This window comes from Thermocatellispora tengchongensis (genome assembly GCF_014202315.1).
Taxonomy (GTDB): Bacteria; Actinomycetota; Actinomycetes; order Streptosporangiales; family Streptosporangiaceae; genus Thermocatellispora; species Thermocatellispora tengchongensis.
On the sequence record NZ_JACHGN010000038.1, the window covers coordinates 1 to 57,671 of the forward strand.

Sequence of the window (57,671 nt, forward strand, 5' to 3'; positions counted from 1 at the left end):
GCGGCGGGGAACGCGTTCTTGGACGCGTTGGTGTCGTGGCGGCGTGCGCGGGGGTTGCCTGGGGTGTCGCTGGCGTGGGGGTTGTGGGCCGAGCGCAGCGGGATCACCGGCGGCCTCGGCCAGGCCGACCTCGCCCGGATGGCCCGCTCCGGCGTCACCCCCCTGTCCACCGAGGACGCCCTCGCGCTGCTCGACGCCGCACTCGCCGCCGACGAGGCCGTACAGGTGCCCATCGGCCTGGACCCGGCGGCCTTCCGCGGCCGGGCCGACGTGCCGCCGCTGCTGCGCGGCCTGGTCCGGGCCCCGGCCGCCCGTGCCGTCGCGCGAACCGCGCCCGACGCCACCTACGCCCAGCGCCTGGCCGCCATGCCGGACGCCGACCGCGACCGGGCCCTGCTCGACCTGGTACGCACCCACGCCGCCGCCGTCCTCGGCCACGCCACTCCGGACGCCGTCGCCCCCGACCGGCAGTTCAAGGACCTCGGCTTCGACTCGCTCACCGGCGTGGAGTTCCGCAACCGGCTCAACGCCGCCACCGGGCTGCGGCTGCCCGCCACGCTCACCTTCGACCACCCCACCCCGGCCGCCCTCGCCGCCGAGCTGGGCCGCGAGCTGCTGGGACGGTCCCCGGCGCCCGCCGTCCCCGCCCCGGCCCCCGCGCCCGGCGACGGCGACCCGATCGTGATCGTGGGCATGGCCTGCCGCTACCCGGGCGGCGTGTCCTCCCCCGAAGGACTGTGGGACCTGGTGGCGTCCGGGCGGGACGCCATCGGGCCGTTCCCCGCCGACCGCGGCTGGGACCTCGCGGCGCTGTTCGACCCCGACCCCGGGCGCGCCGGACGGTCGTACGTGCGCGAGGGCGGGTTCCTGTACGACGCGGCGGCCTTCGACGCCGGGTTCTTCGGGATCTCGCCGCGTGAGGCGCTGGCGATGGACCCGCAGCAGCGACTCCTCCTGGAGGCGTCCTGGGAGGCGTTCGAACGGGCCGGCATCGACCCCGCCACCCTGCGTGGCAGCCGGGCCGGCGTCTTCGTCGGCGCCATGTACCAGGAGTACGGTCCGCGCTACGACCAGGCGGACAAGGGCGCCGAGGGCTACCTGCTGACCGGCGGGGCGGCCAGCGTGATGTCAGGGCGGCTCGCGTACTCCTTCGGCCTGGAGGGGCCCGCGGTCACCGTGGACACCGCGTGCTCGTCCTCGCTGGTGGCCCTGCATCTCGCCACGCAGGCGCTACGCCAGGGCGAATGCACCCTCGCCCTGGTCGGCGGGGTCACCGTGATGGCCTCTCCCGGCGTCTTCGTGGAGTTCAGCCGGCAGCGCGGGCTGGCGGCCGACGGCCGGTGCAAGTCGTTCGCGGCGTCGGCGGACGGCACGGGCTGGGGCGAGGGCGTCGGGGTGCTGGTGGTGGAGCGGTTGTCGGACGCGCGGCGGCTGGGGCACCGGGTGCTGGCGGTGGTGCGTGGCAGCGCGGTGAACCAGGACGGGGCGTCGAACGGGCTGACGGCGCCGAACGGGCCGTCGCAGCAGCGGGTGATCGGGCAGGCGCTGGCGAACGCCGGGCTATCGCCCGACGATGTGGACGTGGTCGAGGCGCACGGCACGGGGACCACCCTGGGCGACCCGATCGAGGCCCAGGCGCTGCTGGCCGCCTACGGCCGCGAGCGGGAGCGCCCGTTGCTGCTCGGGTCGGTCAAGTCCAACATCGGGCACACGCAGGCGGCGGCGGGCGTGGCCGGTGTGATCAAGATGGTGATGGCGATGCGGGCGGGGACCGTGCCGCCGACCCTGCACGTGGACGAGCCGTCCCCGCACGTGGACTGGTCGTCGGGCGTGTTGGAGCTGGTCCGGGAGCCGGTGGCGTGGCCGGAGCGGGGGCGTGCACGCCGGGCGGCGGTGTCGTCGTTCGGCATCTCCGGCACCAACGCGCACGTGATCCTGGAACAGCTCGCCGACGACACCGCGCCCGCGCCCTCCGGCGACGTGCCCGTCGTGCTGTCGGCCCGCAGCGAGCGGGGCCTGCGCGCCCAGGCCGAGCGGCTCGCGGCGTACCTGCGGGCGGACGCGGACGCGTCCGTGGGCGACGTGGCCTACTCGGCGGCGCTGCGCCCCCGGTTCGACCACCGCGCGGTCGTCGTGGCCGCGACCCGCGAGGAACTGCTCGCCGAACTGGACCGGTTCACCCCGCCGCCCCCGGCCGGCTCCGGCCGGGTCGCCTTCCTGTTCTCCGGTCAGGGCAGCCAGCGGGCGGGGATGGGCCTGGAGCTGGCCGGGCGGTTCCCGGTGTTCGCCGAGGCGTTCGCGGCGGTGTGCGCGGAGTTGGACCAGTACCTGGACCGGCCGCTGCGCGAAGTGATCGCCGGCGGCGGCGACCTGCTGGACCAGACGCTGTACACGCAGACGGGCCTGTTCGCGGTCGAGGTGGCCTTGTTCCGGCTGTTGGAGTCGTGGGGGATCACCCCGGATTACCTGGTGGGGCATTCGATCGGGGAGTTGGCGGCGGCGCATGTGGCGGGGGTGTTCTCGCTGGCGGATGCGTGCGCGTTGGTGGCGGCGCGGGGCCGGTTGATGCAGGAGCTGCCGGCCGGTGGGGTGATGTGCGCGCTGGAGGCCACCGAGGAGGAGGTTGCGCCGCTGCTGGGTGACCGGGTGGCGATCGCGGCGTTCAACGGGCCGCGTGCGCTGGTGGTCTCCGGTGACGAGGATGAGGTGGCCCGGATCGAGGGGCAGTTCGGCGGTCGTCGGATGCGCCGGTTGCGGGTCAGTCATGCGTTCCATTCGCCGCGGATGGAGCCGATGCTGCCGGCCTTCGCGCAGGTGGCCGAGAGCATCGTCTATCACCCGCCTGCGATTGCGATGGGTGTGGTGCCGGATGCGGCGTATTGGGTGCGGCAGGTGCGGGAGCCGGTGCGGTTCGCGCAGGCGATCGAGGCTTTGCCGGGGGATGTGACGTTGGTGGAGGTGGGGCCGGACGCGGTGCTGACCGCCCTGGTCCCCGACCGGCCGGTCATCCCCCTCCTGCGCCGGGGCCGGGACGAGGTGCGGACCCTGCTGCGGGCCGTCGGCGAGGCGCACACACGCGGCGTCCCGGTCGCATGGCGGGGGATGCTCTCCGGCAGGCTCGTGGACCTGCCCACGTACCCGTTCGAGCGCGAGGACTACTGGCTGGCCCCCGCGCCGTCCGGGGACCCCGCAGGGCTGGGGCTGGCCCCCGCCGGGCATCCGCTGCTCGGAGCGGCGGTGGCGCTGGCGGAGGACGGCGGGCTGGTGTTCACCGGGCGGCTGTCCGCGCAAGCGCACCCCTGGCTGGCCGACCACGTGGTCGCGGGTGCGGTGGTGGTCCCGGCCACGGTGTTCGCCGAGCTGGCCGGGTACGCCGGCGCGCAGGCAGGGCGGCCGGTCGTGGCGGAGCTGACCCTGGAGGCTCCCCTGGTGCTGCCCGAGGGCGGGGCGGCCCGGGTCCAGGTCCTGGCCGCGCCCGACGGGCGTACGGTGAGCGTGCACGCCCGCCTCGACGACGAGGAGCCCTGGACCCGGCACGCCACCGCCACGCTGGCCGCCGCCGAGGAGGACGCCCCGGAGCCCGTCGCGTGGCCGCCCACCGGCGAGGCAGTGGACGTCGCCGCGCTCTACGACGACCTGGCCACGGCGGGCCTCGGCTACGGGCCCGCGTTCCGCGGCCTGCGCGCGGCCTGGCGCGGCGGCGACGGCGAGGTGTACGCCGAGGCCGAGCTGCCCGAACCGCTGCACGCCGAGGCGGGCCGTTACGCGCTCCACCCGGCCCTGCTCGACGCCGCCCTGCACGCGGCGGCACTCGGCGCGCTGCCCGGCGACGGCGAGCCGCGCATCCCGTTCGCCCTGTCGGGGCTGCGCGTCCACGTGCCCGGGGCCACCGCCGTCCGCGTCCGGCTCGCGCCTGCGGGTCCCGGCTCCGTGGCCCTGACCCTGTCCGGCGCCGACGGGCGCACCGTCGCCACCGTGGACGCGCTGACCTTCCGCCCGCTCCCGGCCGACCGGCTCGCCCGGGTCCGCCGCGACCTGTTCCACGTCGCGTGGACCGCCCTGCCCGCGCCGCAGGACGCGCCCGCCCCGCGCCTGGCCGTGCTGGGCGAGCCGCCGGCGGGCATCGACGCGCCCGCGTACCCGGACCTGGCGGCGGTCCCCGACGGCGAGGAGGCCCCGGACGTGCTGCTGGTGCCGCTGCCGTCCGAGGACGGCGACCCGGCGGACGCCGTACGGCGCGCCGCCGAGCGCGCCCTGGCCCTCGCCCGGTCCTGGGCGGCCGGTGACCGCCTGCCCGGGACCCGGCTCGCCCTGCTCACCCGCGGCGCGGTGGCCGCGCGCCCCGGTGACGACCCCGCCGGACTGCCGGGCGCCGCGGTCTGGGGGCTGCTGCGATCCGCGCAGTCGGAGCACCCCGGCCGCTTCGTGCTCATCGACCTGGACGGGAGCGACGGGTCGTACCGGAGCCTGGCCGGGGCGCTGGCCACCGGTGAGCCGCAACTGGCGCTGCGCGGCGGGACGGTCCTGGCGCCCCGCCTGGCCCGGACCGCGCCGCCGCCAGGCCCCGGCTTCGCGTACGACCCGGACGGCACCGTGCTGCTCACCGGCGCCACCGGCGCGCTGGGCACGCTGCTGGCCCGGCACCTCGTCCGCGAGCACGGCGTACGCCACCTGCTGCTGGCGAGCCGCCGCGGCCCCGGCGCGCCCGGCGCCGCCGAGATGGAGGCCGAGCTGTCCGCGATGGGCGCCCGGGTGACCCTCGCCGCGTGCGACGTGTCCGATCGCGACGGCCTCGCCGCCCTGCTGGCCGGCATCGACCCCGAGCACCCGCTGACGGCGGTGGTGCACGCGGCCGGCGCGCTCGACGACGGGGTCGTGGACTCGCTCACCCCCGACAGGCTCGCCACCGTCCTGGCCCCCAAGGCCGCCGCCGCGCTGCACCTGCACGAGCTGGCCCGGGACCTGCCGCTGCGCTCGTTCACCCTGTTCTCCTCGGCCGCCGCGACGTTCGGCGCCCCGGGCCAGGCCGCGTACGCCGCCGCCAACGCCGTCCTGGACGCCCTGGCCGGGCACCGCCGCGCCCGCCGCCTGCCCGCGATCTCGCTGGCCTGGGGCCTGTGGGACCTGGAGACCGGCATGGCGGGCACCGCCCGGCGCGGTGTGCCCGCGCTCGCGCCGGAGGAGGGGCTGGCCCTGTTCGACGCGGCGGCGGGCGCGACGGGCGGGGCGGAGCACGCCGTGCTGCTGCCGATGCGCCTGGACCTCGCCGCCGTCCGCACCGGGCCCGTGCCGCCCCTGCTCTCGGGCCTGGTGCGCGCCCGCCCGGCGCGGGAGAGCGGCCCCGAGCTGCCCCGCCGCCTTGCCGGGCGCACCGCCGGTGAACGCGACCGGATCGCCCTGGACGCCGTACGCGCCCAGGTCGCCCTGGTGCTCGGCCACCGCGGGCCGGAGGCCGTGCCGCCCGCCGCGAACTTCACCGATCTGGGCCTGGACTCGCTCACCGCCGTCGAGCTGCGCAACGCGCTGAGCACGCTCACCGGCGCCCGCCTGCCCGCCACGCTGGTCTTCGACCACCCCACCCCCGAGGCGGTCGCCGCGTACCTGCTCCACGAGGTCCTGAGCGAGGGCCTGGACGGGCCCGCGGCGGCCCCGGTCACGCCGCCGCGCCCCGCCGTCCCGGCCGCCGACGAGCCGATCGCGATCGTGGCGATGGCGTGCCGCTACCCCGGCGGGGTGCGCTCCCCGGAGGACCTGTGGGAGCTGGTCGCCTCCGGCGGCGACGGCGTCTCCCCGTTCCCCACCGGCCGCGGCTGGGACCTGGACTCCCTGTACGACCCCGACCCCGGCCACCCCGGCACCAGCTACACCCGCGAGGGCGGCTTCCTGCACGACGCCGACCGGTTCGACGCCGAGCTGTTCGGCATCGGCCCGCGCGAGGCCCTGGCCATGGACCCGCAGCAACGGCTGCTGCTGGAGGTCGCCTGGGAGACCTTCGAACGGGCCGGGCTGGACCCGGCCGGGGTCCGCGGCGGCGACACCGGCGTGTACGTCGGCGTGATGTACCACGACTACGCCGCGCTGCTGCCCGGCGCGCAGCGCGAGCTGGAGGGCTACGTCGGCACCGGCACCGCGGGCAGCGTCGTGTCCGGGCGGCTGGCCTACGCCTTCGGCCTGGAGGGGCCCGCCGTCACCGTGGACACCGCCTGCTCCTCCTCGCTGGTGGCCCTGCACCTGGCCGCGCAGGCGCTGCGGCGCGGCGAGTGCTCCATGGCGCTGGCGGGCGGGGTGACCGTGATGGCCACGCCGGGCACGTTCGTGGAGTTCAGCAGGCAGCGGGGGCTCGCGCCGGACGGGCGGTGCAAGTCCTTCGCCGCCGCCGCCGACGGCACCGGCTGGTCGGAGGGCGTCGGCCTGCTGCTGCTTGAGCGGCTGTCGGACGCCCGCCGCAACGGCCACCGCGTGCTGGCCCTCGTACGGGGGAGCGCGGTCAACCAGGACGGCGCGTCCAACGGGCTCACCGCCCCCAACGGGCCCTCCCAGCGGCGGGTCATCCGCAGGGCGCTCGCCGACGCCGGCCTCGCCCCCGCCGACGTGGACGCGGTGGAGGCGCACGGAACCGGCACCCCGCTGGGCGACCCCATCGAGGCGCAGGCCCTGCTCGCCGCCTACGGCCGCGACCGCGACCGCCCGCTGTGGCTCGGCTCGGTCAAGTCGAACATCGGGCACACCCAGGCCGCCGCCGGGGCCGCCGGTGTGATCAAGATGGTCCAGGCGATGCGGCACGGCACTCTCCCGCGCACCCTGCACGTGGACGAGCCGACCCCGCACGTGGACTGGTCCTCCGGCGCGGTGTCGCTGCTCACCGAGCCGGTGCCCTGGCCCGAGACCGGCCGCCCGCGCCGCGCCGGGGTCTCCTCCTTCGGCATCAGCGGCACCAACGCGCACGTGATCCTGGAGGCCGCGCCGGAGCAGGAGGAGCAGGAGCCGTCCCCGCCGGACCCGGGCGAGGCCCCGCGCGCCCTGCCGTGGGTGCTGTCCGGCACGAACGAGGCGGCCCTGCGCGAGCAGGCGCGGCGCATGCTGGCCCGCCTGGAGGCCGGCCGGGAGCTCGACCTCGCCGCCACCGGCCACGCGCTGGCCACCACCCGGGCGCGGCTGGCGCACCGCGCGATCGTGGTGGCCGAGGACCGGGCCGGTTTCGCCCGCGGGCTGGCCGCGCTGGCCGAGGGGGAGCCCGCGGCCGGGCTGGTGCGCGGCGTCGCCGGGCCCGACACCGGGGCGGTGTTCGTCTTCCCCGGCCAGGGCCCGCAGTGGCCCGGCATGGGCGCCGCGCTGCTGGACCGCTCCCCGGAGTTCGCGGCCCGGATCGCCGAGTGCGGCGCGGCGCTGTCACCGTACGTGGACTGGTCGCTGGAGGACGCGCTGCGCGGCGCGGTCGGCCTGGACCGGGTGGACGTGGTGCAGCCCGCGCTGTGGGCCACGATGGTCGCGCTCGCCGGGCTGTGGCGCTCCCACGGAGTCGAGCCCGCCGCCGTGATCGGGCACTCCCAGGGCGAGATCGCCGCGGCGTGCGTCGCGGGCGCGCTGACGACGGCCGACGGGGCGCGGATCGTCGCGCTGCGCAGCCGCGCGCTGCGCGCCCTGGCCGGGACCGGCGGCATGGCCGCGCTGGCGCTGCCCGCCGACCGGTTCGACCCGGCCGACGCCCGGCTCGCCGTCGCCGCCGTCAACGGCCCGTCCTCGGTCGTCGTCGCGGGCGAGGCGGCGGCGCTTGAGGAGCTGGCCGCCCGCTACGAGGCCCAGGGCGTGCGGGTGCGCCGCCTCCCGGTGGACTACGCCTCCCACTCGCCGGGCGTCGAGCCGATCCGCGACGAGCTGCGCCGCGCGCTGGCCGGGATCGCCCCGCGCGCGCCGCGGGTGCCGTTCCTGTCCACCGTCACCGGGCAGTGGGTGGACGGCGACCCGCTGGACGAGGAGTACTGGTACCGCAACCTGCGCGAGCCCGTCCGCTTCGCCGACGCCGTCCGCGTCCTGCTGGACAAGGGCCACCGCACCTTCCTGGAGATCAGCCCGCACCCGGTGCTGGCCCCGGCCGTCAGGGAGACCGCCGACGCGGCCGGGACGCCCGTCACCGCGACCGGCACCCTGCGCCGCGACGACGGCGGCCCCGACCGGTTCCTGATCGGCCTGGCCGAGGCGCACGCGGCCGGCCTGCCGGTGGACTGGCGCCCCGCGTACGCCGGGCGGCCCGCGGGCGCGCCGCCCGTGGAGCTGCCGACGTACCCGTTCCAGCGCCGCCGCTACTGGCCGGAGCCGGACCGGGAGCGCGGCGCGGCGGCCGGCGATCCCATGGAACGGGACTTCTGGGAGGCCGTCGAGAGCGCCGACCCCGCCCGGCTCGCCGGGGCCCTGGGCCTGGAGGACCCCGGGCCCCTGGGCGAGGTGCTGCCCGCCCTGTCCGGCTGGCACGCCCGCCGCCGTGACCACTCCGCCACCGCGTCCTGGCGCTACCGCGTCACCTGGACCCCCGTCGCGGCCCCCGCCGCGCCGCCCCGGCTGCACGGCACCTGGCTGCTGGTCACGCCCGCCGCGCGGACGGACGCCGCCGCGTTCTGCGCCGACGCCCTGGCCGCCGCGGGCGCCGAGGTGGTCACCGCCGCCGTGGACACCGCCGACCCCGCGCGGCTGCCGGACGCGCTCCCGGCCCCCGGCGGGATCGCCGGCGTGCTGTCCCTGCTGGCCCTGGACACCGCCGCGCTCCCCGGGCATCCGGCCGTGCCCGCCGGGCTGGCCGCGACCGCGGCCCTGGTGCGCGCCCTCGACGGGAAGGGCGCGCCGCTGTGGCTGGCCACGCGCGGGGCGGTCCGCGCCGGAGAGGCCGACCCGCCCGGCGACCCCGCCCAGGCGGCGGCCTGGGGGCTGGGGCGCACGGCGGCCCTGGAGCACCCCGGCCTGTGGGGCGGCCTGCTCGACCTGCCCGGCGTCCTGGACGCCCGCGCCGCCCGCGAGCTGGCCCGCGCGCTGGCCGGGGTGGGCGAGGAGGACCAGCTCGCCGTACGCCCGTCGGGCCTGCTGGCCCGCCGCCTGGTCCGCGCCGCCGCCCCCGCGCCCGGCCGGGCCTTCCACCCGAGAGGCACCATCCTGGTCACCGGAGGCGCGGGCGGCTTCGGCCCCCACCTGGCCCGCCGGCTCGCCGGGCGCGGCGCGGAGCATCTGGTGCTGATCGAGCCCCCGGGGCAGGGCGAGCGCGCCCGCGACCTCGCCGCCGGCCTCACCACCGGAAGTGCCGGGAGCGCCGGGAGCGCCGCCGGGCAGACGCGGGTGACCGTCGCCGAGTGCGACATCACCGACCGCGCCGCGCTGGCCGCACTGCTCGCCGAGCACCCGCCCGCCGCCGTCTTCCACACCGCGGGCGCGCTGGAGGCCGGGGCCCTGGCCGATACCGGGCCCGCCGAACTGCAGACCGTCCTGGCCGCCAAGACGCTCGGCGCGGCCCACCTGCACGACCTGCTCGGCGAGCGGGAGCTGGACGCCTTCGTGCTGTTCTCCTCGGTCGCCGGCGTGTGGGGGAGCGGCGGCCAGGCCGCCTACGCCGCCGCGAGCGCGTACCTCGACGCGCTCGCCGAGCACCGCCGCGCCCGCGGCCTGCCCGCCACCGCCGTGGCCTGGGGCCTGTGGGCCGAGGTGGACCTCGGCGACCCCGAGGCCGAGGCCGGACGGCGCGAGCAGCTCCGCCGCCGGGGCGTGTCCCCGATGAGCCCGGACCTCGCGCTCACCGCCCTGGACCAGGCCCTGGAGGAGGACCGGCCGGCCGTCGTGGTCGCCGACGTGGACTGGGAGCGGTTCGTGCCCGCCTTCACCGCGCTGCGGCCCCGGCCGCTCATCGCCGACCTGCCCGAGGTGCGCCGCCTGCTGCGCCAGGCCGCCGACCGGCCCGGCGACACGGCTGGGGAGGCGGCCGAGCTGCCGCGGCGGCTGGCCGGCCTGCCCGAGGCCGAGCGGCGCCGGGTGCTGCTGCGGGCCGTGCGCGCCGAGATCGCCGCCGTGCTCGGCCACGACGGCGCCGAGGCCGTGCCCCCCGGCCGCCCGCTGCGCGAGCTGGGCTTCGACTCCCTCGCCGCGGTGAACCTGCGCAACCGGCTCGGCACGGCCACCGGGCTCGACCTGCCGCCCACGCTGGTCTTCGACCATCCCACCCCGGACGAGCTGGCCGGGTACCTCCTGGGCCGCCTCGGCGACCCACGGCCGTCCCTGGACGCCGCCCTGGACGGCCTCGCCGCCGCGCTCGCCGGCACCGGCGAGGCGGAACGGCGGCGCGCCGCCGACCGGCTGCGGGCGCTGCTCGGCGAGATGCCCGCCCCGCCCGCCGAGCCCGGTCCGGCCGCGCCGGAGCCGGAGGCGGTCGCCGAGCGGCTGCGCACCGCCAGCGACGGCGAACTGTTCGACTTCCTCGACGCCGAGCTGGAAGGATGAGCGCCGGTGACCGCTGACGCCCCGCAGACGCCCTCCACCGAGGACAAGCTGCGCGACTACCTCCGGCGCGCCACGCTGGAGTTGCACGAGACCCGCCGCAGGCTGCGCGAGGCCGGGGAACGCCACCGCGAGCCGATCGCCGTCGTCGCCGCGAGCTGCCGCTACCCCGGCGGCGTGCGCTCGCCGGAGGACCTGTGGGACCTCGTGGCCCGCGAGGTGGACGCCATCGGCCCCTTCCCCGCCGACCGCGGCTGGGACCTCGACGCGCTGCACCACCCCGACCCCGGCCACCCCGGCACCACCTACGTCACCCGGGGCGGGTTCCTGGAGGGGGCGGGCGACTTCGACGCCGCCTTCTTCGGCATCTCCCCGCGCGAGGCGCTGGCCATGGACCCGCAGCAGCGCCTGCTCCTGGAGGTCTCCTGGGAGCTGCTGGAGCGCGCCCGCCTCGACCCGGAGTCGCTGCGCGGCACCCCCACGGGCGTGTTCGTCGGCACCGGCAACCAGGACTACGCCGCGCTGCTGGACCCGGCGCCCGAAGAGCTGGAGGGCTTCCTGCTGACCGGCGTCGCGGCGAGCGTCCTGTCGGGGCGGCTGGCGTACACGATGGGGTGGGAGGGGCCCGCGATCACCGTGGACACCGCCTGCTCCTCCTCGCTGGTCGCGCTGCACCTCGCCGTGCAGGCGCTGCGCGGGCGGGAGTGCGACCTGGCGGTGGCCGGGGGCGTCACCGTGCTGGCCACGCCCGCCGGGTTCGTGGAGTTCAGCAGGCAGCGCGGCCTGTCGCCCGACGGGCGCTGCCGCTCCTTCGCCGCCGCGGCCGACGGCACCGGCTGGTCCGAGGGCGTCGGGCTGCTCCTGCTGGAACGCCTCTCCGACGCCCGCCGCAACGGCCACGAGGTGCTGGCCCTGGTCCGGGGCACGGCGGTCAACCAGGACGGCGCGTCCAACGGCCTGACCGCCCCCAGCGGACCGGCCCAGGAGCGCGTGATCCGCGCCGCGCTGGCCGCCGCCGCCCTGTCGCCCTCCCAGGTGGACGCGGTCGAGGCCCACGGCACCGCCACCCCGCTGGGCGACCCCATCGAGGCGCGCGCCCTGCTCGCGACCTACGGGCGCGAACGGGACCGGCCGCTGTGGCTCGGCTCGATCAAGTCCAACATCGGCCACTCCGCCGCCGCGGCCGGCGTGGCGGGCGTGATCAAGATGATCCAGGCCATGCGGCACGGCGTCCTGCCGCGCACCCTGCACGTGGACGAGCCCACCCCGCGCGTCGACTGGTCCTCCGGCCGGGTCTCGCTGCTCACCGAGCCGCGTCCATGGCCCGACACCGGCGAGCCCCGCCGCGCCGGAGTGTCCGCCTTCGGCGTGAGCGGCACCAACGCCCACGTGATCCTGGAGGCCGCCCCTCAGCCGGACGACGTGCACGAGGTCCCGGCACCGGCACCGGTCGTCACGACCTCCCTGGTGCCGTGGGTGGTGTCGGCGCGGTCGGAGGAGGCGCTGCGGGCGCAGGCGGCCCGGCTGCGCCCGTACGCCGCGGAACACGACGTGCGGCGGGTGGCCTGGTCGCTGGCCACCACCAGGGCGGCGCTGGAGCACCGGGCGGTGGTGCTCGGGCAGGAGGCCGCCGACTTCGCCAAGGGGCTGGAGGCGCTGGCGGCGGACGGGGCGGCGGCGAACCTGGTGCGCGGCGCCGCGCCGCCGGGCGGGGCGCAGGTCGCCTTCGTCTTCTCCGGGCAGGGCGGGCAGTGGCCGGGCATGGGCGCGGAGCTGCTGCGCTCCTCCGCCGCGTTCGCCGAGGAGATCGAGCGGTGCGCCGCCGCCCTCGCCCCGTACGTGGACTGGTCGCTCGCCGACGTCCTCCGCGGCGAACCCGGCGCCCCCGGCCTGGACCGGGACGAGGTGGCCCAGCCCGTCCTGTGGGCGATGATGGTCGCGCTGTCCCGCCTGTGGCGGGAGGCCGGGGTGGTGCCGGAGGCGGTGGCCGGGCACTCGCAGGGCGAGATCGCCGCCGCCACCGTGGCCGGCGCGCTGTCCCTGGACGACGGGGCGCGCGTCGTCGCGCTGCGCAGCCGGCTGCTGGCCGCCGCCCGGGGCCGGGGCGGGCTGGTGGCGGTGTCCCTGCCGGCGCAGGAGGCCGAGCGGCGCTTCGGCGACCGGGTGACGGTGGCCGCCGAGACCGGGCCCTCCTACACCACCGTCGCGGGCGAGCACGCGGCGCTTGAGGAGGTGCTGGCCGAGTGCGAGGCCGCCGGGGTGCGGGCCCGGCGGGTCCAGGCCGGGTACGCCGCCCACTCCGCGTACGTGGAGCCGGTGCGCGCCGAGCTGGCCGCGGCGCTGGCCGATCTCACCCCCGCGCCCGCCCGCATCCCGTTCTACTCCTCCGTCACCGGGGGCCCGCTGGACGGGCGCGAGCTGGACGGCGCCTACTGGGGACGCAACCTGCGCGAGCGGGTCCGCTTCGCCGACGCGGTGCGGGCCCTGCTCGCCGACGGCCACACCCTGTTCGTGGAGCCCGGCCCGCACCCGGTCCTCGCCGCCGGCGTGGCCGAGACCGCCGAGGACGCCGGGTCGCCCGCCGCCGTGGTCGCCACGCTGCGCCGCGACGCGGCCGGCGCCGGGAGGTTCCTGGGCGCGCTGGCCGAGGCGTACGCGCACGGCGCCCCGGTCGCCTGGCGGTCGGTGCTCGCCCCGGCCCGCCCGCTCGACCTGCCCACCTACCCGTTCCGGCCGCGCCGGTTCTGGGCCGTCCCGCGCCGCACCGGGGACTCCGGGTCCTTGCGGTACCGCGTGATGTGGCGGCCGGTGGCCGGTACGCGGACGGCCCCGGAGCTGTCCGGCACCTGGCAGGTGCTCGTGCCCGAGGGCCACGAGCGCGACGAGCTGGTCGCCGACGTCGTGGCCGCCCTCACCGCGCACGGCGCCAAGGTGGAGACCCGCTCCGCGCCGGGCGAGGGCGCGTACGCGGGCGTGCTGTCGCTGCTGGCGCTCGACGAGTCCCCGCACCCGCGGCACCCCGGGCTCACCCGGGGGCTGGCCGCCACGCTCGACCTGGCCCGCACCGCGCGCGGCCCGCTGTGGCTGGCCACCCGGCAGGCCGTCGCCGCCGCACCGGCCGACCCGGTGCCCGAGCCCGCCCGCGCCCGGATCTGGGGCCTGGGCCGCAGCCTGGCCCTGGAGCGCCCGCAGGAGTGGGGCGGCCTGATCGACCTGCCCGGCCGGCTCGACGCGTCCGCGCGGGAGAACCTGGCCCGCGCGCTGGCCGCGTCACACGGCGGGGAAGAGAGCGGTGCCGAAGACAGTGCCGAAGACGGTGCCGAGGACAGTGCCGAGGACAGTGCCGAAGACGGTGCCGAAGACCAGGTGGCCGTACGCGCCGGGGGCCTGCTCGCCGCCCGCCTGGTCCGCGCCGCCGACCTGGCCCCGACCTGGAGCCCGGCCGGCACCGTGCTGGTCACCGGCGGGCCCGAGCCGTACGGGGCGCGGCTCGCGCGCTGGCTGGCCCGCAACGGCGCCGAGCACGTCGTGCTGGCCGCCCCCGAGCCGGTCCCCTCGCCCGGCGAGGGGATCACGGTCGCGGTGGCCGATCCGGGCGACCGGGACGCCCTGGCCGCGCTGCTGGCCGAGCACCGGCCCGCGACCGTCGTGCACGCCGCCGACCACCTGGAGGAGAGCACCCTGGACGGGCTCACCCTCGACCGGCTGGAGCGCGTGCTGATCGGCAACGCCGGCGCGGCCCGCGCGCTGCACGAGGCGACGCTCGCGGCGGGCGTGGTGCCGGCCGCGTTCGTGCTGTTCTCCTCGATCGCGGCGACGTTCGGCGGCGTCGGCCAGGCCGCGTACGCCGCCGCGGGCGCCGAGCTGGACGCGCTCGCCGCCCACCGCCGCGGCCTCGGCCTGCCCGCCCTGTCGGTGGCGTGGGGGCCGTGGGCCGAGGAGGAGGCCCGGCCCGGCGAGCCGGCCCGGGGAGGGCGGCTTGCCGCGCGCGGGGTGGGCGCGCTGCCGCCCGCGCGGGCCCTGGACGCGCTCCGGCGCGACCTGCACGGCGACGCGGGCGCGGTGGTCGTCGCCGATCTCGACTGGGGCCGCTTCGCCCCCGCCTACGCCGGCGAGCGCGAGCGCCCCCTGATCGCCGACCTGCCCGAGGCCCGCCCGTCCGGCGGGGAGGAGCCCGCCGGGCCGGAGCGGCCGTCGAGCGCGCCCGGGGACCTGCTCGGCCTGGTACGCGGCCACGCCGCCGCCGTGCTCGGCCACCGGGCCGCCACCGAGATCCACCCCGACCGGCGCTTCACCGACGCCGGCTTCGACTCCCTCACCGCCGTGGAGCTGCGCAACCGGCTCGGCCGCGCCACCGGCCGCCGCCTCCCGGCCACCGTCGCGTTCGACCATCCCACCCCCCGCCAGCTCGCCCGGCACCTGGGAGAGGCACCGAAGGAGCCACAACGATGAACCACCGGAGCAAGGTCCTGATCGTGGGCGCCGGCCCTTGCGGGCTGATGACGGCCTGCGAGCTGCGGCGCCGCGGCGTGGAGGCCGACATCCTGGACGCCGCCGAGGAGCCGGGCGCGGGCTCGCGGGCGATCCTGCTGTGGCCGCCGTCGCTGGAGATCTACCGCGACATCGGCATCCTGGAGGAGGCCGCCAAGCGCGGCGTGCGGATCAAGGCGCTCAGCTACCACGTCGGCTCCGGCCCGCTGCGGCTGCCGCTGGCGCCGATGATGTCCCCGCTGATCCTCCCGCAGGAGGACACCGTCGAGCTGCTCCACGACGAGCTGCGCCGCCTCGGCGGCGAGGTCATGCGCGGCCTGGAGGTGACCGGCCTGGAGCAGGACGCCGCCAAGGTGACCGTCACCGCGCGCCGCGCCGGCGGCGAGGTGGTCACGCTGGAGGCCGAGTGGCTGGTCGGGGCCGACGGCTTCCGCAGCACGGTCCGCGACAAGATCGGCTCCGCGTTCACCGGCGCGCCGCTGCCGATCACCTTCCTGCTCGCCGAGGGCCACCTGGAGGGCGACTACGACGCCGAGGCGGTCAACTACTACCTCGGCCGCACCGGCGTGGTCCTGGTGGCCCCGCTGCCCGGCGGCCGGGTGCGCGTCTCCGGCGCCCTGCCCGACGGCGCCGCGATCGACGAGGGGACCGCGCAGCGCCTCCTGGACGAGCGCGGCCCCGGCGGGCTCCGCATCACCGGCCTGACCATGAACACCACCTTCACCAGCCACGAGCGCATCGCCTCCCCGCTGCGCTCGGGCCGCTGCTTCCTGGTCGGCGACGCGGCGCACGTGCACTCCGTGGTCGGCGGGCAGGGCCTCAACCTGGGCTTCGGCGACGCCCGCAACCTGGCCTGGAAGCTGGCCGGGGTGATCAACGGCCGGTACGCCCCGCGCGTGCTGGACAGCTACGACCCCGAGCGGCGCGCCGCCGCCGAGCAGACCGTGCAGGCCACCGGACGCATGGCCCGACAGGCCGTGCTCAGCCCGTTCGCCAACCGGGTGCGCAACGCGCTGATGACCCTGGGCCACCGCTCCGGCGCGCTGGGCCGCAGGCTCCCGCCGCTGCTGTCCGGCTGGCTGATCCGCTACCCGGACGCGCTGATCCCCGCCCCGGGCAGGGTCCCGCGCGGCCTGCCCCGGCCCGGCGCCCGCTCGCCCCGCTGGACCCTGGAGCCCGACGACGACCGGTTCCAGCTCGTCACCGCCGGCACGCGGGGCGGCGCCGCGGACGAGCAGGGGACCGCGCTCGCCGGGCGCCTGCACGACCTGCTCCTCCACCGGCACCGGGACGGCGGAGGCGAGGGGTTCGTGCTGCTGCGCCCCGACGGCTACGTGGCCGCCGCCGGGCGCCCCGCCGACCTGGGGCCCGTCGCCACCGCCCTGGAACACCTCGCACCGCAGAGCACGAAGGAACACTCATGACCGAACCGCAGCTTCCCCCCGTACTGGACGGCTTCGACCTGTCCGACCAGAGCCGCTTCGCCGACGGGTTCCCGCACCACGTCTTCGCCCGGCTGCGCCGGGAGGCGCCGGTGTTCTTCCACCCGGCGGCCAGCACGGCCGACGGCGAGGGCTTCTGGGTGCTCAGCCGCTACGAGGACATCAAGGCCGCCGCGGCCGACCCGGCCTTCTCCTCCCAGGGCGGCGGCGGGCGCGTGGGCGGCGGCACCCACATCGACGACCTGGCCCCCGGCGTGCACGCCGGGACCATGCTGAACATGATGGACGACCCCCGCCACCAGGCGATCCGCGACGCCGTGAGCCCGTCGGTGGACGCCGCGGCGCTGGCCGCGATGGAACCCGAGCTGCGCGCCATCGCCGAGGACCTGGTGGCGCGGGCGGTCGAGGGCGGCGAGGGCGACCTGATGGTGGACGTCGCCGGGCCGTTCGCGATCACGGCCGCGCTGCTGCTGCTCGGCGTCCCCCGGCGCGACTGGCCGCCGCTGCGCGCCTGGGCCGACGTCAGCATGGGCTTCGACGACCGCGAGGCGGGCGTGGACACCGAGCGGTCGCAGATGGCGCGCGTGGCGCTGTACCAGTACGGCACCGGCGCGCTCAAGGCGCGGGCCGCCGACCCCGGCCGCGACCTGCTCTCCCTGGTCGCGCGGGCCGAACTGCCCGACGGCGAGCGGCCGATGTCGGCGTACGAGCGGGAGGTGTTCTTCAACCTGATCCTCGGCGCGGGCTCCGAACCGCCGCGCAACGCCATCGCGCACGGCCTGCTGGCCCTGGCCGAGCACCCCGAGCAGTGGAAGGCGCTGCGCGAGGACCGCTCGCTGGTCCCCGGCGCGGTCGAGGAGATGCTGCGCTGGTCCTCGCCGACCCCCTACAACCGGCGCACCGCCACCCGGGACGTGGAGCTGGGCGGCACGCTGATCAGGGCGGGGGAGAAGGTCACCTTCTGGTGGGCCTCGGCCAATCGCGACGAGAGCGTCTTCGCCGACCCGGACGTCTTCGACATCCGCCGCGACCCCAACCCGCACCTCGCCTTCGGCTTCGGCGCGCACGGCTGCATGGGCGAGCGGATGGGCCGCCTGGAGCTGCGGCTGGTGCTGGAGGCGCTGCTGGACCGGGTCGGCGAGCTGCGCCCGGCCGGGCCGGTGCGGTGGGCGCGCAGCAACAAGCACACCGTCATCCTTAACCTGCCGATGACCTACGCCGACGCCACCCCGGTCCCCGCGCCCGCCCGGCCCGAGGAGCCGCCCTCGGCCCTCCCGGCCAACCCGGGCCTGTACGTCATCACCCAGCTCCTGCCGTTCAACCCGTTCGACCCGGCCTTCCGCGCCGACCCGTACCCCGTGTACCGGAAGATCGCCGAGGCCGGGCCGGTCACCCGCACCCCCGGCGGCACCGTCGTGGTCACCGGGCACCGCGAGGTGTCGGCCGCGCTGCGCGACCCGCTGATCGGCTGGGGCGACGGGCAGTCGGTGGCCGAGCACTTCGGCCGCGACCCCGAGGGCAGGCCGGTGCGGCAGTTCATCTTCATGGACCCGCCGGACCACACCCGCATCCGCTCCCTGGTGAGCAAGGCGTTCACCGCGCGCGCCATCGAGCGGCTGCGCCCCCGCGCGGCCGAGATCACCTCCCGGCTGCTGGCCGCCGCCGGAACCTCCTTCGACCTGATGGACGCCGTCGCCCACCCGCTGCCCGCGCTGCTGCTGGGCGAGCTGATGGGCGTGCCGGAGGACAACCTGGACCGCTTCCGCGCCTGGTCGGCGGCCATCGGCCGGGGCCTGGACCCCGACTTCGTGCTGACCAGGGAGCAGGTCGCCCAGCGCCAGGGCGCGCGCGAGCAGTTCAACCAGTACTTCGCCGAGCTGGCCGCGCGGCGCCGGGCCGAGCCCGCCGAGGACCTCATGAGCGCGCTCGTCGCCGCCGAGCAGGAGGGCGACCGGCTCACCGAGACCGAGCTGGTCACCACCTGCACCCTCCTCGTCTCGGCGGGGTACGCGCTGACCGTGCACCTGATCGGCAACGGCGTGCTCGCGCTGCTGCGCGAGCCCGGTCAGCTCGCCTGGCTGCGCGCCAACCCCGACCGGCTCGGGGGCGCGGTGGAGGAGCTGCTGCGCTACGACGCCCCGGCCCAGGTGATCTCGCGCGTGGTGCTCGCCGACACCGAGATCGGCGGCGTCCCGGTACGCGCGGGGGAGTCGCTGCTGCTGATCCTCGGCGCGGCCAACCGCGACCCGGCCGTGTACGACGAGCCCGACCGGCTCGACCTGGCCCGGCAGTCCGGCGGGCGCAACCTCGGCTTCGGGCACGGCATCCACTTCTGCCTGGGCGCCCCGCTGGCCCGGCTCGCGGTGCAGGCGGCGCTGACCGAGCTGATCCCGCTGGACCTGGAGATCGCCGAGCCCGGTCCCCGGCACACCGAGGGCATGGTCATCCGCGGGCTGGCCTCCCTGCCCGTCACCGTGCGCGGGCGGGCCGGGTGAGCGCCGCGGACCCCGGCCTCTGGCTGCGCCGCTTCCACGCCGGCGACGGGCCGCGGCTGGTGCTGTTCCCGCACGCGGGCGGTTCGGCCAGCTACTTCCACGGCCTGTCCGGGCTGCTGGTGCCCGCGCTGGACGTGCTCGCCGTGCAGTACCCGGGCCGCCAGGACCGGCGCGCCGAGCCGGCCGTCCAGGACATCCGGGAGCTGGCCGGCGGCATCGCCGAGGTGCTGGCGGCCGAGCCGGACGCGGGACCGTACGCGCTGTTCGGGCACAGCATGGGCGCGAGCGTGGCCTTCGAGGTGGCGCTGCGGCTGGAGCGGGAGGGCGTCCAGGTGAGCCGGCTGTTCGCCTCCGGCCGCCCCGCGCCCGGCCGGCGCCGCGACGACCTGCCGGACGGGAACGACGACGCGGCCCTGCTCGCCGAGCTGCGCGGGCTGAGCGGGACCGACGCCCGCATCCTCGACGACCCGGACGTGGTGGAGATGATCCTGCCGGCGCTGCGGGCGGACTACCGGGCCATCGACGCCTACGAGTGGCGGCCGGGCGACGTGCTCGCCTGCCCGGTCACCGCCATGGTGGGCGACGACGACCCGCGCGTGGCCGAGGACGACGCCCGCGCCTGGGCCGGGTACACCACGGGCCCCTTCGAGCTGCTCCGCTTCCCCGGCGGCCACTTCTACCTCGGCGAGCGCCGAGAGGAGGTGGCCAAGATCGTCGCCGCCCGCCTGACCTGACCCGTGCGACCCGTGCGTCCCGTGCCGGCCTGTGCTCCGGGCCGGCACGGGAGGCCGGTAGCTGAAGGTGGTCGCGCCTTCGTCACCGAACCGCCACACAGGCCCCGTGCCGACTACCTCGGGCCCTTGATCAGGGCGGTGCGGTCAGGCCGCAGGCGTCGAAGCAGACGAGGCAGAGGCGAGGGAGACGGGGGCAGGAGTCGCCCGGGGCGGCGTAGCGCTCCAGCGGCTCCGCCGGCGATGAGGGACGCCGCCGTGACCCTCTCGGAATGCGATGTCAGCCTGCTGATCTACTTTGTAAAGGCGCCCGCCTGTGTCATGCCAAGGACAACGGGCACGATGGGGGTTTCGGCAGTGTGGCCGTGTCGGTGTGGTGTGGCCGGCGCGACGGGAGTTTACTGTCGAAGTCGTCGGCTGGTTTGGGCGCGAGTCAACGGAGGTGTGCCCGGTGAGCGAGGCTCCGGTGCTGCCGCTGCATATGCGGCGTGATGGGTTCGACCCGGTTCCTGAGCTGTCGGCGCTGCGTGAGGGCGAGGGCGTCAGGCGGGTGACCACGCCGCTGGGGCTGGAGGCCTGGCTGGTGACGCGGTTCGCCGATGTGCGGGAGGTGCTCGGCGATTCGGAGCGCTTCAGCAACGTGCTGCATCGTGCGGTGCGGGTGCCGGGGATGGAGGGGTACACCGAGGAGGAGCTGGCGCGGTTGCGGGCGGGGAACATGCTCGCGTGCGACCCGCCGGAGCACACCCGGTTGCGGCGGATGCTGACGCCGGAGTTCACGGTCCGGCGTATGCGGGCGCTGGAGCCGCGGGTGCGGCGGATCGTCGCCGATCATCTGGACGCCATGGAGCGTGGTGGTCCTCCGGCGGATCTGGTGTCGGCGTTCGCGTTGCCGGTTCCGTCGCTGGTGATCTGTGAGCTGCTGGGAGTGCCGCACACCGATCGTGGTGACTTCCAGCGGCGTACGTCCAGGATGCTGGATCTGTCGTTGTCGTTTCAGGAGCGGACGCAGGCGCAGCGGGAGTCGCGGGAGTACATGGCGGGGCTGGTGGCGCGTGCGGCGGCCGATCCGGGTGATGATCTGCTGGGCATGCTGGTGCGGGAGCATGGCGATGACCTGAGCGCGGACGAGCTGGCGGGGATCGGGTCGCTGTTGTTGCTGGCCGGGCATGAGACGACGGCGAACATGCTGGCTTTGGGGACGTTGGCGTTGCTGCGTCATCCGGTGCAGATGGCGTTGCTGCGCAAGGAGCCGGAGCGGATCGAGGCCGCGGTGGAGGAGTTGCTGCGGTGGCTGAGCATCGTGCACTCGGGAGCATTCAAGGTTACGACGACGGATGTGGAGATCGCGGGTGTGCGTATCCCGGAGGGGGAGGCGGTGGTGTGCGTGCTGCCGGCGGCCAACCGTGATCCTGGTCTTGTGCCCGATCCGGATCGGCTGGACATCACGCGTGGCGGTCTGGGGCATGTCGCTTTCGGTCATGGGGTGCATCACTGTCTGGGTGCGCCGTTGGCGCGGATGGAGTTGCGCATCGCCTTCCCGGCGTTGCTGGAGCGTTTTCCGGGGTTGCGTGAGACGGGCCGGGCGCCGGAGTTCCGTTCCTTCCACATCGTGTACGGCCTGAATTCGCTGGAGGTGGCGTGGTGACGTTGAGGGTGCGCGCGGATCGTGATGTGTGCATCGGGGCGGGGATGTGTGTGCTGACGGCGGAGGAGGTTTTCGACCAGGACGATGAGGGCGTGGTGGTGGTGTTGATGCCCGAGCCCGGGGCGGGGCGTGCCGAGGCGGTGGGTCGGGCGGTGGCGGCGTGTCCGTCGGGGGCGTTGTCGCTGGAGGGGGATCAGCCGCCGGTGAGGTAGGTGGTGAGGCCGGCGGTGAGCGATGTGGCGATGCGCTGGCGGAAGGCGGGGTCGGACAGTTTGCGTGCGTCGCCGGGGTTGTTCATGTTGCCGCATTCGATGAAGACGGCCGGGCGGGTGGACAGGTTGAGTCCGCCCAGGTCGGTGCGGGTGTTGAGTCCGTTGTGGCCGGTGTAGGTGGCGTAGGGCATGCCGGTGCCGTGGCGGTAGGCGGCGCGGATGGCGAGGCCGAGGCGGCGGGAGGGGGTGGTGATGGCCTCGTTGTGGCCGGGGATGGGGCCGGGCAGGATGACGTGGAAGCCGTGGCCGCCGGGGGTGGCGCCGTCGGCGTGGATCGACAGGACGGCGTCGGCGCGGGCGCGGTTGCCGATGGCGGCGCGTTCGGTGATGCAGGGGCCGACGCCGGTGTCGTCGGGCCGGGTGAGCACGACGGTGGCTCCGGCCTGGCGTAGCAGGGGGCGCATGCGGCGGGCGACGTCCCAGGTGAAGGCGTGTTCGGGGTAGCCGGCGGGGGTGCGGGTGCCGGTGGTGTTGCACGGTTTGCGGCCGGTGATGACGTCCACCTGGCGGTTGATCTCTTCGGGGTGTGCGGCGTTGCCGCCGTTGTGGCCGGGGTCGAGCACCACCACTTTGCCGGCCAGTGCCGGTGACGGCGTCGATGAGGTCGCCGATGATACCGGTGATGACACGGGCGGGGGTGGGGTCGCGGCGTCGCGGGCGGCGGAGCGGTCTGGGCCGCATCCGGTGGCGGACAGTGCCGCCGCGGCGGCGAGGAGCACCGGGCCGGCGTGTCGGGCGGACATGTCCCGTACGCTACCCGGCTCTCGCGTTCGGTCTCCGTACCCGGTGTGACCTGCGGGTTCGTGTCGCGGGGCGGATCGGTGCGGGAGTTGGTCTCCTCAGGGCGGGATTCCTCGGTGATGATGGGGATCTGACGCCGACGCACACGGGCAGGGAGCCCCACGATGAGCGATGCGACGACGGGCAAGACGCTGCGGCTGCACACCGGCGGCGGGGCGGCGGAACTGGTGGCACGGGCGCGGGCGCTGGAGGAAGTGATCGCGGGGGAGGCGCGGGCCGCGGAGGAGAGGGGCCGGCTCACCGATGGCGTCGTGGAGGCGCTGCATGATGCGGGGATCTTCGGTATGTGGCTGCCGGCTCCGCTCGGCGGGGCGGAGCTGTCGCCGGGTGAGCTGATCGATGTCCTGGCCGCGGTGTCGTACGCCGATCCCTCCACGGGGTGGGTGGTGATGGCGACCGCGATGGTGACGGGGACGGCGGGGGCGTACCTGGGGGAGGAGGCGGTGCGGGAGATCTTCGGTGGTGGCGGGCGTCTGCCGTTGATCGCGGGGCAGGGCACCCGGGCGGGGACGGCGGTGCGTGAGGACGGCGGCTACCGGTTGAGCGGCCGGTGGAGTTTCGGTTCCGGCATTCTGCACTCTTCCTACGCGCACAGTCTGGGTGTGGTCGAGGACACCGGGGAGGGCCGGATCTTCATCACGCCGATGGAGGATGTGAAGCTGCTGGGCAACTGGGACGTGCTGGGGCTGCGTGCGACCGGCAGCGTGGATTACGCGATCGACGGCGCGTTCGTGCCGGAGGCGTACACGCATGTGGTGACCTGTGACATGCCGCTGCGTGGTGGTGCGTTGTACCGGCTGGGGGTGCTGGACCAGGCGCTGGTGTGCCATTCGGGGTGGGCGGTCGGTGTGGGCCGTCGTCTGCTGGATGAGCTGGGCGCGCATGCGCGGGCGCGGGCGGGTCGGGCCGGGCAGCTCGCCGGCAGTGACGCCTTCCACACGGGGTATGCCCGTGCCGAGGCGGGGTTCCGTGCGGCGGAGGCGCTGGTGCGTGAGGCGTGGGGCGATGCCGAGCGTACGCTGGACGCCGGTGAGGCGTTGTCGGTGCGTCAGGAGACGCTGATCCGGCTGGCCCTGAACCACATCACGTGGACCTTGGCCGGCGTCGCGGATTTCGTCTATGCCTCCTGTGGCACCTCGGCGCTGCGTGACGGCCCGGTGCAGCGTCTGTTCCGGGACGTGCACACCGGTACCCAGCACATCACCTCCGGGCCGCGGGTGCTGGCCGAGTGCGGCCGGGAGCTCGCGGGTCTGGCTCCCGGCCATGTGTGGCACATCCTGGATCTGGCCATCCCGTCGTGAGGGTCACAGGCCGGTGAGGAAGTCGCGGACGGCGGCGGCGAAGCCGGCGGGGTCCTCGTCGCGCACCCAGTGGCCGCGGCCGGGGAACTCGCGCAGGGTGGTGCCGGGGCGGCGTGCGGCCATCTGCCGGGCGAGGGCGGTGGGCAGGACGAAGCTGTCCAGGCCGTGCACGAGCAGGGCGGGGCAGGAGGAGCCGAGCCAGTCGGCCCACCAGTCGCCGACCAGCGCCTGCTGTGAGGCCATCATGTCGTCGTGGTCGAACAGGAAGCCCCACCCGTCGGGGTGTTCCACCGCGCTTTCCAGGAAGTAGCCGGCGTCGGGGATGCCGTGGGCTTCGACCTGGCGGCGCAGTTCGGCCAGGGTGGTGGCGCGGCGGGGCCAGCCGCGTACGTCCAGGACCGGGTGGGCCACCTCGGGGGGCTGGTTCACGGCGCCGCCCTCTTCCACGATGAGGGCGCGCACCAGGCCGGGGTGGCGGGCGGCGAGCTGGAAGGCGGTGACGCCGCCCATCGAGTGGCCCAGGACGGTGATCGGGCCCAGGCCGAGGTGGTGGGCGAACGCGGCGGCGTCGGCGATGTAGGCGTCGCGGCTGAAGTCGCCGTCGGAGTCGCTGTGCCCGTGTCCGCGTTGTTCCAGGGCGATCACGCGGCAGCCGGGGGCGAGTGCGGCGGCGAGGGGGGCGAACATCCGGGCGCGGCCGAAGTGGCCGTGCAGGGCCAGGATGGGGGTGCCGTCGCCGCCGAAGTCCAGGTAGGCGAGCCGGCGTCCGCGTATGCGGGCGTACTTTTCGGTGGGGGTGGCGGTCATGGCCGGGTGATGGTGAGCGTCAGGCCGGCGGCGGTGACCTGTAGGGCGCAGGCGGTCAGGTCGGGGACGACGGCGTCGGCGGTGGTGAGTTCGGCGGCCGGGTGGGAGGTGGCCACGGCGAGGGTGTGCGCGCCGGCGGCCCGTCCGGCGGCGATGCCGGCGGGGGCGTCCTCGATGACGAGGCAGCGTTCGGCGGGGTGGCCGAGTGCGGCGGCGGCCTTGAGGTAGCCTTCGGGGTCGGGTTTTCCGGCGCTGACGTCCTCGGCGGCGACCAGGACCTCCGGCACGGGCAGTCCAGCGGTCTGCAGGCGGGCGCGCATCAGCGCGCCGGAGCCGGATGTGACGGCCGCCCAGCGGTCCTCGGGCAGGTCGTGCAGCAGGCGGGCGGCGGCTGGCAGGGGGACCACCTCGTCCAGGCCGGCCAGTTCCAGTTCCGCGAGCTCGGCGGCGGCCTGCGCCCATTCCGATCGGGGGAGGAACAGCGCGAGGGTGTCCTCGGTGCGCCGGCCGTGGCACACCCGAAGGATCTCCTCGGCGTCCAGTCCGCGTCCTTCGGCCCAGGTGCGCCAGGTGCGGGCCACGACCCCGGTGGAGTCGACCAGGGTCCCGTCGATGTCGAACAGCACGGCATCCACGTCGAATCGCATGCGCGCCAGGCTACGGCACGCCGCTCGGGCCGTGCGGCGCCGGTGGGGGCACGGCGGAGGCGGGCGGGCGCCGCAAGTTTTCGGAAGATCGTCGCGGAAGTGGGAAACGCGAGGTCCTGGATGGCGCCAGGGGCAGGCCCGAAAGTATTTCCGCAATTTTTCGGGCAGCGCGCACTGGAAAGTCGCGGTCTTCCCCGCCCCAGGACGTGCTCGGACGTGCGTCGCCGCAGCGTAGGCCCGATGCGGAGGCGTGAGTGGGGCGAGCGGCGCGGCGTGCGCGGGGGCGGGTGCGGCCGAAAACGGCCGGGATCTGCTTCGGTGAGGGCTGCGGATCGGCGGTGTGGCGATGCTACGGTTTGGAGAAAGTTTCGGCAGAACTGAGCCAGTGTGTGAAGGGGTGCCGTGGCGACCGAACGTGCGGGCGCGAGCGGCCGGGGCCGGACGGCGGGAGCCGGGCGGCGCACCGCCGATGACCGGGTGACGATCGCGATGGTCGCGCGGGCGGCGGGCGTTTCGGTGCCGACCGTCAGCAAGGTGCTCAACGGCCGCGACGCGGTCGGCCCCGAGACCCGGCGCCGGGTCGAGGACGCGTTGATCGCGACGGGCTACCAGCGCAGGAGCCGTGCCGAGGCGGGGCGGTCCGGCCTGGTCGACTTCATGATCGGTGGGCTGGACTCGGCGTGGGCGTGCGAGTTGCTGCGCGGCGCGGAGCAGGAGGCGTACCGGCTGGGGGCCAGGCTGGTGCTCACGGCGACCCATGACGGCCAGGAGCGGCCCCGCGAGTGGCTGCAGTCGGCCTCGCGTCCCACCGACGGTGTGGTGCTGGTGGTCTCCGGTAAGGCCGGCCAGGCCGTCGCCGAGCGGCTGCGCTCGATCGACGTCCCCTTCGTGGTGATCGACCAGGTGGGCGGCTACGACCGCGACGTGCCCACGATCGGGGCCACGAACTGGGCCGGCGGTTTCGCGGCCACCGAGCACCTGACCGGTTTGGGGCACCGCCGCATCGGCATGATCACCGGCCCGATGGACGTCCAGTGCAGCCTGGAGCGCCTTGACGGCTACCGTGCGGCGCTGGGCCGGGCCGGCATCGCTCCCGATGAGACCTTGGTGCGCCACGGCGACCATCACGCCGAGAGCGGGCGCCGCGCCGCCGCGGAGCTGTTCGACCTCCCCGACCCGCCGACGGCCGTCTTCGCCGGCTGCGACGAGCAGGCCGCCGGCGTGTACGAGGAGGCGCACGCCCGGGGCCTGCGCATCCCGGGCGATCTGAGCGTGGTCGGCTTCGACGACGTGGACATGTGCCGCTGGATGACCCCCAGGCTCACCACGATCCGCCAGCCCTTGGCCCAGATGGCCGCGCTCGCGGTCCGCAATGTCCTGGAGACGGCGCACACCCCCGGCGAGCAGCCGTTGCGCCTGGAGCTCAGCACCACGCTGGTGGTCCGCGAAAGCACGGCACCCCCCGGCCCCCGCCCGCCACGGCCGGGGCTCGCAAGCTCCTAGCCAGAGCCGCGCCGCTCTCGCCCTCCCGCCGGACGCGGACAAGACCGAGGGCCGATCCCACCCGGCCGCTCGCCGGGCCCCCGGCGCCGCACGCGTCATCGGCCCCCGATGACGCGCCGCACCTGATCGTCGGCCTCGGCGACCGCGACAGCACGCGATCACCGGCGGTGGCGGTCGCCGAGAACATCGGCGGTGATGGTCGCGAGTCACCGCCGGACTGGCCGCTCTCCGGTGTGGTGCCGTGGCGCCGGTGGCGGCCCCGCGCGTGCCTGTCGCACACCCCCACGCCCTGCACGCCCCCATCACCCCTGGACCCCGCCACGGCCAGGCCGCATGTGCTGCCGTGCGCGAGTCGGCTGGATCACGCCGGAGCCGCCTCGGCGGTGGCGGCCGGGCGCGAGCACGGGCGGTGGTAGTCCTGGGCCACGGGGCGATGCAGCCGACTCGGGCGACAGGGGTGCCGGGGGTCGCCACCCCGGCACCGCGTCGCCTGCACCGCAGAGCGGCCAGTCGGGCGGTGGGTCACGGCAGCGGGACCGTCGCGGCGGGGTTCCAGCCGCCGACGGCGGCGATGTTCCCGACGAAGTGGCGGCCAGGCACGAGCACCGGCGGTGGCGGTCGCGGGCTGTCACCGGGCTGGCCGCTCTCCGATGGGGCGCTGCGGTAGGGGCGCCGCGCCGGCGGCGACAGCCCGTGCGCCCCTGTCGTGCGCGTGAGCCGGCTGGATCGCGCCGGAGCCGCCTCGGGCAGCGGCGGTCGGGGGTGAGCGTCGGCGGTGGTGGTCGCGAGCCAGCGCCCGGCTGGCCGCTTTGGGGTGCGGGGGGCGCGGCGCCGGGTGGCGACCCTGCGCACTCCTGTCGTGCGCGAGTCGGCTGGATCGCGCTGGGCCGCCTCGGCGGTGGTGATCGGGCGGTGGCTGCCGTCGCGGGGGTCGGAAAGTTTCCCGAAAGTTGTCCGGTGCGTGGGAGGCGTTTCGGCTCGGCCTCTTCCTGGTCTCCGGTCATTGGGGATGTTTGTCGGATCAAGCGTCTGACCAGGGGTGATGTGGTGCGTGTGGATCGCCTGCTCGCGGGCCTTCCGGCCTGCAACTTACACTGTTTCGGCTGATCATTGAAAGTATCGGGGGCCGCTTTGGTGCAGGTGGCGGCGCGCTGACGGGCTAGGATGCCGGTGGGGTGGCGGTCGTGGGCGTTCGGTGCCTCTTGACGGGTGTCGATTCGCCGCTCTACCGTGAGGGAGCGTCACCTAAGTTTCGGCAAGTTTTCGAAAGTTTTCTGGCGGCGGACCCCGCACCACCTCGCACCACCGGCCCAGGCTGTCGCGCAAAGGAGCCCTCATTGCCCCTCGTGCAGATCGATCGAGAGCACGCGCCGCTCGGCGGGGAACGGTTTCGAGCGCGGGCGGGCAGGCAAGTCACGTAGCTGATCCGCCCGATCCCCGCACGACCAGGTTCGGAGTCTCGCAGTGAAGGTTCTCTACATCGGCGGCACCGGCACGATCAGCTCGTCCTGCGTGGCCGAGTCGGTGCGCCGCGGGCAGGACGTGCACGTCCTGAACCGGCGCCGGACCGCCGGCCTCCGTCCCCTGCCCGAAGGCGTCACCGTGGTCGAGGGGGATGTCCGCGATCCGGAGTCGATGCGCCGCGCGCTCGGCGGCGCCGCCTACGACTGCGTGGTCGACTTCCTCAGCTACGGCGCCGAGGACGCCGCCGGGGCCGTGGACCTGCTGGAGGGCCGCACCGGGCAGTACGTCCACATCAGCAGCGCCGCGGTCTACCACAAGCCGGTGCTGCGGGCGCCGTTCACCGAGTCCACCGCGCGGCACAACCCCTGCCTGCCCTACGCCCAGGGCAAGATCGCCGCTGAGGACGTGTTGCGCCGGGCGTACGACGAGCGGGGCTTCCCGGTCACGATCGTGCGGCCCTCGCACACCTACGACGACGCCCACCCGCCGCTGCCCGGCGGCTGGACCGCCTGGGACCGCGTGGCCCGCGGGGAGGAGATCGTGGTCCCCGGCGACGGCACGAGCCTGTGGACCCTGACCCACGCCCGTGACTTCGCGGTGGGGCTGGCCGGGCTGATCGGCAACTGGCAGGCGGTGGGGGAGGACTTCCACATCACCTCCGAGGAGGTCCTCACCTGGAACGAGATCTACACCATCGCCGGGCGGGCGTGCGGCACGCCGGCGCGGCTGCTGCACCTGCCGTCGGAGTTCCTACCGGTCGTGGCCCCCGACTGGTTCTGGACGCCGCTCATCCTGGGCGACCTGCAGCACAGCGCGGTGTTCGACACCACCAAGATCAGGCGGTACGTCCCGGAGTTCCGGCCGGTGGTCACCTGGTCGCAGGGCGCGCGCGGGCTGCACGAGTGGCGTGCCGCCCACCCCGAGCACACCCGGCCCGACCCCGAGGCCGACGCGATGCTGGCCCGGCTGGTCGCCGCGCACCACCGGGCCAGGGCGGCGCTGACGCCGCCGGCCCGGTGACGGCCGCGGGCGCGGCGTGCGCCGCGTGGCCGTGGCTCTCGCTTCGGCGGGGCGGCCGGCCCGCGCCCGGTGCGATCGTCCGCGGTGGGGCCGGGAACGGGCCGGTGGGGTGAGATGACGGCGGTGCGGGTCACGATGCGCGCTCGCGCGGAGCATGGCGTCTGCCCGGCCGCGCCGCGCCGCGGTTCTTTCCGTGCCACCCGTCTGCCGGCCCGCGTGGGTGGCCGGTGCCGTGGGGTTCGCCGCCCTGCGGCAGGAGCCGGGTCGTTACGCGCCCGCGTACGGACGGCTCGATGGAGATTTGCGACAAGTATCCGAGTGGTTGTGAGGTTCGAGATGGTTGTGAGACCGACATGGCCGTGAGCACGGACGCCGCCCGGGAGGTGTGGCAGGACGCCGGGGTGCCCGACGAGGACCGCGTCGAGGCGCTGATGTCCCGGATGAGCCTGGCCGAGAAGATCGCCCAGCTCTACGGCGTGTGGGTGGGCATCGACGACGCCGACGGCGAGATGGCCCCGCACCAGCACGAGTTCACCTCGCTGCCGGTGGAGTGGGAGGAGCTGATCCGCTCCGGCATCGGCCAGCTCACCCGGCCCTTCGGCACCAGGCCGGTGGACGTGGTCACCGGCGCGGCCACCCTGGCCAACGCCCAGCGCGCGATCGTGGCGGCCGGGCGGTGGGGCATCCCGGCGCTGGTGCACGAGGAGTCGCTGACCGGCCTGGCCGCCTGGAAGGCCACCGTCTACCCCAGTCCGCTGTGCTGGGGCGCCGGCTTCGACCCCGGGCTGGTGGAGCGGATGGGCGCGCAGATCGGTGCCACGATGCGCCGCCTGGGCATCCACCAGGGCCTCGCCCCGGTCCTGGACGTCGCGCGCGACCTGCGGTGGGGGCGGGTCGAGGAGACGATCGGCGAGGACCCGCTGCTGGTGGGCATGATCGGCAGCGCGTACGTGCGCGGCCTGCAGTCGGCCGGCGTGATCGCCACGCTCAAGCACTTCGCCGGCTACTCCGCCTCCAAGGGCGGGCGGAACCTGGCCCCGGTCTCGGTGGGCCCCCGGGAGCTGGCGGATGTGATCCTGCCGCCGTTCGAGATGGCGCTGCGGGCCGGGGCGGACTCGGTGATGAACTCCTACGCCGACATCGACGGCCTGCCGGTCGCGGCCGACCCGGGCATGCTCACCGGGCTGCTGCGCGAGACGTACGGGTTCACCGGCACGGTCGTGGCCGACTACTTCTCCGTGGCGTTCCTGCAGACCCTGCACAACGTGGCCGGCTCGCCCGCCGAGGCGGCCCGGCTGGCGCTGAGCGCCGGGATCGACGTCGAGCTGCCCACGGTGAACTGCTTCGGGCCGCCGTTGCTGGAGGCGGTCGAGCGCGGCGAGGTCGATCCGGCCCTGATCGACCGCGCGCTGCGCCGGGTGCTGCTGCAGAAGTGCCGGCTGGGCCTGCTGGACGCGGACTGGTCGCCCGAGCCCGCGGTGCTGGAGGAGGAGGGGGAGGTCGTGCTGGACGACGACGCGGCCCGCTCCCTGGCCGGCGACCTGGCCCGCCGCTCCATCGTGCTGCTGCACAACACCGGCGCGCTGCCGCTCGCGGCCGGCGCTCGCCTGGCCGTGGTCGGGCCCCGCGCCGACACCGCGCACGCGATGATGGGCTGTTACTCCTTCCCGCTGCACGTGGGCGTCCACCATCCCGGGATGCCGCTCGGCATCGACGTGCCGACCCTCGTCGAAGCGCTTCGCGGCGACCCGGCCGGCTACCAGGTGCGCCACGAGCAGGGCTGCCCGGTGCTCGGCGGCGACGACGCGGGCATCGCCGCGGCGGCCGAGGCCGCGGCCGGGGCCGATGTGTGCCTGGCCGTCCTGGGCGACCAGGCGGGCCTGTTCGGCAACGGCACCTCCGGTGAGGGCTGCGACGCGGCGAGCCTGCGCCTGCCGGGGCGGCAGGAGGAGCTGCTGGAGGCGGTGCTGGCCACGGGCACGCCGGTGGTGCTGGTGCTGCTGGCCGGACGGCCGTACGAGCTGGGGCGGCAGATCGACCGGCTGGCCGCGGTGGTGTGCGGGTTCTTCCCCGGGGAGGAGGGCGCGCCCGCGCTGGCCGACGTGCTGTCGGGGCGGGTGGAGCCACAGGGCCGGCTGCCGGTCGGTTTCCCCCGCGACGGCGGCAACCAGCCCGCCACCTACCTCGGCGCGCCGCTGGCCCAGTCGAGCGAGGTCAGCACGGTGGACCCGACGCCGCTGTTCCCGTTCGGGCACGGCCTGTCCTACCATCCCGCGACCTGGGCCGGGATCGAGGCGGAGGCCGCCGAGTGGCCGACCGACGGCACGTACGAGGTGCGGGTCACGTTGCGCAACGACGGCCCGGCCGAGGTCTCCGAGGTGGTGCAGGTGTATCTGCACGACCCGGTCGCCGAGGTCGCCCGCCCGGTGCAGACGCTCCTGGCGGCTCCGCGGGTGGACCTGGCTCCGGGCGAGACGCGCGAGGTGACGATCACCCTGCACGCCGACCAGACCTCCTACACCGGCGCGTCCGGGCGGCGGCAGGTCGATCCCGGCGAGGTGGAGTTGCGCGTCGGCGCCTCCAGCGCCGACATCCGCCGGGCGATCCCGGTCACCATGACCGGGCCGCGGCGGCAGGTCGGCTTCGACCGCGTGATGGAGGCGGCCGTCCGCTCCGATCCGCGGCACTGATCCCCGGCGCGTTCAGCGCCGATGGGCGGCCCGGAGCGCGCTCCGGGCCGCCCGTGTCGCTCGCCGCGGCGGGTCAGTGCGAGTCGCGGGGCACGGCGTGCCCGCGCCCGCCGCGCAGGAAGTCGAAGTCGGCGCCGTCGTCGGCCTGGAGCACGTGCTCGCGGTACAGCCACCGGTAGCCGCCGTCGTCGGGGCTGGCGGGCGGGCGCCACTCGGCGCGGCGCCGTGCCAGCTCCTCCTCGGGCACGTGCAGCGTCAGCCTGCGGGCGGGCACGTCCAGTTCGATCCGGTCGCCGGTGCGCACCAGCGCCAGCGGCCCGCCGACGGCGGCCTCGGGGCTGACGTGCAGCACCACCGTGCCGTACCCGGTGCCGCTCATCCGCCCGTCGCTGATGCGCACCATGTCGTTCACCCCGGCGCGCAGCAGCTTGGCCGGCAGCGGGACGTTGGCGACCTCGGGCATGCCGGGGTAGCCCTTCGGGCCCGCCCCCCGGATGACCAGCACGTCGTCCGGCGTGACGTCGAGATCGTCGTCGTCGCAGACCGCGTGGTAGTCCTCCGGCGAGTCGAACACCAGCGCCCGGCCGGTGTGCCGCATCAGCTCCGGTGAGGCCGCGGACTGCTTGATCACCGCGCCGTTGGGGCACAGGTTGCCGCGCAGGATGGCGGTGCCGGTGCCGGCGGGCTGCAGCGGCGCGTCCAGGGGGCGTATCACCTCGTCGTTCCAGCACTGCGCGCCCGCGACGTTCTCGGCCATGCTGCGGCCGGTGACGGTGAGCGCGGCGCCGTTGAGCAGGCCCGCCTCGTCCAGGCGGCGCAGCACGACCGGCAGGCCGCCGGCGTAGCAGAAGTCCTCCATCAGGAACCGGCCGGAGGGCATCAGGTCCACGATGGTGGGCACGTCGCGTGCCAGCGCGTCGAAGTCGTCCAGCGGCAGCTTGACGCCCAGCCGCCCGGCCAGCGCGGTCAGGTGGATGATCGCGTTGGTGGAGCCGCCGATGGCGGCGTTGGCGCGGATGGCGTTCTCGAACGCCTCGCGGGTCAGGATCGCGCTGGGGCGCAGGTCGTGCTCGACCATGTCCACGATCCGCCGGCCGGCCTGCTGGGCGACCTCATAGCGGCGGGCGTCCACGGCCGGCCAGGTGGCCGAGCCGGGCAGTTGCATGCCCAGCGCCTCGGCCATGCAGGCCATCGTGGAGGCGGTGCCCATCGTCATGCAGTGCCCGTTGGACCTGGCCATGCAGCCCTCGGCGGCGTAGCCCTCCTCCACGCTCATCCGCCCGGCCTTGATGTCGGCCTCGAACTTCCACACGTGGGTGCCCGAGCCGACGTCCATGCCGCGGAACTTGCCGTTGAGCATCGGCCCGCCGGTCACCATGACCGCGGGCAGGTCCACGCTGGCCGCGCCCATCAGCAGGCCGGGCGTGGTCTTGTCGCAGCCCGACAGCAGCACCACGCCGTCCAGCGGGTTGGCCCGGATCAGCTCCTCGGCCTCCATCGCCAGCAGGTTGCGGTACAGCATCGCCGTCGGCCGCATCAGGGTCTCGCCGGTGGCCAGCACCGGGAACTCCAGCGGGAACCCGCCGGCCTGCCACACGCCGCGCTTGACGGCTTCGGCCACCCGGTGGAGGTGGGAGTTGCACGGGGCCAGCTCCGACCAGGTGGTCGCGATCCCGATCACGGGGCGGCCGTCGAACACCTCCGGCCCGAACCCCTGGTTGCGCATCCAGGACCGGTACAGCATGCCCGAGCGCCCCTCGGCGGCGAACCAGTGCGCACTACGCCGGCTCGCCCGCCCGGCCCCGCCCGACGTCATCGCCGCCCCGCTCACCGGACGCCCACGGCCAGGAGTCGAAAGGCGGGACTGTTGCGATGCTGCTTGCCCACGGTGATCCTTCCTTGCGCGATGATGTGCGTGAGGACGGCATACCCGGAACGGGTACCCGGCCCGTCATGCCGGCGCCGGTGAGAACGGCACCCGGGGCGGTCCGCCGAAGAGCGGGACCTCCCCGGCGAGCGCCCGTCCGGCCGCGGCTTGTCGGGCCGTGAGCGGCACGCCCACGCATTTCGCCGGCGCGGCCCTCATTCCCCCCGCGGCTCCCCTCCGATTTGCCGGAATGCTGCCGCTGTAACGGTAAATGTCGTGAACGTCCACCGTCAACGGTCGCGCGGCCTCCCCGGGGCGTTGCGGAGGATCAGGCGGGCGGGGTGCCGCGTCGGCGTACCAGCGGGAGGTACACCTCGTCGATGATCTCGACGAGGACCTCGTCTGGGGCGGTGGGGACCCCGCGCATGACGAACTCGTTGCGGAGCAGGACGATGGCCACGGTGGCGACCCGCGGGTGGAGCGCTTCGGGGCGGGCCTCGCCCCGGGCGATGGCGCGGCCCAGGACGGTCAGCCAGGTGGCGGTCACCGTGTCGGTGGACTGCTCGGGCAACTGGGCCAGCAGTTCCGGCGCGCCGCCTGCCGCGGACAGCAGGTCGCGCAGGATCGCGCCGAGGGGGGAGCTCCAGTGGCGGTTGGCGCGGCGCAGCAGTTCCAGGGCGTCTCCGCGCAGCGTGCCGGTGTCCGGGGGCTGGATCGTGGTGGTCAGTTGCCGGTAGGCGGCGATGCCGAGGGCGAGGCGGTTCGGCCAGCGGCGGTAGATCGTGTTCTTGTTGGTGCCGGCGCGCTGGGCGACCCGGTCCATGGTCAGCCCGGCGTATCCGGACTCGGTGAGCTCGTCCGCCGCGGCGCGCAGGATCGCCTCCTCCAGGGCGGCGCCGCGGCGCCGCGTCTGCCCGTCGCCGGGCTGTCTCTTCGGCTCCCCCGTCATGCCCTCTTCCCGTGATCGGTACGGATCGTTCCTTCCAATGGTGGGCTTGACCCCCGCTTCGAGGCAAGTAAGGTACGTGGCGTACCTAAAAGGAAAGGGGTGTGACGCATGCGCGTCAAAGGCATCACCTACGACACCGGCTTCGTCCTCGGCGGGCGGAACTCCCGTGAGCGCTTCGACCCGGAGCTGGTCGAGCGCGAGCTGCGCATCATCCGCGACGACCTGCACTGCACCGCGGTCCGCGTCACCGGCGGCGATCCCGGGCGGCTGGAGTCGGCCGCGTCGTTCGCCGCCGGGCTGGGCCTGGAGGTGTGGTTCTCGCCCTATCCCCTCGACCTGGACGCCGATGAGATGCTGGCGCTGTTCGCCGACTGCGCCGAGCGGGCCGAGCGGATCCGGCGGCGGGGCGCGCAGGTCGTGTTCGTCACCGGCGCCGAGCTGAGCCTGATGAACAAGGGATTCCTGCCCGGCGGCACCTTCGCCGAGCGGATCGCGCTGCTGAGCGATCCGCCGCGCCTGCGCGAGCTGATCGGCGAGGCCGGCCGCCGGGTCGGCGACTTCCTCGGCAGGGCCGTGGCTCTGGTCCGCGAGCGGTTCGGCGGCAGGGTCACCTACGCCGCCACGCCGCTGGACCGCGTCGACTGGACGCTGTTCGACATCGTGTCGATGGACCTGTACCGGTCGGCCGAGGTGGCGGATCGGTTCGCCGAGGGCGTGCGCGCCCTGGTGGCGCAGGGGAAGCCGGTCGCGATCACCGAGTTCGGCGCCTCCACCTTCCGCGGCGCGGGCGAGGTGGGCGCGCGCGGGCTGGAGATCGTCGAGTACGACAAGGACACCGGGGCGCCGCTGCGGCTGAGGGGGGAGTACGCGCGCGACGAGGCCGGCCAGGCCGCGTACCTGCGCGAGCTGCTGGAGGTCTTCGACGCCGAAGGCGTGGACGCCGCCTTCGTGTTCCTGTTCGCGCAATACGACCATCCGCACCGCCCCGGCGGCGACCTCCGCGAGGACCTGGACCTGGCCGGCTACGGCATCGTGAAGGTCTTCGAAGACCGCGACGGGGACACCTACCCCGGCATGCCGTGGGAGCCCAAGGCCGCCTTCACCGCCCTCGCCGAGCACTACCGGGGCCGCTGAGGATATGCCGGACGGCAGATGCCGGGGCCCGGGGGCGGGCGCGAGGGTGGCGGCATGAGGATTTCGAGCAGAGTGCTGTCCGCCCTCCTTCTGGCCGTGGTGGTGGCGGGCGCGCTCCAGGCCCCGGCGGGCGCGGCCCGGCAGAGCCTGGAGTGGGTGGAGTGCGGCGACGGCATGCAGTGCGCCAAGCTGACGGTCCCGATCGACTGGAAGCGGCCGGACGGCCCGAAGACGCGGGTGGACCTGGCCCGGCTGCCCGCCCGCGAGCCGGGGCGCAAGCTCGGCTCGCTGGTGGTCAACACCGGCGGGGGCGCGACCATCCAGCCCGTACGCGGCACGCCCGCGGTGGTGTCGGAGCTGACCACCTGGTTCGACGTGGTCCTGATCGATCCCAGGGGCATGGGCGACCGGGGCAGCTCCACGGCCGTCGAGTGCGACAGGCCGCAGGCGGGGATCGGCGGGCTGATCCTGAACCCGACCGCGGCGGGCTGGCGCGCGCAGGCCAAGGCGAACGCCGCCTACGACGCCTCCTGCCGCGCGGCGATGGGGGCGGCGTACGCGGGGCTGACCTCGTGGCAGGTGGCCCACGACCTGGAGGCGCTGCGCGTGGCGCTCGGTGAGCCCCGGCTGCGCTACTTCGGCAACTCCTACGGCACGGTGTACGGCCAGGCGTACCTGGAGCTGTTCCCGGCCAAGGCCGGCCGGATGGTGCTGGACGGCGTCGCCGACCACACCCGGCCCTCGCTGGAGCGGTGGCTGCTGGACCACGCCCGTACCGAGGAAGCGCAGCTCCGCCGCTTCCGCGACTGGTGCGCCGCGGGGTGCGCGCTGGGGGACGACGACGCGATCGAGGTGTTCGACGAACTGCTCGCCCGCACCCCGCTGCCGGCCGGGGAGCAGACGGTGAGCAGGCAGCAGTTCCTGCTCGCGGTCAAGGAGGGGCTCGCCCCGCCCGCCTGGCCGCGCCTGGCCGCCGCGCTGCGCAAGGCCGCCGACGGCGACGCCTCGGACCTGGCCAGGCTCAAGCCCCTTCCGCCGGAGTCCCCCGGCCACCCCCACGGCGCGATGCTGTGCCACGACTTCATGCCGGACGTGCCGGGATACCGGGAGTTCCGGGCGATGGAGTCGCGGCTGCGCCAGGCCGCCCCGCGCATCGGGTGGATCCACGGCCGCTACCAGCTCGCCCGGTGCGTCGGCATGGGCGGCGAGCCCGCCAACCCGCCGCGCCCGCTGCGGGCCAAGGGGGCGCCCCCGGTGCTGATCGCGATCGGCGACACCGACGACAACACCCCCAACCTCGGCGCCGAGCACGTGGCGGCGCAGATCCCCGGGGCGCGGGTGGTCCGGCACGGCGACGGGCACGCCGCCTACCTCCTGCACAGTGCCGCCGGGATGGGCGATACGTGCCTGCGCCGGCACGTGCACGACTACCTGACCGCCGGGACCCTGCCCGCGCCCGGGGCGCGCTGCCCGGGGGACCTGCTGGCTAGGATCCCCAGGGGGTGAGACGCGGCGTGATCGGAGCCTGGCGCAAGCTGCCCGCGCTCGCGCAGGACGCGGTGCTGGCGGTGCTGGCGACGCTGGTGACGCTGGGGTTCCCCCTGCTCACCGTCCCCGCCGGGCGCACCCCGCTGTGGGCGGCGCTGGTGTGCGGGGTGTGCGCGCCGCTGGCCGTGCGCCGCCGGCTGCCGCTGACGGCCGCGCTGGCCTCGGGCACGGTCGTCGTGCTCGGCCGGCTGCTGGAGCAGCCGGAGGTCGGCGCCTGGGTCACCGTGGCGGCCTTCGCCTCGGCCGCCTACCACCGCGAGCGGGCCCGCTGGCTGCCCGCCGCCGCGGCGGCGGGCTGGCTGGTCGCCCTCGCCCTGGTCTACGGCGAGGCGGTGGCGGAACCGTCCGGGCTGGTCGTCTCGGTGGCCGCGGGGCTGGCTCCGGTCGCGCTCGGGCACATCCTGCGCCTGCGGCACGATGAGGTGCGGCAGGCCGAGCTCGTCCGGCGGGCGCGCGAGCGCGCCCGCATCGCCCGCGAGGTGCACGATGTGGTGGGCCACCACCTCAGCGCGATCCGGCTGCAGGCCGTCGGGGCGCGGCGGGGCACGCCCGACGACGCCCGGCGGGCCCTGGAGGTGATCGCCGAGATCTCCGGCACCGCGCTCGGCGAGACCAGGCGGCTGCTCGGCCTGCTGCGCGATGAGGAGTACGCCGGCGCCGACCTGGGCGCGCTGGCCGACCGCCTGTCGCGCCAGGGGCTCCGCGTCCGCCTGGTCGGCGACGCGCTGCGCGGGGAGGTGCCCTCGCAGGTCCGGTACGCGGTGTACCGGATCGTGCAGGAGTCGCTGACGAACGTGATGCGCCATGCCGGGGTCCCGCGCGCGGTGGTGCGGGTCCGGCGCGGGCCCGGGGTCGTGGAGGCGGTGGTGGAGGACGACGGGCGCGCTACCCCCGGCGGGCCGGCCGTGCCGGAGGGCGGCGGGTTGCGCGGCATGCGCGAACGGGCGGAGCTGCTCGGCGGCACGCTCACGGCCGGGCCGCGCGAACCCCGCGGCTGGCGGGTGACCGCCCGCATCCCGCTCCCCGGGGCCGGCCGCCCCGGGGGTTCGCGCGGCGGCGAGAGGGAAGGAACGGGGCCGTGACCATCCGGGTGATCGTCGCCGACGACCAGGCGCCCACGCGGGAGGGCCTGCGGCTGCTGCTGTCGTCCGAACCCGGCATCGAGGTGGTGGCGACGGCCGGCGACGGGTACGAGGTGGTCGCGATGGCGCGGCGGCACCGGCCGGAGGTGGTCCTGACCGACATCCGCATGCCCCGCATGGACGGCCTGGCCGCCATCCGCGACCTGCTGGCCCTGGACCCGGCGCCGGCCGTGGTGGCGCTGACCACGTTCAACTTGGACGAGTACCTGTTCGGCGCCCTCCAGGCCGGCGCCGTGGGGTTCCTGCTGAAGGAGAGCGACCCGGGCCTGATCATCGACGCGGTGCGGGTCGCCCACGACGGCCAGGGCCTGGTGGACCCCCGGGTCACCCCCCGCCTCCTGCACCGCTTCGCGGTCACCTCGCCCCGCCCGCCCACCAGCGAGCTGGCCTCGCTGACCCCGCGCGAGACCGACGTCCTGCGCCACCTGGCCACCGGCGCGAGCAACGCCGAGATCGCGCAGGCGCTGGTCATCTCGCCCGGCACGGTGAAGGTGCACATCGAGCGCATCCTGGCCAAGCTCGGCCTGCGCACCCGGGTGCAGGCGGCCGTCTACGCCCACCGGCACGGCCTGGTCACCTGGGCCGACCTGCCCTGACGCCGTCCGCGCCGCCGGCGAGGGACACGAAGCCGGCGCTGGTGGCGGTGCGGGACATCGGGGCGGCCGGCGCCGCCGCCTTCGCCGGCCCGACCCGCTGCAGCGGGGCGGACATCGAGCCGGCCCGCGACGCCTTCCGTCGTGAATGAGCGGTCGCACTGGGCGGTCGCGTGGTTTGCGATGCCGGCCGCGGCGGGACCGGTGTTCCCGTCCCGCCGCGATCCCGGCCGGACGGCGTCAGCGTTCGGCGGCGGGCTCCATGGCGTCCGCGGCGACGTCCTCGGGGTAGTCGGCCGCGCGCATGCGGGCGAGATCGCTCTCGCGCAGGGCGAGGACGGCGCCCAGGCTCACCAGCGCGGCGAGCAGCATGTAGGCGGAGACCGAGTAGGCCGTCGAGGTCTCGGCGAACAGCGCGGTGGCGATCACGGGCGCGAACGCGCCGCCCACCAGGGCGCCCAGCGCCGTCGCGAGCGAGGCCCCGCTGTAGCGGACGCCGGGCGGGAACGACTCGGCGTACAGGGCGCACTGGGGGCCGAAGGTCAGGCCGATGGCCGCGCACAGCACGACGACGGCGAGCGCCATCAGGCCGGGGGAGCGGGTGTCGATGAGGGCGAAGAACGGGAAGGCCCACGCGACGAACAGGACGTACCCGATGATGTAGGTGCGCCGGCGTCCGATGCGGTCGGCGAGCACGCCTCCGGCCAGGTTCGCGGCGCACCAGGTCACGGCGCCGGCCAGCGACAGCATCAGCATCAGGTCACGCCCCAGGCCGAGCGCGCCCGTGCCGTAGGACAGGAGGAAGGACAGGAACACGTAGCCGATGGCGTTGCAGCCGGCGAAGGTGAGCGCGGTGATGAGGACCTGCTTGCGGTGGTCGCGCAGCACCCGGAGCAGCGGCGACTCCACGACCCGCGTCTGCGCGCGCATGGCCGCGAACACGGGGCTCTCGCTCACCTTGAGCCTGATGTACATGGCCACCCCGAGCAGGACGACGCTGAGCAGGAAGGGCACCCGCCAGCCCCACGCGACGAACGCCTCCGATCCGACGCCGAGCTGGACCGCCAGGAACACCAGCGTGGCCACGATCAGGCCGGTCGGGGTGCCCGACTGGACGACCGATCCCCACAGCCCCCTGCTGTTGCGGGGCGAGTGCTCGACGGCCATCAGGGCGGCGCCGGCCCACTCGCCGCCCGCGCTGAAGCCCTGGAGCAGCCGCAGCACCACGAGCAGGACGGGCGCGAGAAGCCCCGCCTGGTCGTAGGTCGGCAACACCCCGATCGCCGCGGTCGAGACGCCCATGACCGACAGCGTCAGGACCAAGGTGGCCTTGCGCCCGATCCGGTCGCCGAGATGACCCGCGACGACGCCGCCGATGGGCCGGGCCACGAAGCCGATGCCCAGCGTGGCGAAGGACAGCAGGGTCCGCGTGGTGGGGTCGGCGGCGGGGAAGAACGCCTCGCCGAACACCAGCGCGGCGGCCGTGCTGAAGATGAAGAAGTCGTACCACTCGATCGCCGTGCCGAGATAACTCGATGCCGACGCGCGCCTGGCCGCCGACGTGGCTTCCGCTGTCACCGCACACCTCTCCTGGATCAGTCTGCTTATCAGACAGATTTCGATGAACGGCCCGCTTTCCCCCAGGAGCAGGCATTGACGGGAGCATAAGATGACGCCAATCTGTCTGACAACCATCCAACTGGAAGTAGGGTTGTCATGCCGTACCTCACCTGGGGAACAGACGCGAACGTCTACTACGAGGAGTTCGGGGCGGGAGCGCCGATCCTGTTCGTCAGCGCGGGGCTCGCCACCCACGACGAGTGGGAGCACCAGGTGGCTCCGCTCGCCCGCGACCACCGCACGGTCACCTTCGACTGGCCCGGCGTCGGCGCCTCGGACAAGCCGAACCTCCGCTACGGCGGCGACCTGCTCGTGGATTCCATGAAGGCGCTGATCGAGACGCTGGAACTGGAGCGCTGCACGGTGGTGGCGCACGGCATCGGCGCCCACGGCGCCCTGCTCGCGGCCGAGCGGTTCCCCGCGCTGGTGCACAAGCTGGTGCTGGTCGGGGCGGCCCCCTGGTACGGAGGAGATCGCGACGGCATCGCCGGCGGGTTCTCCGCGGAGTTCATCGCCTGGTGGTCGCAGAAGACCGTGTCCACCACGACCACGGCCGCCGAGGCGTACGCCGCGCTCGGGCGCGAGTACCTGTTCCACCGGCCGCCGGCGCCGGAGGTCCTGGACTGGTTCGTGGCCGGGGCGCTGCAGTGGCCCCTGCACGTGTTCAACGCCTACTGCGCCGACATGGCCGGCCTCGACCACCGCGAACGGCTCGCCCGCATCCGGCAGCCGACGCTGGTGATCCAGGGCCGCCACGACCGCAAGCAGCGCTACGAGGGCGCGAAGGTGCTGCGGGACCTGCTGCCGGACGGCACCCTGCGCACCTTCGACGACAGCGCCCACATGGTGAACGTGGAGGAGATCGCCCGCTTCAACGATGAACTGCGGGCTTTCGTCGCCGCCTGAACACCGGGCTAGGGTTGACCCTGCCCCTGACATGATGACGTCTGGACGAAGGGCAGAGGACGACATGACGCCGAGGGACCCGGTGCCATCCGTGCCGGGAGCCAAGCTCACGCGCCTGCAACTGGCCGATCAGGTGGTCGAGCGGCTTCGCGGCCTGATCGCCGACGGGGCCCTGCGGCAAGGAGACCGGCTGCCGTCGGAGACGGAGCTGAGCCGTGAGCTCGGGGTGGGCCGCTCGACGGTGCGCGAGGCGCTGCGGGTCCTGGCCCATCTCGGGCTCATCGAGACCCGCAAGGGCTCGGGCAGCTACGTCTCCGGCACCCCGGGGCCGGTCTCCCCGGGTCCCTCGTCGGCGGTGGCGGCGGCCGACCTCGCCGATCTGTTCGAGTTCCGCTTCGCCCTGGAGTCGGAGATCGCGCAGCTCGCGGCCCAGCGGCGGACCCCGGGCCAGCTCCGCCGGATACTGCAGGCCCTGGAGAACGTGCACGAGGCCGTGGCGAAGGGCGCGTCGGCGACGAGCGTCGCCGATGTGGAACTCCACCTGGCGATAGCCGAGGCCGGCAACAACCGCTACCTGCGCGAGGTGTACGAGAGCTACCAGGCCACCTTCGCCGCCGCCGCCGACAGGCTCATCGGCATGCAGGCGCCCTCGCACATCCGCGACGTGCACGACGACCTGGTGGAGGCCATCGCGGTCCAGGACGTCCGCGCCGCGGCGGCGGCGGTGCGCCGGACCTTCGACGAGATCCGCGTGCGCCTGAGGCTGCTGGCCTGACGCATCCCGGCCTACCGGCCCGCCCCGGCCCTTCCCGCGCGCCACGCCGTGGCCACGGCCAGGGTGGTGAGCGCCACGACGCCGCCGCCCACCCACAGGACGCCCGGGATCGCCGCCCTGTCGGCGACGATGCCGCCGACGAGCGCGCCCAGGGCGATGGCGAGGTTGAACATCGAGGTGTAGGAACTGCTGCCGGCCGTGGCCGCAGGCGAGGGCGTGTGCCCCCTGGGAGAGCACGTCTCGCGGTACTTCGCCCGGCCCGGCATCGCCTTTCGCCTTCGTCCCCTTCCGGCAGGCTCCGCCCGCGCGATGGGGCCTGGTCCGGCGCCGGCGGAGACCGCCAAGGTACGCGCCTTCCTCCAGACCGCCCGCCGCCTGCTCCCGGACTGACCGCGACCAGGGGCGACGACCCCTGCAATGCCGCTAATTCACCGCACTTCACGACTTTTCATGAGATGGGTCTCATCCTGATCTCAGCCTCACCTCACCGCCGGCCGACATCGTCGAAGTCGTGCCGGGCGGCCGCCCGGCAGGACGCTGATGGAGGTACGACGTGCGCAAGATCGGATTGGCTCTGCTGGGGACGGTCCTGGGGGCCGGCGTGGGCACCGTGATCATGGCGGCCCCGGCGTTCGCCGAGGAGCGCGCCTGCCGGGGGACCCTCCGCGCGGTGACCCTCGACAACGTACGCGTGCCGCAGGGGGCAACGTGCACCCTGATCGGCACCCGGGTCAAGGGGACGGTGAAGGTCGAGCGGCGGGCCACCCTGGTCGCCCGGGGGGTGAACGTCGTCGGCAACATCCAGGCGGAGGGGGCCGCCCGCGTGTCCGTCCTCGCTCGCTCGGTGGTCGGCGGCAGCGTACAGGTCAAGCAGGGCGGGGCGGCCCGGGTGGAGTCGTCGCGGATCAAGTCCGATATTCAGCTCGACGCCAACGGCCGGTATCTGAAGGTCAACGGGAACCGGGTCGGCGGCAGCATCCAGGTGGTGGGCAACCGCGGCGGCGCGGAGATCCGCCGCAACCGGGTAGACGGCAATCTCCAGTGCAAGGAGAACCGCCCCGCGCCGACCGGATACGGGAACCGCGTGGGCGGCAACAAGGAAGACCAGTGCCGCCGGTTCTGACGTGGCGCGCGGCGCCCGGCGGGGCGCCGACCCTGCTACGCCGGCCGCGTGCCCGGCGTCGCTGTCCCTGACCGTCCTCTGCCGGAACGCCGGCGTACGTGCGCCGGGGCCGGAAACGGGTCGCGGCGGCCTCGCGGTGCGAACCGCGCGAATACCGCCGCAAACCCGGGAATTTCAGTTCAGCAGGCCGATCTACCACCAGCCCCAGTCGTCCCAGTCGTCCCAGGAATCCCAGTGGTGGTGGTGGTCCCAGAAGCCCCACCACCGCTTACGACGGCAGAAGCGACGACGGCGGCGGTGACAGCGTGGATGTGTCCCAGTCATGGTCTCCCCCCGTTGGTTGCTTTCTCAATTAGGACGCTAGCACTGAAAATTGGACGAATCACGGCATGTTGTGGTGGTTCAAGGAGACTTGACCAGCAGCACGGAAAGGCGCGGCGAAGGGCGCGTCGGGCCGGGTGGTCGCCGCCGTTCCGGGCGAGGTGGCGGCCCCCCCTGTGGCCGCTGGTGCGGCCTGTGCTGGTGGGGGAGATGAAGACCCCGAGCGGGGCGGCCGGGCTCAGTCCGCGGGGTCCGTGCCGGGCGGGGGGACGGTCAGGGCCAGGGAGAGGGCCAGGCGGTCGGCCGGGACGTCGAGATCCAGGCCGGCCAGGGTGGCGAGCCGGTTCAGGCGGGCGCGCAGGGTCTCGCGGTGCACTCGGGCGGCGGCAGCGGCCGGGTCCCAGCGGTAGTTGGCCGACACCCAGGCGCGGGCCGCGGCCAGCAGGGCCGGGGCGTCGGACGCTGCGGTCACCGGGGTGAGCAGCGCGGCGGCGAAGCGGGCGGCGGCCGGGGAGGCGAGCAGCCGGTCGAGCTGCATCGCGGGGGTGTCGGCATAGCGGACGACCGGCCGGTCCGCCCGGGTCAGCCCGGCCGCGAGCGCCGCCTCCCTGATGCCCGCCGCCGCCTCGGCGGGTGGCCGGGGGCCGGACACGCCCGCGCGGGACTCGCCGAGCAGGCCGGGCAGGCGCTCCTCGGCGAAGCGCGGCGTCACCAGTACGGCGGCGGGCTCGCGCGAGGCCGGCCAGCCGCCCGCCGTGACGATCCGGGCGGCGGCCTGGCGGTGCCCGGGGCCGGCCGGGACCACGGCGACCAGCTCGGACGGCAGAGGCAGGTCGATCACGGCCGCCACCCTGGCCGCCGAGCGGGCGTCGCCCTCGGCGAGCAGGCCGCCGACGACGCCGCGCAGCTCCCGGTCGCCGCCCCGCTCCAGGACGGTGAGCAGGGCGGCGGCGGTGCCGACGATGCCCGCCGTCCAGTTGGGCCGCTCGCCCACCACGTCCGCGCCCACGCACAGCGTGCCCCGGCGCTCCCGGGCCGGGCCCAGCGGCACGGCGGTGACGGGCACGCCGTCCAGCTCCTCGTGCAGCACGTGCCGGGCGCCGCGTTCGGCGCGGCGGGCCAGGGCGGCGAGCGCGTCCTCCGGCGGGCCCGCGCCCTCGGGCGCGCGCAGGGTCAGCGCGTGCCCGGCGTCCAGGACGGCCGCCCAGCCGCGCAGCTCGTGGGCCAGCCGGTCGGTGACCGCCTGGCGCCCGGCCCGCCCGGCCTCGGCGAGGCGTTGCTGCACCCGCCTGGCCTGGTCGGCCTCGCGGCGGGCCTCGGCGGCGTTGAGGTCGGCGACCGCGCGGTCCACGGCCACGAACGGCGTACGGGCCGGCACCTCCAGCAGGGTGAGCCGGTGCCGGCGCGTGGCCCGGATGACCTCGCCGGGGATCTCGCCGAACCACGGGGCCAGCCCGAAGCCGACCGCCCTGGCGTCGGCGGCGGCCAGCCGCGCGGCCCACGCCTGGGCCGCGCGCGCCGGGTCGGCCTCCTCGCGCAGCCACATGCCGCTGGTCAGCAGCAGCTCGGCGCCGTCGAGCCAGGGCACGGGGTCGGGCAGCTCGGACACCGCCACCCAGCGCACCGGCTGGTCCAGCCCTTCGTGCCCGAAGATCACCCGCAGCCCGAGCCGGGCGTCGGCCACCAGCCTCCTGATCGTCACCGCCATGGCGTCACCGTCCCCCCGCGCCCGCGCGTCGCAGGACCGCTGCTCCGTGCCATACCACATTTCGCCGGGCCGTACCGCGAGGCCATGGGCCGCAGACGCCCATGAGGGCGCCTATGAGGAGGTCTCCTCGGCGGGGGCGAGCAGGGGCGCGGTGAACAGATCGGCGCGCCGCCGGGCGAGCTGCGGCTTGGCCGCGCACGCGGCGCCGAAGGGGTCGGGGCCGCGCAACGGGCAGCGCAGCGCGGTCCAGCCGGGCCGCACGGCCAGGGCCTCGTGGCGCGGGGTGGCCACGTGGTCGGGGCAGAACACCCCGCCGGGCACCGGGCCGGCGTTCGCGAACGCGACCCAGACGTGCGAGTCGCCGGCGCGGAGCCGGGCCGGGTGGGCGAACCAGGGATCGGCGGCGCGGCGTCGCTCCGGCCGGAGCGGTACGCGGGTGCCGGCGAAGGCCACCGGGAACGGCCAGGCCGCCGTGGCGGGCACGGCGAGCACGTCGGCCCCGGCCACGGCCAGGGCTCGCGAGGGCTCGAACGGCTCCAGTTCCTCACCCGCCAGCAGGCCGAGCACGCCCCACGGCCGCGCGAGCGCGCGGGGCGGCTCCTCCCCGGGCTCGGCCCAGGACGCGTGCGGGCCCAGGTGGCCGACGTGCCTGCGGGCGATCTCCCCCTCGCCGGCCACCAGGACGACGGCGTACCGGGCACGACCGGGAGAATCGGACGGCAGGTCGGAGGGCACGGCAAGGGAGGTCACCGCCTCGCAGCCGTGCTCCGCGCACCAGGCGGCCAGCCGGGCCAGCGCGGCCTGGGCGCGATCCGGGTCGGGGCCGCCGCCGGTCAGGTGGAAGGCCGGCAGCACCGCCAGGCGGGTGCCCTCGGGCGGGGCGGGCAGGTCGCCGGGGTCCGCGTGAAGGACGGCGAGGGTGATCTCGGCGGCGGAGTCCGCGGGCACGAGGGCGTCGCGGGCCTCGCGGGGCCACGTGGTGGTGCGGGCCAGGGCCCGGTACGCGGCCGGGCGGCGGGCGGCCAGCAGGCGGCGGCGTACGGGGCGGGCCGCGGCCAGGTCCAGGGTGGCGGTGAACGCCCCGGCCCCGTCGTCCAGCGCGGCGACGACGGAGCCGGTGTGGTCCAGGACGCAGCTCCCGCCGCTGAACTGCACCGTCCTGCCCGCCAGCCGCTCGGCGCCCGCCTGGTCGGCCGCCACCACCGGCAGGGCGTTCTCCCAGGCGCGCAGCCGCCAGGTGGCGCTGGGGGCGGGCTCCTCCACCCACGCCGTGGGCAGCGCGACCCAGTCGGCGCCGCGCAGCGCCGCGTACCGCACCGGCTCGGGGTAGTCGATGTCGGCGCAGATCAGCGGGGCGACCCGGCCCGCCGGGGTGTCCCAGACCGGCGGCGGCAGGTGACCGTCGGCCGCCCACAGCGGGTCGGCGACGAACGGGTGCGTCTTGCGGTAGGCGCCCACCGGGCCGTCGGGGCCGATGAGCACGCAGGAGTTGTGCAGGGTGCCCAACACGGGGTCCAGCTCGGGCATGCCGAGTATCAGCCAGGCCCCGGTCGCGCGGCACAGCCGGGTCAGGCGGCGTACGGAGGGGCCGTCCACCGGCTCGGCCAGGCCGCGCACCGCGTCCTCGTCCGGCCACAGGTAGCCGGTCAGGGCCATCTCCGGCGTCACGACGACCCGCGCGCCCCCGGCCGCCGCCCGCACGGCCAGCTCCTCGATCGCGGCCAGGTTGGCCGGCACGTCGCCGTGCGCCGAGACGAGCTGGACGACCCCGACCGTGACGGTCCCGGGGACGGCGGAGGGCGAGGGCTGGGGCATGCGCGCGGGCTCCACTTCGTACGGGGTCACTCGAAGACGATCACGCTACGCGTGCGGGTGCCGGCGCGCATCGCGTCGAACGCCTCGTTGACCTCCTCCAGGCGCACGCGGTGGGAGATGAGCGAGTCGAGCGGGAGCCGCCCGGCGAGGTACAGGCCGGCCAGGCGCGGGAAGTCCAGGCTCGGCACCGCCCCGCCGTAGTTGGAGCCGATCAGGGTCTTGCCCGACTCGGCCAGCTCCAGCACGTCGATCCCCGCCTTGACGCCCTGGGGCGGCAGGCCGACGAGCACGCCCACCCCGCCGGTCGTCAGCAGCGAGGGCAGCGACTCGATCGTCTCCACCCGGCCGATGACCTCGAAGGCGTAGTCGGCGCCGCCGGAGGTGATCTCGGCGACCTCGGCCGCCACCTGCGCGGCGTCCCCCTGGGAGCGGACGGTGTGGGTGGCGCCGAAGGAGCGGGCCGCGGCCAGCTTCTCCTCGGCGGTGTCCACCGCGACGATCGGGTAGGCGCCGGCCAGGGCGAGCCCCATCACCACGGCCAGGCCGACACCGCCGCAGCCCACGACGGCGGCGGAGGCCCCGGCCGGGACCCTGGCGTTGTTGACCACCGCGCCGACGCCGGTGGTGATCGAGCAGCCGATCAGGCTGGCGACGTCCATCGGCACGTCGGCCGGCACCCGGATCGCGGCCGACTCGGGCACCACGGTGTACTCGCTCATCGTGCCCACGGCGAGGTAGGGATAGACGACGCCGGCGGCGTCGCGGAGCCGGGTGGTGCCGTCGGGCAGCAGGCACTCGTTGGAGCGGGTGCCCGTGCACGCCCACGCCTTGCCCGCGGCGCAGGCCCGGCAGCGGCGGCACGGGTAGTACCAGGACAGGATCACGCTGTCGCCGGGGGCGACGTCGGTGACGCCGGAGCCGACCGCCTCGACGATGCCGGCGCCCTCGTGGCCCATCACGGTCGGCGTGGGCAGGGTCCACTCCCCGTCCAGCACGTGCCGGTCGGAGCCGCACACGCCGGAGGCGGCGATCCGCACCAGCACCTCGCCGGGGCCGGGGTCGGCCACCTGGATCTCGCGGATGGCCAGCTTGTCGCCGCGGCCGTCGTGCACGGCCGCCAGAGCGGTGCGCGGCATCAGTTCCCCCTGTCGTGGACGATCACGGCGCCGCGCTCGCGGCGCCCGGACGCGTACCCGCCGCGCCGCCGGTTGAGGACGGCGGTGAGCAGCAGGTGGGCGAGGGCGGCCACCACCACGGCCGGCACGGAGGCGGTGAGCACCTCGAAGGCGGGCTGGGTGGCCAGGGTCTGCGGGTTGTACAGGGCGACGTAGGCCACCGCCCCGAGCCCGGTGGACAGCAGGCCCGCCAGGTTGAACCCGCCGGTGAAGTGGTACGGGCTCGCCGCGCCGTGGGCGTACAGGCCGCGCAGGTCCAGCCGCTGGCGGCGCAGCACGAAGTAGTCGGCGATGACCGTGCCGCAGATCGCGGCCAGGAACGCCCCGCTCCAGGTCACGAAGACCAGGAACTGGTCGTACAGCAGGCCGGGCCAGAAGCTGACCAGGGCCGGCAGCACGAAGAACCCGGCCGTCAGCCACTCCCAGCGGACCTTGGCCAGCAGGTTGCCGCCCGCCTGGCGCAGCGCCAGGCACGTCGAGTAGACGATGGAGGTCAGGCTGGTGAGGTTGGCGAAGGCGATGAACAGCAGGGCCACCACGCCCAGCCACTCCCCGCCCAGCGGCACCATCCAGACGGTGGGGTCGGAGTCGCCGAGCGTCAGCGCCGCGGCCATGCCGACCACCTGGGCGACGATGGTGGCGCCGAACAGGCCGATGTAGCCCGGCCACAGGGCGCTGCGCGGCCGGTCGGTGAGCCGGGCCAGGCTGCCCATCACCGGCCACCACGACAGGCCCACGCCCAGGTTGAACTCCACGGCCAGGGCGAAGTTGAGCCCGTCGTCGGAGAACGGGTTCAGCGCGGGCGCGGCCAGCAGCTCCTGCCAGGAGGTGCGCGACAGCACCAGCACGATCATGCCCACGGTGAGCAGGGCCAGGCCGGGGGCGACGACGCGGTTCAGGAACCGCATCGTCAGCGGCCCCTTGGCCAGGATCACCCAGGCGATGGCGATGGCCACCAGCGACAGCACCGTCACCAGCAGCGCGTTGGGCCCGAAGTCGGTGCCGAGCACCTGGTTGGACACCTGGGTGGCGGCCCGGCCGAACATCACGCCCAGCAGCGCCGACCAGCCCATCTCGGTGAACAGCACCACGGTGAACACCAGCAGGGCCACCCCGCCGAAGCCGAAGGCGCTGCGCAGCAGGGTGTACTGCTCGACGCCGTAGCGCTGGCTGGACACGACACTGGCCAGCAGCATGATCGCCACGCCGATGGCATTGCCGATGATCATCGCGGCCAGGCCCTTCTGGAAGCCGACCAGCGCGGCGGTCGAGCCGCCGACCAGGAAGGCCCAGGTGGCGATGGCCAGGCCCACGTTCACCCAGGTGAAGTCGGTGAAGTTCCACACGCGCTCGCCGCGGAGCACGGGCAGGGAGCCGAAGGTGGCCTCGCGCCTGACGTCCTCTTCGACCGCCATCACGCCATCACCCATCCGATCACGGTGAGCGCGGCGACGAGGAGCACGAGCATCCACAGGTCCACCGCGGGCAGCGGGGCGTGGGCGGCGTCACCCGCCTCGTCCTCCTCCAGCGCGCGCAGCCGCCGCTCCAGCTCGGCCCGCAGGGCCGGGTCCTGTACGTCCATATGTCCTCCCGCACCGGCCGGGCGGCGGCGCACGACAGGCCGCCGGCCGCGTGACCGGTGTGGGACACACCGTAAGCGCACGCACCGGGTTCCGTTCCCGCTGTGTTTCCGCTGCTCGGCCCGCCGCACTGGCGGTTTTACCGCGTCCGCGGGGCTCAGCCGCCCAGGGGGCGAGGACGGGCTCGCCGTCCTGGCCGCGAGGGGCGAGGCCGGCCCGTGTATGGCCATCCCGCCGGACCGCCGGATGGCCGGCCTTCCGGAACCCCGCGTCCCGGTTCAACTCTTCGGCAAATCTCGGCCGAATGAACGGAACAGCGACGAGGCCCCGTTAAAGGCGCCTCCATCGGCCGCGCGCCGCGCAATCCAGGGAGCTGGGAACACCGCGTTTCCGCCGCCCGTCGCGAGGCCCTGGAGGCCCGGACCGGCGGCCTTGACAGTGCGGTTGGGCGGGGGTTACGTGGAAAGGAGCCACTGATCGGCGCAGGCAAAAGAGCCGCGGGGCTTGGCCTGCCGTGGGGACTTCCTATGACAACGTATGAATATCGCTGTCAGGAGTGCGGGCGCTTCGACGTGAACATGCCCATGGGGACCGCTCCTGAGGATTTCGAATGCGCGAAATGCCATCGGGCGGCCGCGCGGGTGTTCTCGGCGCCGCACCTCGCCCGGATGCCCTCGGGCCTGGCCGCGGCGCTCGCCCGGGAGGAGCAGAGCCGGGAGGCGCCCCAGGTCGTCACGGAGGTCCCCGGCCGGCGGCGGGAACGGCCGCCGCACCCGGCGCTGGGACGGCTGCCCCGGCCCTGACCGGCTGGATGAGGACCGGCTGGATGAGGAGCGGCTGGATGAGAATGAGGATGTGCGTCTGAGATGGGAGCCGTCGGACTGCTGTACGTCGGCGCGGTGCTCTTTCTCAACGGGCTGATGCTCCTGGGAAAGGTCGAGCCGCGCGCGGCGGGAATTTTCAACCTCTTCGTCGGCGCGCTGCAGGTGATCACGCCCACGGTGCTGATCATCGCCAATCTCGCCAGACCGGCCCAGATTCTCGGCGCGTCGGGGATCTATCTCTTCGGTTTCACGTACCTGTATGTCGGAATCAATCTGCTCGGTGGGTTCGACACCACCGGAGTCGGCTATTTCTCGCTTTTCGTGGCCGTCGCGGCGCTCGGATACTCCTACGCGAACTTCCGGATTCTCGGTGATCCGGCGTTCGGGGTCATCTGGCTGTACTGGGCGTTCCTGTGGTTCCTGTTCTTCCTGCTGCTCGGTCTGAAACGGGAGGCCCTGACCGGCTACACCGGCTGGGTGACCGCGATCCAGGGGTGGGTCACCGCGGCGATTCCGGCGTTCATGATTCTCACCGGCCTGTGGCGGAACACGGCCCTCCTCGCGGTGATCCTGGCCGTGCTGGGCGTGGTGGTCTTCGCCGCGCTGTGGCCGTTGACGCACATGCGCCCGTCGGCCCCCGCCGAGCCGAGCCCCGGTGGGGGAGAGGCGCCGCTGGCGAGAGGGCGCGAGCACAGACACCGCCCGCGCTGGATCTGATCACGCAATGAAAGGCCACCATCATGCCGAACGTCATATTCACCGTCGACCAGTCGATGTCGATGCGCGACCAGAAGGTGCCCGGGCACAATCGCTGGCATCCGGACATCCCGGTGGTGGACATGGTACGGCCGGGCGACGAGTTCCGGCTGGAATGCCGGGAGTGGACCGACGCCCAGATAGGGAACAACGACTCCGCGAACGACGTACGGGACGTGGACCTGTCCCGTGCGCACATGCTGAGCGGGCCCATCGGGATCGAGGGGGCCGAACCCGGTGACCTGCTGATCGTCGACATCCTCGATCTCGGCCCCGTCCCGCAGCAGGTCGGCGACGCCCCCGGACAGGGCTGGGGATACACCGGCGTGTTCGCCAAGGCGAACGGCGGCGGCTTCCTGACCGACTACTTCCCCGACGCCTACAAGGCGATCTGGGACTTCCACGGCCAGGTCGCGACCTCACGCCACCTGCCCGGTATCCGCTACACCGGCATCACCCACCCGGGCCTGTTCGGCACCGCGCCGTCGGAGGAGCTGCTGGCGTCGTGGAACCGGCGCGAGGAGGCCCTCGTCGCCACCGACCCGGATCGAGTCCCGCCGCTCGGGCTGCTGCCGCTGACCGACAACGCCCTCGCGGGCACCGCGACCGGCGACCTCGCGGACCGGATCGCGCGCGAGGGGGCGCGCACGGTCCCGGCCCGGGAGAACGGCGGCAACCACGACATCAAGAACTTCACCCGCGGAGCCCGGGTCTTCTACCCGGTACACGTCAAGGACGCCAAACTCTCCGGAGGCGACCTGCACTTCAGCCAGGGCGACGGCGAGATCACCTTCTGCGGCGCCATCGAGATGGGCGGTTTCATCGACTTCCACGTCGACCTCATCAAGGGCGGCATGGAGAAGTACGGCGTGACCACCAATCCGATATTCATGCCCGGCAACGTCGAGCCGCGGTACTCGGAGTTCATGTCCTTCATCGGGATCTCCGTGGACCACGACACCGACACCAACTACTACATGGACGCCACGGTCGCGTACCGCAGGGCGTGCCTCAACGCCGTCGAATACCTCAAGAGGTGGGGCTACTCCGGCGAGCAGGCGTACCTGCTCCTCGGCTCGGCGCCCATCGAGGGGCGCGTCAGCGGCATCGTGGACATCCCCAACGCCTGCTGCTCGCTCTACCTGCCCACCGCGATCTTCGACTTCGACGTGCGCCCGAACGCCGAGGGCCCGGTCAGGAAGGATCGTGGTCAGTGTGCCGTGACGAGCTGACGGCGGTGCCCGGACGATGGGGAGCGTGATCGAGGCGCGACCGCCTGGACCGGAGGATGATTCGCCTGCGAGCAGGGCCTGGTCCGGCCGGGCGAGCCTGGGCGGCGTACCCTCAGATCATGAATCTTCGTGACATACCCGTTCGGACGCTGACGGGCGAGCCGACCACGCTGGCGGAGGTCGTGGGCGACCGGGCGGCCCTGGTGGTCAACGTGGCGTCCCGATGCGGCCTGACGCCGCAGTACACCGGCCTGGTCCGGCTGCAGAGCCGGTACGGCGACCGGGGCTTCACCGTGGTCGGCGTGCCCTGCAACCAGTTCGCCGGTCAGGAGCCGGGCACGGCCGAGGAGATCCAGGAGTTCTGCTCGCGGACCTACGGGGTGGACTTCCCGCTGCTGGAGAAGACGGAGGTCAACGGCGCGGGCAGGCACCCCCTCTACGCCGCGCTGACCGAGACGCCCGACGCGGCGGGCGAGGCGGGCGACGTCCAGTGGAACTTCGAGAAGTTCCTGGTGGACGCGGACGGGAACTGCGTGGCCAGGTTCCGCCCGCGGGTCGAGCCGGAGGACGACGAGGTCGTCGCCGCCATCGAGAAGGTGGTGTCGCCGGGGCCCGCGTGATGGCCGGCGGCGCCGATTCGATGACGCGCTGATTCGATGACGCGCCCGATTCGATGACGTGCTGATTCGATGACGCAGTGACGGTCGCTTGGGCGTGCCCGGGGTGTGACGCGTCCCCGGCCCGCCCATGCCGGCCGGGCGCGACCTGCACAGGCCCTGGGCAGAAGGGCCGGACGGGACCGGGACGGGCGTCAGGCGCCGTTGAGCCGCCGCAGCGATTCCATCCTGATCAGAGCCAGCCCGCTCTGTCCGATGCGTCCTATGCCATCGGACTGGTACCCCTCGGGGTAGGTGTACCGGTTGGCGACGATCTCACCGCCGGTGGTCATCACCCGGGTGCGTACGGTGCCGCAGGTGGAGCACTCCACCGTCCACGACACGCGCCCGTCGCTGCGGCGCACGGTGGATCTGGCCTGATCCCATGCGTGTGCCCAGGTGCGGCACATCAGGTAGCCGTCGGGGAGTCGCTCGGCGAAGCGGGCCACATCCTCTAACCGCGCCATGTGCGGGTGTTCGCTCATCCGCCAGATCCTTAAATTTCTGCAAACCGGCCGATAACGATGATCAAAGTGTAGCGTCTGCTTCGATGGTGTTCGATGGCCGGGGCATCACATCATTCTGAGCCGCCCCATCGTCAGCCGCTGGTGCCGCCCGGCGGGGGGTCGATGAGCCGGAAGTGGAGGCAGACGACCTCGGAGGAGTCGTCGACCTCGTACCCCTCCGCCAGCCAGTACCGGCGATGCACCTCCCGCCAGTCGTCGATGGACGCGTACCCCTCGCCCTCGGCCAGCGCGAACTCCCACGGCACCGCGGCGAACGGCAGCACCTCGACCCCGGTGACCTCCACCTCGGCCACCCTGCCGCCGTCGTCGTCCACGATGACGAGGCGCTCGCCGAGGTGTTCGAGCGGTTCGGACTCCGCGCGGTAGTCGAGCTCCATCAGGCCGGCGGTCGCCTGCTTGGCGCCGGCCAGCACCAGGCCGTTCAGCAGGGCGCGCATCCTGCCGGGGGTGCCCAGCGGGATCGTCCGCAGCCCGTCCACCCGTGGCCACACAGCGGCACTCCTCGTGAGATCCGGCCGGCTGGGTCACGGCCACGATACCGCCGCCCGCGCGGCGCGGCGGGGGTGTCGCCTACGATGCCGGTGACACGTACAAGGCCGGTGATGCCCGGCCCGGTCGGAGTTCCGGAGGTGCCCATGCGACGCAGCGAGGTCACGGCCACCGCTTCGCGAGGGCGCCGCACCGGCTGACCCGGGTCGCACCCGGCGAGCCCGAGCCGCCGTACGGGCGGCGCGGGCGGGGCTCCTCGTGCCGAAGCGGTCTTCGCCCTGTCACCGCTTCCCGCTCCCCACCCGGGGGCCTTCACCCTGGAGCTTCCGTCTTGCGTGCTCTCGTATCCGCGCGCCTCGGCGCGGACTTCACCCGGCTCTGGACCGCTTCCGCCGTCTCCAACGTGGGCGACGGGGTCACGCTGGCGGCCGGGCCGCTGCTCGTCGCCTCGCTCACCTCCGATCCGGCGCTGGTCGCCGGGGCCGCGCTCGCGCAGCAACTGCCGTGGCTGCTCGTCGCCCCGCTCAGCGGCGTCTACGTGGACCGCCTCGACCGCCGCCGTCTCGTCGTCGTGGTCAACGTGCTGCGCGGGGCGGCCCTGGCCGTGCTCGCGGCGGCGGTGGCCGCCTCGGCGGTGTCGGTCCCGCTGGTCTACGCCGTGTTCTTCCTGCTCGGCGTCGGCGAGACCCTGGCCGACACGGCCTTCGGCGCGCTGCTGCCCGCCACCGTCGAGCCTGAGCGCCTGCCCGCGGCCAACTCCCGGCTGACGGCCACGGCCATCCTCGGCAACCAGATCGCGGCCAAGCCGCTGGGCGGGTGGCTGTTCGCGCTCGGCGCCGCCCTGCCGTTCGCCTTCGACGCCGTGACGTTCCTCGTCGCCGCCGCGCTGACCTCGGCCGTACGGGTGGCGCCGGCCGGCCGCCCGGCGGAGGCGGGCGGCCGGAGCCTGCGGCGGGAGGTGGCGGCCGGGGTCCGCTGGTTGTGGCGGCACCGGCTGCTGCGTACGCTCGCGGCGAGCATGGCCGTGTCCAACGTCGCGTTCTGCGCGCCGTTCGCCGTCTTCGCCCTGTACGCCCAGCAGCGGCTGCACCTGACCGAGGTCGGGTACGGCGTGCTGCTCACCGCGTACGGCGTCGGCGGTCTGGTGGGCACCGCGCTGGCCTCCCGGCTGCAGGCGAGGCTCGGGGCCAGGACCCTGCTGCGCGCCGGGCTGGTGCTGGAGACCGCCACCCACGCCGTGCTCGCCGCCACCACGCACCCGCTGGTCGCGGGCGGCATCCTGATCGCCTTCGGCGTGCACAGCGTGATCTGGGGCGTCATCGTGGCCACCCTGTTCCAGCGCTCGGTCCCCGACGAGCTGCGCGGGCGGGTGGGAAGCGTCTACCAGCTCACCCAGATCGGCGGCGCGGCGCTCGGCTCGCTGCTGGGCGGTTTGATCGCCCAGGCGGTCGCGATCACCACGCCCTTCTGGGCCGCGGCCCTGGCCATGACCGTGATCACCGCCGTCGCCTGGCGTCCCCTGGCGGCGGCGTGAGCCCCCGGCGCCGGGCGGACATCAACCCCACATCGACCGGTAGAAGGGATCGTCCGGGCCGATGCCGCCCCGGCTGACCGGCGCGCCGGTCAGGGCGGACTTGTAGAGCGCGGTGAGGAACTCCACCGTGCGCCGCGCGTCCTCGGCGGTGTCCTCCGGCTGCGAGCCGTCGCGCAACCTGGCCACCGTGCGGGCCAGGTGGGTGGTGTGGGAGGCCGGTTCGTCGGCCGGGGGCGCCCAGGGGTCCGGCCGGCCGGGCGCCGGGGTCAGGGTCCAGTCGGCGTTGTCGTACTGGTAGAGGTGCTCCAGTTGCACGGTGGCGTGCCGGCAGTCCAGGCGCAGGCTGCTGCGCTCGGCCGGTGACAGGACGCTGCTGACCAGGCCGGCCAGCGCGCCGGAGGCGAAGCGGACCTGGGCCATCGAGACCGTCTCGGTCTCCAGATCCCGGTCCAGCGTGGCGATGCCGGCGGTCACCTCGGCCCAGTCGGGCAGCAGCCAGAGCAGCAGGTCGATCGCGTGGATGCCCTGGGTGGTGGTGGCGCCGCCGATCTCGGTGTCGCGGCGGCCACGCCAGGGGACGGCGTAGTAGTCGGGGCCGCGGTACCACAGCGTGTGGCACAGGGCGAGCAGCGGCGGGCCGAGCGTGCCGGCGGCGAGCAGGTCGCGCAGGTGCCGGGCGGCGGAGCCGCTGCGCCACTGGAAGACCGGTACGCACCAGCCGCCGCCGGCCCGCTCGGCGGCCAGGATGGCGTCGTGCTCGGCGAGGGAGGCGCACAGGGGCTTCTCGCAGTAGACGGAGGCGTCGGCCTCCAGGCACTGGATGGTGATCGCGGCATGGGTGGCCGACGGGGTGGCCACCAGCACCAGGTCGGGCCGCTCCTTGTCGAGCAGCGTGCTCAGGTCGGCGTAGGCGCGCGGCACCCGGTGCTCGGCGGCGAACGCGGCGGCACGCTGCGCGTCGGCGTCGGTGACGGCGACCAGCTCGACGGCGCCGGCCAGCGCGTGGACCGCGGGGAGGTGCGCGTTCCGCGCGATGTGTCCCGCGCCCACGAGGGCGGCGCGGAGGGGGTCTGGCATGGGTCCCACCTATGTTGATCATTGCAGGCCATCCGATACTTTAGCGCTTAAGTTCCTAGCCGAACAAGGCGTTGACATTTCCAGAACGTTTCGCGATCGTGTCTTCTGCAAGAACCGTCCTCATGGTTGCGCGTCTCGGTGACTACCGTGCTGCTAGCAGCGCAGATGCTGCCTGGAAGGGGAATCGTCGGGGGAGGTCCAACTCAGCCTTCGGTGGGTTCCCGATGTCGCGTGGCTGAACTGAAAGGCTTCAGCTCGTGTTATCCAGACTGCTGGCCGCATGCCTCATGCTGGCCGTGCCGCTGCTGGTCGCCGCCCCTGTGCGGGCCGATGTCCGGCCTGCCGTCGCCACCGGCAACTACGCCTACGACCAGCCGCCCACCGGCGGCGCCGCTCCCGACCCGGGCCAGAGCGGGCTGTTGGCCTTCGGGCAGGGAGCGCTGGCCGACGGGTCGCTCACCACCCGGGCCGACTGGGTCGGCAGCGCCACGACCCCCTACCGGGAGGTCTCGATCGTCATCGACCTGCTCCGGGACCA

The 57,671-nt window shown here is 74.8% G+C and carries 39 protein-coding genes (1 of these 39 running past the window's edge); 24 read left to right on the forward strand and 15 right to left on the reverse strand.

The annotated features are described in order from the left end of the window. From HNP84_RS54520 to HNP84_RS48840, 7 genes are all read left to right on the forward strand, one after another. Positions 1 to 10,473: type I polyketide synthase (locus tag HNP84_RS54520; protein ID WP_185056989.1), on the forward strand; the 10,473-nt coding region annotated here is incomplete at its 5' end. Between the two features lie 6 nt (positions 10,474 to 10,479). Then, entirely contained in the window at positions 10,480 to 14,922 is a 4,443-nt protein-coding gene (locus HNP84_RS56600; protein ID WP_185056990.1) for a type I polyketide synthase, read from the forward strand. Beyond that, the gene (locus HNP84_RS48815) at positions 14,919 to 16,385 is read left to right on the forward strand and encodes an FAD-dependent monooxygenase (protein WP_185056991.1); all 1,467 of its coding nucleotides are present in this window, start codon (positions 14,919 to 14,921) and stop codon (positions 16,383 to 16,385) included. Before HNP84_RS56600 ends, HNP84_RS48815 begins: the two co-directional genes overlap by 4 nt. Continuing rightward, on the forward strand, positions 16,382 to 18,898 hold the full coding sequence (locus tag HNP84_RS54525) for a cytochrome P450 (protein WP_246519597.1): 2,517 nt from the start codon (positions 16,382 to 16,384) through the stop codon (positions 18,896 to 18,898). The genes HNP84_RS48815 and HNP84_RS54525 overlap by 4 nt, the downstream gene beginning before the upstream one ends. Continuing rightward, positions 18,895 to 19,632 carry a thioesterase II family protein gene (locus HNP84_RS48830; protein WP_185056992.1) on the forward strand — a complete coding sequence of 246 codons (738 nt, stop codon included), beginning with the start codon at positions 18,895 to 18,897 and terminating at the stop codon, positions 19,630 to 19,632. Before HNP84_RS54525 ends, HNP84_RS48830 begins: the two co-directional genes overlap by 4 nt. A gap of 448 nt (positions 19,633 to 20,080) precedes the next feature. Beyond that, positions 20,081 to 21,277, forward strand: coding sequence for a cytochrome P450 (locus HNP84_RS48835; RefSeq protein ID WP_312927370.1), 1,197 nt, complete (start codon positions 20,081 to 20,083; stop codon positions 21,275 to 21,277). A gap of 8 nt (positions 21,278 to 21,285) precedes the next feature. After that, positions 21,286 to 21,489 carry a ferredoxin gene (locus HNP84_RS48840; RefSeq protein ID WP_312927383.1) on the forward strand — a complete coding sequence of 68 codons (204 nt, stop codon included), beginning with the start codon at positions 21,286 to 21,288 and terminating at the stop codon, positions 21,487 to 21,489. Here HNP84_RS48840 and HNP84_RS48845 read toward each other — a convergent pair. Then, positions 21,471 to 22,292, reverse strand: coding sequence for an N-acetylmuramoyl-L-alanine amidase (locus tag HNP84_RS48845; RefSeq protein ID WP_185056993.1), 822 nt, complete (start codon positions 22,290 to 22,292; stop codon positions 21,471 to 21,473). The two genes, HNP84_RS48840 and HNP84_RS48845, sit on opposite strands and share 19 nt — an antisense overlap. 162 nt (positions 22,293 to 22,454) lie before the next feature. On the opposite strand from HNP84_RS48845, the gene HNP84_RS48850 reads away from it, so the two are divergent. Further along, positions 22,455 to 23,651, forward strand: coding sequence for an acyl-CoA dehydrogenase family protein (locus HNP84_RS48850; RefSeq protein WP_185056994.1), 1,197 nt, complete (start codon positions 22,455 to 22,457; stop codon positions 23,649 to 23,651). A 3-nt stretch (positions 23,652 to 23,654) separates the two neighbouring features. Here the strand turns inward: HNP84_RS48850 and HNP84_RS48855 are convergent, their stop codons facing one another. Both HNP84_RS48855 and HNP84_RS48860 read right to left on the reverse strand, forming a co-directional pair. After that, a complete protein-coding gene (locus HNP84_RS48855; RefSeq protein ID WP_185056995.1) occupies positions 23,655 to 24,458 on the reverse strand; it encodes an alpha/beta fold hydrolase in 804 nt (267 codons plus the stop codon). Continuing rightward, positions 24,455 to 25,105: an HAD-IA family hydrolase gene (locus HNP84_RS48860; RefSeq protein ID WP_185056996.1), complete on the reverse strand. Its 651-nt coding sequence runs from the start codon at positions 25,103 to 25,105 to the stop codon at positions 24,455 to 24,457. Before HNP84_RS48860 ends, HNP84_RS48855 begins: the two co-directional genes overlap by 4 nt. Before the next feature lie 402 nt (positions 25,106 to 25,507). Between HNP84_RS48860 and HNP84_RS48865 the strand changes: the two genes are divergently transcribed. The 3 genes from HNP84_RS48865 (at position 25,508) to HNP84_RS48875 (ending at position 31,782) form a co-directional block, all read left to right on the forward strand. Continuing rightward, positions 25,508 to 26,608 carry a LacI family DNA-binding transcriptional regulator gene (locus HNP84_RS48865; protein WP_312927374.1) on the forward strand — a complete coding sequence of 367 codons (1,101 nt, stop codon included), beginning with the start codon at positions 25,508 to 25,510 and terminating at the stop codon, positions 26,606 to 26,608. A 1,464-nt stretch (positions 26,609 to 28,072) separates the two neighbouring features. Beyond that, positions 28,073 to 29,092 (forward strand): NAD-dependent epimerase/dehydratase family protein, encoded by a 1,020-nt coding sequence (locus HNP84_RS48870; protein ID WP_185056997.1) that lies wholly within the window; start codon positions 28,073 to 28,075, stop codon positions 29,090 to 29,092. Positions 29,093 to 29,445: 353 nt separating this feature from the next. Next, positions 29,446 to 31,782: a beta-xylosidase/alpha-l-arabinosidase gene (locus HNP84_RS48875; protein WP_185056998.1), complete on the forward strand. Its 2,337-nt coding sequence runs from the start codon at positions 29,446 to 29,448 to the stop codon at positions 31,780 to 31,782. 73 nt (positions 31,783 to 31,855) lie between these two features. Here the strand turns inward: HNP84_RS48875 and HNP84_RS48880 are convergent, their stop codons facing one another. Then, a complete protein-coding gene (locus HNP84_RS48880; protein WP_185056999.1) occupies positions 31,856 to 33,598 on the reverse strand; it encodes an IlvD/Edd family dehydratase in 1,743 nt (580 codons plus the stop codon). Between the two features lie 379 nt (positions 33,599 to 33,977). After that, on the reverse strand, positions 33,978 to 34,598 hold the full coding sequence (locus HNP84_RS48885; RefSeq protein WP_185057000.1) for a TetR/AcrR family transcriptional regulator: 621 nt from the start codon (positions 34,596 to 34,598) through the stop codon (positions 33,978 to 33,980). Between the two features lie 108 nt (positions 34,599 to 34,706). Between HNP84_RS48885 and HNP84_RS48890 the strand changes: the two genes are divergently transcribed. From HNP84_RS48890 to HNP84_RS48905, 4 genes are read left to right on the forward strand one after another with little or no spacing between them, the layout of a single operon-like run. Continuing rightward, positions 34,707 to 35,732, forward strand: a complete 1,026-nt coding sequence (locus tag HNP84_RS48890; protein WP_185057001.1) for a glycoside hydrolase family 113 protein — start codon at positions 34,707 to 34,709, stop codon at positions 35,730 to 35,732. Between the two features lie 54 nt (positions 35,733 to 35,786). Further along, complete coding sequence (locus tag HNP84_RS48895) at positions 35,787 to 37,238, forward strand: alpha/beta fold hydrolase (protein ID WP_185057002.1); 1,452 nt, start codon at positions 35,787 to 35,789, stop codon at positions 37,236 to 37,238. Then, positions 37,235 to 38,362 (forward strand): sensor histidine kinase, encoded by a 1,128-nt coding sequence (locus tag HNP84_RS56605; protein WP_185057003.1) that lies wholly within the window; start codon positions 37,235 to 37,237, stop codon positions 38,360 to 38,362. The genes HNP84_RS48895 and HNP84_RS56605 overlap by 4 nt, the downstream gene beginning before the upstream one ends. Further along, complete coding sequence (locus HNP84_RS48905; RefSeq protein WP_312927378.1) at positions 38,359 to 39,018, forward strand: response regulator; 660 nt, start codon at positions 38,359 to 38,361, stop codon at positions 39,016 to 39,018. The genes HNP84_RS56605 and HNP84_RS48905 overlap by 4 nt, the downstream gene beginning before the upstream one ends. A 237-nt stretch (positions 39,019 to 39,255) precedes the next feature. On the opposite strand, the gene HNP84_RS48910 is transcribed toward HNP84_RS48905, so the two are convergent. Continuing rightward, complete coding sequence (locus tag HNP84_RS48910; RefSeq protein WP_312927380.1) at positions 39,256 to 40,593, reverse strand: MFS transporter; 1,338 nt, start codon at positions 40,591 to 40,593, stop codon at positions 39,256 to 39,258. Positions 40,594 to 40,731: 138 nt separating this feature from the next. Here HNP84_RS48910 and HNP84_RS48915 point away from each other — a divergent pair, with 138 nt between their 5' ends. Beyond that, positions 40,732 to 41,541, forward strand: coding sequence for an alpha/beta fold hydrolase (locus HNP84_RS48915; protein ID WP_185057005.1), 810 nt, complete (start codon positions 40,732 to 40,734; stop codon positions 41,539 to 41,541). A gap of 91 nt (positions 41,542 to 41,632) precedes the next feature. Continuing rightward, positions 41,633 to 42,316 (forward strand): FadR/GntR family transcriptional regulator, encoded by a 684-nt coding sequence (locus HNP84_RS48920; RefSeq protein WP_185057006.1) that lies wholly within the window; start codon positions 41,633 to 41,635, stop codon positions 42,314 to 42,316. A gap of 11 nt (positions 42,317 to 42,327) precedes the next feature. Here the strand turns inward: HNP84_RS48920 and HNP84_RS48925 are convergent, their stop codons facing one another. Further along, positions 42,328 to 42,582, reverse strand: coding sequence for a hypothetical protein (locus tag HNP84_RS48925; protein WP_185057007.1), 255 nt, complete (start codon positions 42,580 to 42,582; stop codon positions 42,328 to 42,330). Between the two features lie 287 nt (positions 42,583 to 42,869). Between HNP84_RS48925 and HNP84_RS48930 the strand changes: the two genes are divergently transcribed. Next, positions 42,870 to 43,439 (forward strand): hypothetical protein, encoded by a 570-nt coding sequence (locus tag HNP84_RS48930; protein ID WP_221337707.1) that lies wholly within the window; start codon positions 42,870 to 42,872, stop codon positions 43,437 to 43,439. Between the two features lie 559 nt (positions 43,440 to 43,998). On the opposite strand, the gene HNP84_RS48935 is transcribed toward HNP84_RS48930, so the two are convergent. From HNP84_RS48935 to HNP84_RS48955, 5 genes are all read right to left on the reverse strand, one after another. After that, a complete protein-coding gene (locus tag HNP84_RS48935) occupies positions 43,999 to 45,468 on the reverse strand; it encodes a PucR family transcriptional regulator (protein WP_185057008.1) in 1,470 nt (489 codons plus the stop codon). A gap of 111 nt (positions 45,469 to 45,579) precedes the next feature. Then, positions 45,580 to 47,313 (reverse strand): nitrilase-related carbon-nitrogen hydrolase, encoded by a 1,734-nt coding sequence (locus HNP84_RS48940; protein ID WP_185057009.1) that lies wholly within the window; start codon positions 47,311 to 47,313, stop codon positions 45,580 to 45,582. Further along, positions 47,310 to 48,419: an alcohol dehydrogenase catalytic domain-containing protein gene (locus tag HNP84_RS48945; RefSeq protein WP_185057010.1), complete on the reverse strand. Its 1,110-nt coding sequence runs from the start codon at positions 48,417 to 48,419 to the stop codon at positions 47,310 to 47,312. Before HNP84_RS48945 ends, HNP84_RS48940 begins: the two co-directional genes overlap by 4 nt. Beyond that, positions 48,419 to 49,888: a purine-cytosine permease family protein gene (locus HNP84_RS48950; RefSeq protein ID WP_185057011.1), complete on the reverse strand. Its 1,470-nt coding sequence runs from the start codon at positions 49,886 to 49,888 to the stop codon at positions 48,419 to 48,421. The genes HNP84_RS48945 and HNP84_RS48950 overlap by 1 nt, the downstream gene beginning before the upstream one ends. After that, positions 49,873 to 50,040, reverse strand: a complete 168-nt coding sequence (locus HNP84_RS48955) for a hypothetical protein (RefSeq protein WP_185057012.1) — start codon at positions 50,038 to 50,040, stop codon at positions 49,873 to 49,875. The genes HNP84_RS48950 and HNP84_RS48955 overlap by 16 nt, the downstream gene beginning before the upstream one ends. 525 nt (positions 50,041 to 50,565) lie before the next feature. Here HNP84_RS48955 and HNP84_RS48960 point away from each other — a divergent pair. The 4 genes from HNP84_RS48960 to HNP84_RS48975 all read left to right on the forward strand — a co-directional run bounded on the left by HNP84_RS48960 (position 50,566) and on the right by HNP84_RS48975 (position 53,470). After that, positions 50,566 to 50,841 carry an FmdB family zinc ribbon protein gene (locus HNP84_RS48960; RefSeq protein WP_185057013.1) on the forward strand — a complete coding sequence of 92 codons (276 nt, stop codon included), beginning with the start codon at positions 50,566 to 50,568 and terminating at the stop codon, positions 50,839 to 50,841. A 63-nt stretch (positions 50,842 to 50,904) separates the two neighbouring features. Beyond that, a complete protein-coding gene (locus HNP84_RS48965) occupies positions 50,905 to 51,579 on the forward strand; it encodes an AmiS/UreI family transporter (protein WP_185057014.1) in 675 nt (224 codons plus the stop codon). Between the two features lie 23 nt (positions 51,580 to 51,602). Next, complete coding sequence (gene fmdA, locus HNP84_RS48970) at positions 51,603 to 52,850, forward strand: formamidase (RefSeq protein WP_185057015.1); 1,248 nt, start codon at positions 51,603 to 51,605, stop codon at positions 52,848 to 52,850. Between the two features lie 119 nt (positions 52,851 to 52,969). Continuing rightward, positions 52,970 to 53,470, forward strand: a complete 501-nt coding sequence (locus HNP84_RS48975; RefSeq protein ID WP_185057016.1) for a glutathione peroxidase — start codon at positions 52,970 to 52,972, stop codon at positions 53,468 to 53,470. A gap of 191 nt (positions 53,471 to 53,661) precedes the next feature. Here the strand turns inward: HNP84_RS48975 and HNP84_RS48980 are convergent, their stop codons facing one another. Beyond that, the gene (locus HNP84_RS48980) at positions 53,662 to 53,991 is read right to left on the reverse strand and encodes a hypothetical protein (RefSeq protein ID WP_185057017.1); all 330 of its coding nucleotides are present in this window, start codon (positions 53,989 to 53,991) and stop codon (positions 53,662 to 53,664) included. Between the two features lie 113 nt (positions 53,992 to 54,104). Then, positions 54,105 to 54,524 (reverse strand): ASCH domain-containing protein, encoded by a 420-nt coding sequence (locus HNP84_RS48985; protein WP_185057018.1) that lies wholly within the window; start codon positions 54,522 to 54,524, stop codon positions 54,105 to 54,107. A gap of 329 nt (positions 54,525 to 54,853) precedes the next feature. Between HNP84_RS48985 and HNP84_RS48990 the strand changes: the two genes are divergently transcribed. Continuing rightward, positions 54,854 to 56,056, forward strand: coding sequence for an MFS transporter (locus HNP84_RS48990; RefSeq protein WP_185057019.1), 1,203 nt, complete (start codon positions 54,854 to 54,856; stop codon positions 56,054 to 56,056). A 21-nt stretch (positions 56,057 to 56,077) separates the two neighbouring features. Here HNP84_RS48990 and HNP84_RS48995 read toward each other — a convergent pair whose 3' ends face one another. Next, on the reverse strand, positions 56,078 to 57,133 hold the full coding sequence (locus tag HNP84_RS48995) for a Gfo/Idh/MocA family protein (RefSeq protein WP_185057020.1): 1,056 nt from the start codon (positions 57,131 to 57,133) through the stop codon (positions 56,078 to 56,080). Positions 57,134 to 57,390: 257 nt separating this feature from the next. Here HNP84_RS48995 and HNP84_RS49000 point away from each other — a divergent pair, with 257 nt between their 5' ends. Next, positions 57,391 to 57,671 carry the 5' end (the start) of a hypothetical protein gene (locus HNP84_RS49000; protein WP_185057021.1) on the forward strand. 2,623 nt of this gene lie beyond the right edge of the window, so only the first 281 of its 2,904 coding nucleotides appear in the window; it begins with the start codon at positions 57,391 to 57,393; its stop codon lies beyond the right edge, outside the window.

What these genes read in the sequence shown, in the direction of transcription:
- HNP84_RS48935 (WP_185057008.1), bottom strand. Translation starts at nt 45,468, where the DNA reads ATGGCGGTGACGATCAGGAGGCTGGTGGCCGACGCCCGGCTCGGGCTG.
- HNP84_RS48955 (WP_185057012.1), bottom strand. Translation starts at nt 50,040, where the DNA reads ATGGACGTACAGGACCCGGCCCTGCGGGCCGAGCTGGAGCGGCGGCTG.
- HNP84_RS48965 (WP_185057014.1), top strand. Translation starts at nt 50,905, where the DNA reads ATGGGAGCCGTCGGACTGCTGTACGTCGGCGCGGTGCTCTTTCTCAAC.
- fmdA (WP_185057015.1), top strand. Translation starts at nt 51,603, where the DNA reads ATGCCGAACGTCATATTCACCGTCGACCAGTCGATGTCGATGCGCGAC.
- HNP84_RS48875 (WP_185056998.1), top strand. Translation starts at nt 29,446, where the DNA reads ATGGCCGTGAGCACGGACGCCGCCCGGGAGGTGTGGCAGGACGCCGGG.
- HNP84_RS48975 (WP_185057016.1), top strand. Translation starts at nt 52,970, where the DNA reads ATGAATCTTCGTGACATACCCGTTCGGACGCTGACGGGCGAGCCGACC.
- HNP84_RS48950 (WP_185057011.1), bottom strand. Translation starts at nt 49,888, where the DNA reads ATGGGTGATGGCGTGATGGCGGTCGAAGAGGACGTCAGGCGCGAGGCC.
- HNP84_RS48995 (WP_185057020.1), bottom strand. Translation starts at nt 57,133, where the DNA reads ATGCCAGACCCCCTCCGCGCCGCCCTCGTGGGCGCGGGACACATCGCG.
- HNP84_RS48845 (WP_185056993.1), bottom strand. Translation starts at nt 22,292, where the DNA reads ATGTCCGCCCGACACGCCGGCCCGGTGCTCCTCGCCGCCGCGGCGGCA.
- HNP84_RS48860 (WP_185056996.1), bottom strand. Translation starts at nt 25,105, where the DNA reads ATGCGATTCGACGTGGATGCCGTGCTGTTCGACATCGACGGGACCCTG.
- HNP84_RS48960 (WP_185057013.1), top strand. Translation starts at nt 50,566, where the DNA reads ATGACAACGTATGAATATCGCTGTCAGGAGTGCGGGCGCTTCGACGTG.
- HNP84_RS48850 (WP_185056994.1), top strand. Translation starts at nt 22,455, where the DNA reads ATGAGCGATGCGACGACGGGCAAGACGCTGCGGCTGCACACCGGCGGC.
- HNP84_RS48925 (WP_185057007.1), bottom strand. Translation starts at nt 42,582, where the DNA reads ATGCCGGGCCGGGCGAAGTACCGCGAGACGTGCTCTCCCAGGGGGCAC.
- HNP84_RS48815 (WP_185056991.1), top strand. Translation starts at nt 14,919, where the DNA reads ATGAACCACCGGAGCAAGGTCCTGATCGTGGGCGCCGGCCCTTGCGGG.
- HNP84_RS48880 (WP_185056999.1), bottom strand. Translation starts at nt 33,598, where the DNA reads ATGACGTCGGGCGGGGCCGGGCGGGCGAGCCGGCGTAGTGCGCACTGG.
- HNP84_RS48855 (WP_185056995.1), bottom strand. Translation starts at nt 24,458, where the DNA reads ATGACCGCCACCCCCACCGAAAAGTACGCCCGCATACGCGGACGCCGG.
- HNP84_RS48890 (WP_185057001.1), top strand. Translation starts at nt 34,707, where the DNA reads ATGCGCGTCAAAGGCATCACCTACGACACCGGCTTCGTCCTCGGCGGG.
- HNP84_RS48945 (WP_185057010.1), bottom strand. Translation starts at nt 48,419, where the DNA reads ATGCCGCGCACCGCTCTGGCGGCCGTGCACGACGGCCGCGGCGACAAG.
- HNP84_RS48980 (WP_185057017.1), bottom strand. Translation starts at nt 53,991, where the DNA reads ATGAGCGAACACCCGCACATGGCGCGGTTAGAGGATGTGGCCCGCTTC.
- HNP84_RS54525 (WP_246519597.1), top strand. Translation starts at nt 16,382, where the DNA reads ATGACCGAACCGCAGCTTCCCCCCGTACTGGACGGCTTCGACCTGTCC.
- HNP84_RS48885 (WP_185057000.1), bottom strand. Translation starts at nt 34,598, where the DNA reads ATGACGGGGGAGCCGAAGAGACAGCCCGGCGACGGGCAGACGCGGCGC.
- HNP84_RS48915 (WP_185057005.1), top strand. Translation starts at nt 40,732, where the DNA reads ATGCCGTACCTCACCTGGGGAACAGACGCGAACGTCTACTACGAGGAG.
- HNP84_RS48895 (WP_185057002.1), top strand. Translation starts at nt 35,787, where the DNA reads ATGAGGATTTCGAGCAGAGTGCTGTCCGCCCTCCTTCTGGCCGTGGTG.